Source organism: Kitasatospora sp. NPDC093550, assembly GCF_044764985.1.
GTDB lineage: Bacteria > Actinomycetota > Actinomycetes > Streptomycetales > Streptomycetaceae > Kitasatospora.
The window spans coordinates 108,544-162,025 of the sequence record NZ_JBIWJF010000018.1 but is presented as its reverse complement, the minus strand read 5'-3'; the positions used below and the strand labels follow the sequence as shown (position 1 = coordinate 162,025).

General features: G+C 73.2%; 46 protein-coding genes, 4 tRNA genes and 2 pseudogenes. 21 read left to right on the top strand and 31 right to left on the bottom strand.

Annotation, left to right across the window (positions count from 1 at the left end):
* Positions 1 to 174 precede the first annotated feature (174 nt).
* Entirely contained in the window at positions 175 to 1,008 is an 834-nt protein-coding gene (locus ACIRD3_RS27310) for a TIGR02452 family protein (RefSeq protein ID WP_402221626.1), read from the bottom strand.
* A gap of 265 nt (positions 1,009 to 1,273) precedes the next feature.
* Positions 1,274 to 3,526 carry a DEAD/DEAH box helicase gene (locus ACIRD3_RS27305; protein ID WP_402221624.1) on the bottom strand — a complete coding sequence of 751 codons (2,253 nt, stop codon included), beginning with the start codon at positions 3,524 to 3,526 and terminating at the stop codon, positions 1,274 to 1,276.
* A 304-nt stretch (positions 3,527 to 3,830) separates the two neighbouring features.
* Between ACIRD3_RS27305 and ACIRD3_RS27300 the strand changes: the two genes are divergently transcribed.
* On the top strand, positions 3,831 to 4,247 hold the full coding sequence (locus ACIRD3_RS27300; protein WP_402221622.1) for a hypothetical protein: 417 nt from the start codon (positions 3,831 to 3,833) through the stop codon (positions 4,245 to 4,247).
* Positions 4,248 to 4,619: 372 nt separating this feature from the next.
* Here the strand turns inward: ACIRD3_RS27300 and crcB (ACIRD3_RS27295) are convergent, their stop codons facing one another.
* The 3 genes from crcB (ACIRD3_RS27295) to crcB (ACIRD3_RS27285) are packed head-to-tail and all read right to left on the bottom strand — an operon-like array spanning position 4,620 to position 5,877.
* Positions 4,620 to 4,994: a fluoride efflux transporter CrcB gene (gene crcB / locus ACIRD3_RS27295; RefSeq protein WP_402221620.1), complete on the bottom strand. Its 375-nt coding sequence runs from the start codon at positions 4,992 to 4,994 to the stop codon at positions 4,620 to 4,622.
* Entirely contained in the window at positions 4,991 to 5,353 is a 363-nt protein-coding gene (locus ACIRD3_RS27290; protein ID WP_402221617.1) for a DUF190 domain-containing protein, read from the bottom strand. Before ACIRD3_RS27290 ends, crcB (ACIRD3_RS27295) begins: the two co-directional genes overlap by 4 nt.
* The gene (gene crcB / locus ACIRD3_RS27285) at positions 5,350 to 5,877 is read right to left on the bottom strand and encodes a fluoride efflux transporter CrcB (protein WP_402221614.1); all 528 of its coding nucleotides are present in this window, start codon (positions 5,875 to 5,877) and stop codon (positions 5,350 to 5,352) included. Before crcB (ACIRD3_RS27285) ends, ACIRD3_RS27290 begins: the two co-directional genes overlap by 4 nt.
* A 70-nt stretch (positions 5,878 to 5,947) precedes the next feature.
* Here crcB (ACIRD3_RS27285) and ACIRD3_RS27280 point away from each other — a divergent pair, with 70 nt between their 5' ends.
* From ACIRD3_RS27280 to ACIRD3_RS27260, 5 genes are all read left to right on the top strand, one after another.
* Positions 5,948 to 6,289 (top strand): metallopeptidase family protein, encoded by a 342-nt coding sequence (locus ACIRD3_RS27280; RefSeq protein WP_402221612.1) that lies wholly within the window; start codon positions 5,948 to 5,950, stop codon positions 6,287 to 6,289.
* Between the two features lie 138 nt (positions 6,290 to 6,427).
* A tRNA-Glu gene (locus ACIRD3_RS27275) sits at positions 6,428 to 6,500 on the top strand.
* Positions 6,501 to 6,563: 63 nt separating this feature from the next.
* Positions 6,564 to 6,637: transfer RNA gene (locus tag ACIRD3_RS27270), tRNA-Asp, on the top strand.
* Positions 6,638 to 6,664: 27 nt separating this feature from the next.
* A tRNA-Phe gene (locus ACIRD3_RS27265) sits at positions 6,665 to 6,738 on the top strand.
* Between the two features lie 265 nt (positions 6,739 to 7,003).
* Positions 7,004 to 7,507: a DUF3995 domain-containing protein gene (locus ACIRD3_RS27260; protein ID WP_402221611.1), complete on the top strand. Its 504-nt coding sequence runs from the start codon at positions 7,004 to 7,006 to the stop codon at positions 7,505 to 7,507.
* Here ACIRD3_RS27260 and ACIRD3_RS27255 read toward each other — a convergent pair.
* The gene (locus tag ACIRD3_RS27255; protein ID WP_402221608.1) at positions 7,473 to 8,543 is read right to left on the bottom strand and encodes an alpha/beta hydrolase family protein; all 1,071 of its coding nucleotides are present in this window, start codon (positions 8,541 to 8,543) and stop codon (positions 7,473 to 7,475) included. The genes ACIRD3_RS27260 and ACIRD3_RS27255 overlap by 35 nt on opposite strands.
* 33 nt (positions 8,544 to 8,576) lie before the next feature.
* The gene (locus ACIRD3_RS27250; protein ID WP_402221605.1) at positions 8,577 to 9,497 is read right to left on the bottom strand and encodes a zinc-binding dehydrogenase; all 921 of its coding nucleotides are present in this window, start codon (positions 9,495 to 9,497) and stop codon (positions 8,577 to 8,579) included.
* Positions 9,498 to 9,899: 402 nt separating this feature from the next.
* Here ACIRD3_RS27250 and ACIRD3_RS27245 point away from each other — a divergent pair, with 402 nt between their 5' ends.
* The gene (locus ACIRD3_RS27245; RefSeq protein ID WP_402221603.1) at positions 9,900 to 10,859 is read left to right on the top strand and encodes a LysR family transcriptional regulator; all 960 of its coding nucleotides are present in this window, start codon (positions 9,900 to 9,902) and stop codon (positions 10,857 to 10,859) included.
* 15 nt (positions 10,860 to 10,874) lie between these two features.
* Here the strand turns inward: ACIRD3_RS27245 and ACIRD3_RS27240 are convergent, their stop codons facing one another.
* Both ACIRD3_RS27240 and ACIRD3_RS27235 read right to left on the bottom strand, forming a co-directional pair.
* Positions 10,875 to 11,090, bottom strand: coding sequence for a hypothetical protein (locus ACIRD3_RS27240; protein ID WP_402221641.1), 216 nt, complete (start codon positions 11,088 to 11,090; stop codon positions 10,875 to 10,877).
* 61 nt (positions 11,091 to 11,151) lie between these two features.
* Positions 11,152 to 11,379 (bottom strand): annotated as a pseudogene (locus ACIRD3_RS27235) (sigma factor); the annotation flags it as partial.
* 141 nt (positions 11,380 to 11,520) lie between these two features.
* On the opposite strand from ACIRD3_RS27235, the gene hrpA reads away from it, so the two are divergent.
* Both hrpA and ACIRD3_RS27225 read left to right on the top strand, forming a co-directional pair.
* Entirely contained in the window at positions 11,521 to 15,501 is a 3,981-nt protein-coding gene (hrpA, locus tag ACIRD3_RS27230) for an ATP-dependent RNA helicase HrpA (RefSeq protein ID WP_402221600.1), read from the top strand.
* 106 nt (positions 15,502 to 15,607) lie between these two features.
* Positions 15,608 to 15,681 (top strand) — tRNA-Asp (locus ACIRD3_RS27225).
* Between the two features lie 347 nt (positions 15,682 to 16,028).
* Here the strand turns inward: ACIRD3_RS27225 and bldC are convergent.
* Positions 16,029 to 16,235 carry a developmental transcriptional regulator BldC gene (gene bldC / locus ACIRD3_RS27220; RefSeq protein WP_014137253.1) on the bottom strand — a complete coding sequence of 69 codons (207 nt, stop codon included), beginning with the start codon at positions 16,233 to 16,235 and terminating at the stop codon, positions 16,029 to 16,031.
* Between the two features lie 487 nt (positions 16,236 to 16,722).
* On the bottom strand, positions 16,723 to 17,646 hold the full coding sequence (locus tag ACIRD3_RS27215) for a hypothetical protein (protein ID WP_402221597.1): 924 nt from the start codon (positions 17,644 to 17,646) through the stop codon (positions 16,723 to 16,725).
* A 198-nt stretch (positions 17,647 to 17,844) separates the two neighbouring features.
* Here ACIRD3_RS27215 and ACIRD3_RS27210 point away from each other — a divergent pair, with 198 nt between their 5' ends.
* A complete protein-coding gene (locus ACIRD3_RS27210; protein ID WP_402221595.1) occupies positions 17,845 to 19,002 on the top strand; it encodes a Glu/Leu/Phe/Val dehydrogenase dimerization domain-containing protein in 1,158 nt (385 codons plus the stop codon).
* A gap of 385 nt (positions 19,003 to 19,387) precedes the next feature.
* Complete coding sequence (locus tag ACIRD3_RS27205) at positions 19,388 to 19,645, top strand: DUF3073 family protein (protein ID WP_402221592.1); 258 nt, start codon at positions 19,388 to 19,390, stop codon at positions 19,643 to 19,645.
* Between the two features lie 157 nt (positions 19,646 to 19,802).
* Here the strand turns inward: ACIRD3_RS27205 and purM are convergent, their stop codons facing one another.
* The 3 genes from purM to ACIRD3_RS27190 form a co-directional block, all read right to left on the bottom strand.
* Positions 19,803 to 20,888, bottom strand: a complete 1,086-nt coding sequence (gene purM, locus ACIRD3_RS27200; RefSeq protein WP_402221590.1) for a phosphoribosylformylglycinamidine cyclo-ligase — start codon at positions 20,886 to 20,888, stop codon at positions 19,803 to 19,805.
* 96 nt (positions 20,889 to 20,984) lie between these two features.
* A complete protein-coding gene (gene purF, locus ACIRD3_RS27195; RefSeq protein WP_402221589.1) occupies positions 20,985 to 22,568 on the bottom strand; it encodes an amidophosphoribosyltransferase in 1,584 nt (527 codons plus the stop codon).
* Positions 22,569 to 22,810: 242 nt separating this feature from the next.
* Complete coding sequence (locus ACIRD3_RS27190) at positions 22,811 to 23,656, bottom strand: diacylglycerol kinase family protein (RefSeq protein ID WP_402221588.1); 846 nt, start codon at positions 23,654 to 23,656, stop codon at positions 22,811 to 22,813.
* Between the two features lie 126 nt (positions 23,657 to 23,782).
* On the opposite strand from ACIRD3_RS27190, the gene ACIRD3_RS27185 reads away from it, so the two are divergent.
* Together ACIRD3_RS27185 and ACIRD3_RS27180 are read left to right on the top strand one after the other, a co-directional pair.
* Positions 23,783 to 25,066, top strand: coding sequence for an adenylosuccinate synthase (locus ACIRD3_RS27185; RefSeq protein ID WP_402221586.1), 1,284 nt, complete (start codon positions 23,783 to 23,785; stop codon positions 25,064 to 25,066).
* Between the two features lie 156 nt (positions 25,067 to 25,222).
* Positions 25,223 to 25,825, top strand: coding sequence for a GNAT family N-acetyltransferase (locus ACIRD3_RS27180; RefSeq protein ID WP_402221584.1), 603 nt, complete (start codon positions 25,223 to 25,225; stop codon positions 25,823 to 25,825).
* Between the two features lie 25 nt (positions 25,826 to 25,850).
* Here the strand turns inward: ACIRD3_RS27180 and ACIRD3_RS27175 are convergent, their stop codons facing one another.
* Positions 25,851 to 28,085: a protein kinase gene (locus ACIRD3_RS27175; RefSeq protein WP_402221582.1), complete on the bottom strand. Its 2,235-nt coding sequence runs from the start codon at positions 28,083 to 28,085 to the stop codon at positions 25,851 to 25,853.
* An 88-nt stretch (positions 28,086 to 28,173) separates the two neighbouring features.
* Entirely contained in the window at positions 28,174 to 28,305 is a 132-nt protein-coding gene (locus ACIRD3_RS27170) for a hypothetical protein (RefSeq protein WP_402221580.1), read from the bottom strand.
* A 350-nt stretch (positions 28,306 to 28,655) separates the two neighbouring features.
* On the opposite strand from ACIRD3_RS27170, the gene ACIRD3_RS27165 reads away from it, so the two are divergent.
* The 3 genes from ACIRD3_RS27165 (at position 28,656) to metG (ending at position 31,641) form a co-directional block, all read left to right on the top strand.
* Entirely contained in the window at positions 28,656 to 29,504 is an 849-nt protein-coding gene (locus ACIRD3_RS27165) for a helix-turn-helix domain-containing protein (RefSeq protein WP_402221578.1), read from the top strand.
* Positions 29,501 to 29,746: a DUF397 domain-containing protein gene (locus ACIRD3_RS27160; protein WP_402221575.1), complete on the top strand. Its 246-nt coding sequence runs from the start codon at positions 29,501 to 29,503 to the stop codon at positions 29,744 to 29,746. Before ACIRD3_RS27165 ends, ACIRD3_RS27160 begins: the two co-directional genes overlap by 4 nt.
* Before the next feature lie 161 nt (positions 29,747 to 29,907).
* On the top strand, positions 29,908 to 31,641 hold the full coding sequence (gene metG / locus ACIRD3_RS27155) for a methionine--tRNA ligase (RefSeq protein ID WP_402221573.1): 1,734 nt from the start codon (positions 29,908 to 29,910) through the stop codon (positions 31,639 to 31,641).
* Positions 31,642 to 31,728: 87 nt separating this feature from the next.
* Here the strand turns inward: metG and cutA are convergent, their stop codons facing one another.
* The 4 genes from cutA to ACIRD3_RS27135 form a co-directional block, all read right to left on the bottom strand.
* The gene (gene cutA / locus ACIRD3_RS27150; protein ID WP_402221571.1) at positions 31,729 to 32,082 is read right to left on the bottom strand and encodes a divalent-cation tolerance protein CutA; all 354 of its coding nucleotides are present in this window, start codon (positions 32,080 to 32,082) and stop codon (positions 31,729 to 31,731) included.
* A 76-nt stretch (positions 32,083 to 32,158) separates the two neighbouring features.
* Entirely contained in the window at positions 32,159 to 33,040 is an 882-nt protein-coding gene (locus tag ACIRD3_RS27145) for a class I SAM-dependent methyltransferase (protein WP_402221568.1), read from the bottom strand.
* A 301-nt stretch (positions 33,041 to 33,341) separates the two neighbouring features.
* Complete coding sequence (locus tag ACIRD3_RS27140) at positions 33,342 to 33,911, bottom strand: GNAT family N-acetyltransferase (protein WP_402221565.1); 570 nt, start codon at positions 33,909 to 33,911, stop codon at positions 33,342 to 33,344.
* A 23-nt stretch (positions 33,912 to 33,934) separates the two neighbouring features.
* Positions 33,935 to 34,762, bottom strand: coding sequence for an NAD(P)-binding domain-containing protein (locus ACIRD3_RS27135; protein ID WP_402221638.1), 828 nt, complete (start codon positions 34,760 to 34,762; stop codon positions 33,935 to 33,937).
* A 191-nt stretch (positions 34,763 to 34,953) separates the two neighbouring features.
* Between ACIRD3_RS27135 and ACIRD3_RS27130 the strand changes: the two genes are divergently transcribed.
* Complete coding sequence (locus ACIRD3_RS27130) at positions 34,954 to 35,301, top strand: winged helix-turn-helix transcriptional regulator (RefSeq protein WP_402221564.1); 348 nt, start codon at positions 34,954 to 34,956, stop codon at positions 35,299 to 35,301.
* 35 nt (positions 35,302 to 35,336) lie between these two features.
* Here the strand turns inward: ACIRD3_RS27130 and ACIRD3_RS27125 are convergent, their stop codons facing one another.
* Together ACIRD3_RS27125 and ACIRD3_RS27120 are read right to left on the bottom strand one after the other, a co-directional pair.
* A complete protein-coding gene (locus ACIRD3_RS27125) occupies positions 35,337 to 35,759 on the bottom strand; it encodes a DUF350 domain-containing protein (RefSeq protein ID WP_402221561.1) in 423 nt (140 codons plus the stop codon).
* Positions 35,760 to 35,902: 143 nt separating this feature from the next.
* A complete protein-coding gene (locus tag ACIRD3_RS27120; protein ID WP_402221559.1) occupies positions 35,903 to 36,391 on the bottom strand; it encodes an LURP-one-related/scramblase family protein in 489 nt (162 codons plus the stop codon).
* Between the two features lie 112 nt (positions 36,392 to 36,503).
* Between ACIRD3_RS27120 and ACIRD3_RS27115 the strand changes: the two are divergent.
* Both ACIRD3_RS27115 and ACIRD3_RS27110 read left to right on the top strand, forming a co-directional pair.
* Positions 36,504 to 37,013, top strand: a pseudogene (locus tag ACIRD3_RS27115) (GNAT family N-acetyltransferase); the annotation flags it as partial.
* A gap of 318 nt (positions 37,014 to 37,331) precedes the next feature.
* On the top strand, positions 37,332 to 39,152 hold the full coding sequence (locus ACIRD3_RS27110; protein ID WP_402221556.1) for an NHL domain-containing thioredoxin family protein: 1,821 nt from the start codon (positions 37,332 to 37,334) through the stop codon (positions 39,150 to 39,152).
* Between the two features lie 76 nt (positions 39,153 to 39,228).
* Here ACIRD3_RS27110 and ACIRD3_RS27105 read toward each other — a convergent pair whose 3' ends face one another.
* Both ACIRD3_RS27105 and ACIRD3_RS27100 read right to left on the bottom strand, forming a co-directional pair.
* On the bottom strand, positions 39,229 to 40,536 hold the full coding sequence (locus ACIRD3_RS27105) for a M18 family aminopeptidase (protein ID WP_402221553.1): 1,308 nt from the start codon (positions 40,534 to 40,536) through the stop codon (positions 39,229 to 39,231).
* 317 nt (positions 40,537 to 40,853) lie between these two features.
* Entirely contained in the window at positions 40,854 to 42,683 is a 1,830-nt protein-coding gene (locus tag ACIRD3_RS27100) for an acyl-CoA dehydrogenase (RefSeq protein ID WP_402221551.1), read from the bottom strand.
* A gap of 225 nt (positions 42,684 to 42,908) precedes the next feature.
* Here ACIRD3_RS27100 and ACIRD3_RS27095 point away from each other — a divergent pair, with 225 nt between their 5' ends.
* Complete coding sequence (locus ACIRD3_RS27095) at positions 42,909 to 43,412, top strand: SseB family protein (protein ID WP_402221548.1); 504 nt, start codon at positions 42,909 to 42,911, stop codon at positions 43,410 to 43,412.
* A gap of 127 nt (positions 43,413 to 43,539) precedes the next feature.
* The gene (locus ACIRD3_RS27090) at positions 43,540 to 44,499 is read left to right on the top strand and encodes a pirin family protein (protein WP_402221547.1); all 960 of its coding nucleotides are present in this window, start codon (positions 43,540 to 43,542) and stop codon (positions 44,497 to 44,499) included.
* 378 nt (positions 44,500 to 44,877) lie between these two features.
* Here ACIRD3_RS27090 and ACIRD3_RS27085 read toward each other — a convergent pair whose 3' ends face one another.
* From ACIRD3_RS27085 to ACIRD3_RS27055, 7 genes are all read right to left on the bottom strand, one after another.
* Positions 44,878 to 47,508: an insulinase family protein gene (locus tag ACIRD3_RS27085; protein WP_402221544.1), complete on the bottom strand. Its 2,631-nt coding sequence runs from the start codon at positions 47,506 to 47,508 to the stop codon at positions 44,878 to 44,880.
* A gap of 34 nt (positions 47,509 to 47,542) precedes the next feature.
* Positions 47,543 to 49,096, bottom strand: a complete 1,554-nt coding sequence (locus tag ACIRD3_RS27080) for a flavoprotein (RefSeq protein WP_402221542.1) — start codon at positions 49,094 to 49,096, stop codon at positions 47,543 to 47,545.
* On the bottom strand, positions 49,093 to 50,055 hold the full coding sequence (locus ACIRD3_RS27075) for an LLM class flavin-dependent oxidoreductase (RefSeq protein ID WP_402221539.1): 963 nt from the start codon (positions 50,053 to 50,055) through the stop codon (positions 49,093 to 49,095). Before ACIRD3_RS27075 ends, ACIRD3_RS27080 begins: the two co-directional genes overlap by 4 nt.
* The gene (locus ACIRD3_RS27070; RefSeq protein ID WP_402221536.1) at positions 50,052 to 51,887 is read right to left on the bottom strand and encodes an ABC transporter ATP-binding protein; all 1,836 of its coding nucleotides are present in this window, start codon (positions 51,885 to 51,887) and stop codon (positions 50,052 to 50,054) included. The genes ACIRD3_RS27075 and ACIRD3_RS27070 overlap by 4 nt, the downstream gene beginning before the upstream one ends.
* Before the next feature lie 29 nt (positions 51,888 to 51,916).
* Positions 51,917 to 52,924: a methyltransferase gene (locus ACIRD3_RS27065; RefSeq protein ID WP_402221533.1), complete on the bottom strand. Its 1,008-nt coding sequence runs from the start codon at positions 52,922 to 52,924 to the stop codon at positions 51,917 to 51,919.
* A gap of 131 nt (positions 52,925 to 53,055) precedes the next feature.
* The gene (locus ACIRD3_RS27060) at positions 53,056 to 53,232 is read right to left on the bottom strand and encodes an LxmA leader domain family RiPP (protein WP_402221530.1); all 177 of its coding nucleotides are present in this window, start codon (positions 53,230 to 53,232) and stop codon (positions 53,056 to 53,058) included.
* A gap of 61 nt (positions 53,233 to 53,293) precedes the next feature.
* A partial coding sequence (locus ACIRD3_RS27055; RefSeq protein ID WP_402221528.1) for an LxmA leader domain family RiPP occupies positions 53,294 to 53,482 on the bottom strand: 189 nt, incomplete at its 5' end.

Sequence of the window (53,482 nt, the reverse complement as noted above, 5' to 3'; positions counted from 1 at the left end):
GTCGGGCGCTCGAGAAATAGGACAACTCAGCCGATTCTTGACTCGGCTGACTGCTCGCTCCGGTCTCTCGGAACCTTGTGAAACAACCTTTAGGCCCGCCCGGAACCCCCAGAACCTCCGCCCGGCACCCCCGGCCCCCCGGAACCGCAAGAACCCCCGGAGCCCCAGGAGCCGTCAGGAGCCACTCGCCGCGCCGAACCGGGCCTCGAAGGCGGCCCGGTTCACCGAGACCGGCGTGCGGTCCCAGACCGCGAACACCACCCGCTCGAAGGCCGCCCCGTACCGGGTGAGCGCACCCTCGAAGGCCTCGGCGACCTGCACCGGGTCGTTGCGGAACACCCCGCAGCCCCAGGCACCGAGCACCAGGGTGCGCACCTCGTGCCGGGCGGCCGCCGCGAGCACCCGGTCGGACCGCTCGGCGAGCACGCCCCGGACGTCCGTACCGGACGAACGCCGTTCCAGCTGGCCGGCGTTGGGCGCGGGCGAGGTCAGGAAGGTGACCGGGTACGGCTGCGCCAGCAGCTCGCCGCGCGCGCCGCGGATCACCGGCACACCGGGCGAGACGATCACCCGGTGGCTGTACCGGAGGTCGGTGGAGGCCCGGTGCGCCTCGTAGTAGTCCGGCGCCTCCAGCAGGCAGCTGTACAGCAGCGCGCTGCGGCACAGGTCCTCCTCCTGGGCGCGGGCGCCGCGCAGGTACCCGCCGCCGGGGTTGCGGGCGGAGGCGAAGTTCAGCACCCCGACCGGGCCGGCCCCCTGCGCCACCAGCCGCCGGGCGGCCTCGATGCTCCCCTCGGCCGTCACCTCGACGCTCCCGCGCGGGCCCGGCCCCGGCGCCCCCGCCGCCACCAGCGCGTCCAGCGCCGGCGGCGCGTACGACACCGTGCCGGCGCGGGCCGCCGTCAACTGCTCCCCCACCTGCACGAGTTCGCCCCCGGCCGTCCGGTAGCTCCCCCGCGCGGCGATCTCTTCGTTCATCCGTGCCACGTCGTGCAGTCTGCTGCTCATGTCCCGGACGCTACGGGACTACCGCGTCCGCGCGCCACAGGTTATTCTCACTTCCAGAACAACACCTCGGGGGGACGCAGGACGAGGTGTCGGGGGGTATCGGGGGAAACGCGAAGGGCCCGCTCCGGGGGACGGAGCGGGCCCTTCGTACGATCGGCGCGCGCGTTCGGCGCGTACCTCGACGCACCTGGTCGGCAAGGACGTTCAGCGAGAACGTGCAGTCGGCCGGCGGTCGGCCGGGCGGTCGGGGACCGCCCGTACCAGGTCAGTTCTTCCAGCGCGGCTTGCGGTCGTCGCGGTCGAAGCCACCGGCGCGACGGTCGTCGCGGTCACGGCCGCCGAAGCCGCCGCGGTCACGGTTGAAGCCACCGCGGTCGGCCTGCGGACGGCCGCCGGAGCGGTGGTCGTCCCGGCGCGAGAACGGACGGCTGCTGCCGCCGCGCTCGTCGCGGTCCCGGCCGAAGGACGGGCGGTCACCGAAGGAGCGGGCCGGGCGGTCGCCGAAGGAGCGGCCGCCGCGGTCGTCGCGGTCACGGTTGAAGCCACCGCGGTCGCCGCCACGGTCACGGTCGAAACCGCCCGAGCGACGGTCGTCGCGGTCACGGCCGGCGAAGCCGCCGCGGTCACGGTTGAAGCCACCGCGGTCGCCGCCACGGTCGCGGTCGAAACCGCCCGAGCGACGGTCGTCGCGGTCACGGCCGGCGAAGCCGCCACGGTCACGGTTGAAGCCACCGCGGTCGCCACCACGGTCACGGTCGAAACCGCCCGAGCGACGGTCGTCGCGGTCACGGCCGCCGAAACCACCGGAGCGGCGGTCGTCACGGTCGCGGCCGAAGCCACCGGAGCGGCGGTCGTCACGGTCCCGGTCCCGGTCGCGGTCCCGGTCACGGCCGAAGGCCGGACGCTCGCTGCGGGCCTCGCGGTACGACGGGGCGCGCTCCTCGGCCTGCGGCGCGGCGGCGGGGGCCTCGGCGGCAGCCGGAGCGGCCTCGGTCGCGGCGGACTCGCCGGTCTCCTCGGCGGCGGCCGGCGCCTCGTCCTCGATGCCCAGCTCGGCCCGCTCGCGGGCGGCCCGGGCGGCCAGGCGGTCGGCCTCCTCGCGCAGCTCGGTGGCGCGGCGCTGCGCGCGCTCCAGCTGGCGGGTCATGTCGGCGATCTCGCGCTCGGCGGCACCGGCGATGTTGGCGGCGCTCTCCGCCTGGACCTCGGTGAGCGAGCGGGCGCCGGTGATCTTGGCGACCTCCGGGTCGAAGGCGTGGTCCAGGATGTGGCGGCTGGCGTCGACGCCCGCGTCCTCCATCAGGCGGAAGACGCCGCGGCGCTGGTGCGGCAGCACCAGGGTGACGACGGCGCCGGAGCGGCCGGCGCGCGCGGTGCGGCCGGAACGGTGCAGGTAGTCCTTGTGGTCACCGGCCGGGTCCACGTTCAGGACCAGGTCGATGCCGTCGACGTGGATGCCGCGGGCGGCGACGTCGGTGGCGACGACGACGTTGACGTAGCCGTCCTTGAAGTCGCCGAGGACGCGGGTACGGGCGCCCTGGGTCATGCCGCCGTGCAGCGCGTCGGCCTTCACACCGGCCTCGATCAGCTGCTCGGCGACGCGGTCGGCGCCCATCTGGGTGCGGACGAAGATGATCGTGCGGCCCTTGCGGGCGGCGATCGCGTTGGTGATCGGCGCCTTGTCCTTGGGCTTCACCACGAGGATGTGGTGGGTCATGGTGGTGACGGCACCGGCCGACGGGTCGACCTCGTGGGTGACCGGGTTCTTCAGGTAACGCTTCACCAGGGTGTCGATCTCGTTCTCCAGGGTGGCGGAGAACAGCAGGCGCTGGCCGCCGGCCGGCACCTGGTCGAGGATCTCGGTGACCTCGGGCAGGAAGCCCATGTCGGCCATCTGGTCGGCCTCGTCGAGCACGACGGTCTGGACGTCGTCCAGCTTGGCGGAACCGCGGTTGAGCAGGTCGCGCAGACGGCCCGGGGTGGCGACCAGGATGTCGACGCCGCGCTCCAGCGCGTAGATCTGGTTCGACATCGAGGTGCCGCCGCAGACGACCTTGAGGCGCAGGCCGAGCACCGAGCCGAAGGGCTCCAGGGCGTCGGCGACCTGCATGGCCAGCTCACGGGTCGGGACCAGGATCAGGCCGCGCGGCTGCTTGGCGCGGGTGCGCTCGCCGTCGGCGAGGCGGGTCAGCAGCGGCAGGCCGAAGCTGAGGGTCTTGCCGGAGCCGGTGCGGCCGCGGCCCAGCACGTCCTTGCCGGCCAGGGCGTCCGGGATGGTCGCGGCCTGGATCGGGAACGGGGTGGTGACGCCGCGCTTGGCGAGGGCACGCACGACGTCGTCGTGCAGGCCCAGGTCGCCGAAGGTGATGGTCGGCTCGGCGGCCGCCTCCTCGGTGGCCTCCACGGCCTCGGCGATCACCTCGTCGGCGGCGGTGTCGAGGGTGTCGGTGGTGTCGGTGACATCGGCGGCGGCCTCGTTCGCGGGCATGGCGAAGCGGGCGTCGTCAACGAGAGACATGCAAAACCTTCCGGAAGTGGCACGCGCCTAAGTCCGGGGTTCTGTTTCACAACCGCCTCTATGCGGTCAGCCACGGATCGCCGGAACGCGCCAAGGGCGCCAGATGGGATTAGGGCGCCAGTCAAATGGATCAAACGAACGATCTACCACCATAGAGGACCCCCGGGATCGGAGGCAAATGCCCTGCTCATCCCCCTAATGTCCGGCCGCCCGCGGACTCGGGGCCGAGGAACCGGAACTGCCCGAGGAGGGCTCCGGGGCCGGCGGGACGGTCACGGGGGGTGAACTGTGGTCCGGCTCGGGCGTGTTCGACGGGCGGCTGCTCGGGGTGGCCGAGGGGGTGCCCGAGGTGCCGCCGGAGCGCCCCTCCCCGCCGCCACCCGTCCCGCCGGCACCGCCCGTGCCCGCCGTGCCGCCGGAGCCGGTGGGAGCGCCGCCGCCCGGGTGCGGCGCGGGGCTGGTGTTCGTCCCGCCCGGCGAACCGGCGCCCGGCGCCCCCTCGGGAGCGCCCGCCCCCGGCACCGGGATCACCCCCGCGTCCGCGCCGTTCGCGCCGGGCGGCACCTCACCGGGCGCCGCGGCCGTCGCCCCGCCCGGCGCGTTCTCCACCGGCGAGCCCCCCGGCCGCTCCGGGCGCCCCGAAGCGCCGCCCGGATGCCCGGCCCCCGGCGAGACCGACGGACCGGCCGTCGCCCCCGGCTTGCCCGCCGGACCGGCCTGACCGACCGGCGCCACCCCGCCGTGCTTCTCCTCCGCCGCCGGACCGACCGACATGCACCCGGTGAGCCCCAATCCGGCCACCGTCAGCACCGCCGCCGCCCGGACCGCCCGCGAGCGCAAGGCCGCCGCCTGCCGTACCGGGACCGTCCGCACCCGCGTCGCCCGTGCCGCCCGCACCGCGCGCACTGCCCGAACCGCTCGTACCGCCCGCACCGAAGCCACCGAGGTCCCTCTCTACCGCCCCACCCGGGCCGCCCACTCGCGCGCGGCCGCTTTCGGTGCCCAACGCGCGCCCGGCCCGGCGGGACACGGGCAGCACGGCAGTTCGCCCCCGGCGCGGGCCCTGGCGGCAGGGCCGTCCCCGACCGGACGCTCAGCCCCAGAGCGCCGAGGCCAGCTCCGCGCCGGCGTACACCGCGGCCAGCCCGGCCGCCACGCTGCCGGCCGCGTTCGCCACCGCGTACCGCCCGGCGCCGGTCTCGGCCAGCCGCAGGGTCTCGTACGAGAAGGTCGAGTAGGTGGTCAGCGCACCGCACAGCCCCGTCCCCAGCAGCAGTTGGAGCCGCGAGGACGCCGCGCCCGCCGCCACCGCCCCGGTCACCGTGCCGAGGATCAGGCAGCCGACCACGTTCACCGTGAACGTCCCCCACGGGAACACCGAGTCGTGCCGGGACTGCACCGCGCGGTCGGTCAGGTACCGCAGCGGCGCGCCGACCACGGCACCCGCCACCACCAGCAGCCAGTTCACTCCGCCGACTCTCCCCGCCCCGGGCCGCGGCCCGCGTACGTCACCACCTCGCAGCGGTCCAGCAGCACCAGACCCCCCGCCACCAGCCCGTCCAAATCCGGCAGGAACGCCCGCACCCGCTGCTCCTCGTCCACGATCACCACCGCCACCGGCAGGTCCTCGCTCAGCGACAGCAGCCGCGTGGTGTGCACCAGCGAGGACGCCCCGAACCCCTCGATGCCCCGGAACGCGCTCGCCCCGGCCAGCCCGGCCGCCCGCGCCCGGTGCACGATCTCGCTGTACAGCGGGCGGTGGTGCCACCGGTCGCTCTCCCCGACCAGCACCGTCAGCCGCAGTGCCGGCCCGCCCAGCCCGGTCACCGCGCACCCCCGCCCGTCGCCGCCCCGCGGCGGACCGCGCGGTGGATCAGACGGCGGGTCAGCCCGGCGGCCGCCCACACCGCGAGCAGCGCGCCCAGCAGCGTCAGTCCCAGGTACGCCAGCCCCGGCCCGAGCCGCCCCGACTCCAGCAGCCGCCGGACGTCCACCGCGTACGTCGAGAAGGTGGTGAACCCGCCCAGCACGCCGGTGCCGACGAACGGCCGCACCAGCGGATGCGCCTGCCGCCCCTCGGTGACCACCACCAGGAACACCCCGATCACCGCGCAGCCGACCACGTTGACCAGCAGCGTCGTCCACGGGAAGGCCGTCGGCCCGGTCCGCCAGCCCAGCCCGGCCGCGTACCGGGCGGTCGCCCCGATCGCCCCGCCGAGGGCGACCACCGCCACGGCCGGCCCCTGCCCGCGCAGCACCGGTGGCCGGTTCCGGACCCGCGCCGCGACCGGCACCGTCCGGAGCGGACCGTCCACCTGGTCGTCCAAGGCCGCCCCCTCCGAGGTCGTCATAGCCCCATCAAACACCGGCTTCCGCCACCTGGCACACCGTCACTCCAGACCCGACAATGATCCGGTGGAGATGACCCGGGAAGAGTTCGAGACGCTGGTCAGCGACGCGCTCGACCAGATCCCCCCGCAGCTCGCGGCCATGATGGACAACGTCGCGATCTTCGTCGAGGACGAACCCGACCCGAGCGACCCCGAGCTCCTCGGCCTCTACGAGGGCACCCCGCTCACCGAACGCGGCGAGTGGTACGCGGGCGTCCTGCCCGACCGCATCCTGATCTACCGCGGCCCGACCCTGCGCCACTGCGAGACCCGCGAGCAGGCGGTCGAGGAGGTCCGCACCACCGTGATCCACGAGGTCGCCCACCACTTCGGCTTCGACGACCACGAGCTCGACGAGCTCGGCTGGTCCTGACCCCCCTCCGAGCCCCCTCCCCGCGCCCGCCGGAACCACCCCCCACCCACCCGGTCGAAACCCGTTTTGGCGATCCGCCCGGCATCCCATATGCTTCTCGACGTCCCCGAACGCCGGAAACGGCGGGACAGGCCGCAAGCCCTCATCGTCTAGTGGCCCAGGACGCCGCCCTTTCAAGGCGGTAGCACGGGTTCGAATCCCGTTGGGGGCACGCAGTACCGCATTACCGTAGTAAAGTGCAGTGCCGCAAGACCTTAGTGGTTCGCCACTACAAGGTCCCGTGGAGCAGTTGGTTAGCTCGCCACCCTGTCAAGGTGGAGGTCGCGGGTTCAAGTCCCGTCGGGATCGCTCGTCTCGCAAGAGACGGTGCAGTACGGCCAGGTAGCTCAGTTGGTACGAGCGTCCGCCTGAAAAGCGGAAGGTCGCCGGTTCGACCCCGGCCCTGGCCACAGCCGGAAGCCCCCGCAGCGCAAGCGCTGCGGGGGCTTCGCCGTTCCCGGGCGCCGCCGGTGTCCGACCGGGACCCATCAGCGCACCCTGCATGGGCCTCCCGCTGTACCTGCTGGTCGACGCGCGGCAGAAGACCGTCACCCTCTTCAGCGGCCCGGCTGCTGCCGTACTGGCCGCCGTCGGCCCCGGATCCCCCCGCCGGGGGAGGGGGAACCGCCCGCGGGACGATCCGCCGGAGTGGGGCGGGGCGGGACGGTGGGGGGCATGGAGACGACCAGGGACACGGGCTGGAACCGGGTGGCGGCGGGGGCCGGGTACGCGGCGGCGGGGTGGGCGGTGGCCTTCGCGCTGGTGCACCTGTACTGGCTGGCGGACGGACGGCTCGGACTGCCGGAGGGCCGGTCGGTCTGGAGCAGCACGCCGCTGCTGGTGATCGACGTGATCGCGATCCCGCTGTGCGCGGTGGCCACGGCGGTGGCGCTGGCACCGGTACGGCGGTGGGGCCGACGGGTGCCGGACCGGCTGCTGACCGGGGCTCTGTGGGGCACCACCGCGCTGCTGGTGCTGCACGCCGCGCCGTCCGTGCCCGACTGGTTCGCCCTGGCCGTGGGCAGCCGGTCGACCGGCGACCTGGACGCGATGGCCCGGTTCGCGACCTTCGGCTACGAGCCGTTCTTCCTGGCCGGCGGCCTGCTCTTCGCCCTCACCTCGCTCGGCCGCCGGGCGGCCCGGGTCAGCGGCGCGGTACGCCGGTCAGCCGCGCGGTGAGCCAGTCCGCGGTGACGGGCAGCCAGTCCGGCAGGGCGGTGCCGAGCAGGTGGTTGCCGTGCGGCACGAGGAGGAGCTCGGCCTCGGGGGCCTGGTCGGCCAGCGCGGTGGCGGCGGTGACGCCCGGAATCCGGTCCTCGCCGCCCTCCACCACCAGCAGCGGGACGGCGATCCGCGGCGCCAGGGCGGTCAGGTCCACCCGGTCGGCGAAGGCGCGGGCCGCCTCCTCCCCGCCGCAGCGCTGCGCCAGGGTCGCGGTGACGAACGGGACCAGACCGTCCCAGTCCAGCCGGTACGGGCCGCTGACCGTGGCCGCGGCCCGCAGTCGGGGCTCGTGGGCGGCGGCCTCGGCGGCGTAGTAGCCGCCCAGGCTGAGGCCGATCACGGCGGTCCGGTCGGGGTCCAGGCCGTCACGGGCGGCGAGCGCGTCCAGGGCGCGTCCGACGACCCGGTGGTACTCCGGCTCCGGCGTGCTGCCGGCCGCCAGCACGCCCTGCCCGGGCCCGTCCATGGCGAGCACCGCGACGCCCCGGGCCAGCAGGGCCTCGACGACCGCGTGGAACTCCTCCTTGCCGGAATCCATCCCCGGCACCACCAGCACGACCGGCGTCGGCGCGCCGCCCGCCGCCGGGCGGCGCAGCCAGCCCGCGAACCCCTCGCCCTCGACCCGCTCCGCCCCCGGGTCGAGCAGCGCCAGCGCCCGCCGCATCGCCTCGTCCGCCTCGGCGGCCGCCTCCGCCGCGGCGACCCGGTCCGGGTGCGGGAGCAGTCCGGCGAAGTGGCACCAGCGGGCGGCGCTCCGGTACGCCGCACCGGCGGTGACCGTGCGGCCCTCGGCGGCGGCGCGCTCCGCCGCCTCGACGTACCGGCGGCCGGCGGCGCGGCAGGCGGTCGGCCAGTCGCGCAGGGAGGTCAGCGGGGCGGTCACCCGGGCGTACTCGTACGGGTCCAGGCCGGCGCCGTGGGCGCGCGGGCGGTTCTCGGCGACGAAGGCGGCCGACAGGCCGGGGGCGTCGAGGAACGACAGGTCGGGCACGGTGGGAATCCCTCCGGAGACGGTTCGGGCGGTTCAGGAGACGGTGAGGACGGCCTTGCCGCGGATCCGGCGCTCGCGCAGGTCGGTGAGCACGGCGGCGGTCTCGTCCCAGGGCGCGACCCGGCCGATTTCCGGGGTCAGCCGGCCCTCGTCCGCCAGGCGCACCAGGGTGGCCAGGTCCTCGCCGTCGGGCACGTCGGAGTCGGCGTAGTGGAAGTGCCGCAGGACGGCCGACTCCGGGCCCTTGAAGAAGTCGAAGAAGTCGAGCGTGGCGGGCGTCCGGGAGGCCTGGCCGAACCAGATCAGGGTGCCGCGCCGGGCCAGCCGGGCCAGGGCGAGCGGCAGCGCGGCGCCGCCGGTGGACTCCAGCACCAGGTCGTACGGTCCGCGCGCCCCGCCCAGGTCGTGGAGCACCTCGGCCGCCCCCAGCTCGGCCAGCCGCCGGCCGCGCTCCGGGGAGGCGGTGACGGCGGTCAGCTCGGCCCCGGCCGCGGCGGCCAGCTCGGTGACGTAGTGCCCTACGCCCCCGGAGGCCCCGGTCAGCAGCACCCGCCGCCCGGCCAGCGGCCCCGCCGTCCGGAGCAGCCGCAGCGCGGTCAGCCCCGCGAGCGGCAGCGCGGCGGCCCGGACGGCGTCCAGGCCGTCGGGCAGTTCGGCGAGGGAGGAGGTCGGCACGCACACGTACTCGGCCCACCCCCCGGCCGGCGGATGCGCCACCACCCGCCGGCACACCGCGGGCCCCGACCCGTCGGCGGCGGCCTGCACCACCAGCCCGGCCACGTCCTTCCCCGGCCGCCAGCCGTCCCGGGGCGCCTCCAGCTGGAAGGTCTCGCCCCGGTTCACCGAGAACGCCTCCACCTTCACCAGCACCTCCCCCGGCCCCGGCCGCGGCTGCTCCACCTCCGCGAACCGCACCGGCTCCGCCATCCGCCCCGTCGCCACCAGCGCCTTCATCCCCGCTCCTCCCTCGGTCACCCCCTCACCCCACCGCGCCCCACCTCCCCCGGTCCAACAACCACCCCCCACCGACGACAACCACCGGTTGTGGCCACACCCCACCCACAGCACCCACCCGCAACACCCCACCCACCCCCTCACCCCACCCACCTCCCCCAACCCGCCCCAGCGAGAGGGAGTGCCGCGGAAGGGGCGGCGCAGGGGGTGGCCCGGAGAGGGGCGTTGCGGGTGATTTTCAGACTGCCAACGGTCTCAACCCCCTCCCCTCAGGGGAGGCAGTCTGAAAATCATCCAGCCCCTCGGAGCGGCCACCCCCGGGGCCGCCCCGCCACCCACTCTCCCGAAAGCCACCACCCCACCACCCCCGCGCAGCGGCACGGCACGCCGTAGGGTGCCCCGGTGGATCTGGATCTGGCGCAGGTGCGGGGATTCGTCGTGGTGGCCGAGGAGTCGCACTTCGGGCGGGCGGCGGGGCGGTTGGGGATCAGCCAGCAGGGGCTGTCGAAGCGGGTGGCGCGGCTGGAGGCGGCGTTGGGGGTGCGGCTGCTCGAGCGGGACGCCCGGGGCGTGGGGCTGACCGCGGCGGGGCGGCGGTTCCTGGAGCCGGCGCGGCGGGTGCTGGTGCAGGGGGAGCGCGCGGTGGCCGCCGTGGGGTGTGCCGCGCGGCCGCTGCGGATCGACGTGTGGGGGCACCTGTACGCGCCGATGCGGACGCTGGCGCAGGCGGTGGACGCCGCGCCGGGGCTGGCGGTGGAGCCGGTGCCGGGCCGGGACCTGCCGTCGGTGGCGGCTGCGGTGCTGCGCGGGGAGTCGGACGCCGGGTTCGGCCGGGTGCATCCGCTGCCGGACGGCGCGGACGCCGGGTTGACGCACCGTCTGGTCCGTCTGGAGCCGGTGGACGCGTTGCTGAGCACCGATCACCCGCTGGCCGGCCGCGACGCGCTGAGCCCCGCGGAGCTGCGCGGCAGCGTGCTGCGCTACCCGGCGGCGGTGGACCGGCTCGACTTCCTGACCCGGTTCGCCACCCGCTTCGACGTCCCGCACCGGGTCGGCTCGACCAACCTGGGCCTGGAGCACTTCCTGGACCAGGTCGGCGGCGACCCGTCCTGCTTCTCGCTCGTCCCCGCCGACACCCCGCTGCCCGACCGTCCGGGCGTGCGGACCGTCCCGCTGGCCGACCCGACCCCGCTCTACGCCTGGTCCCTGCTCTGGCGGCAGGACACGTCCGCCGCCCCGCACCCGCAGCTCGACGAGCTGCTCAGGGCGTTCACCACGCAGGCCGCCCGCAACCGCTGGCTGGAGTACGACCCGGCCCGGGACTGGCTCCCGGACGCCGACGAGGCCGCACTCCGGCCCTGAACCCCGGCCGACCGCTCAGGAGCTGCGGAACCAGCTGTCGTCGGTGCCGAGCACCGTGCCGTCCGCGGCGTAGAGGGTGAGGGTCCTGGCGTCCGAGCCCGGCTTCCGCGCGATGGCGAACCAGTGGGTGGGGGAGTCGGCGACGGCGACCGGCACCGCTTCGGTGGAGCCGCCGGTCTGCCAGCTGACCACGACCTTCGCGACCTCGGGCCTGACCCCGGCGATCAGCACCGGCGAGGCGCTCAGCTCGCCGCCCCCCCTTGGCCGCCTGGCTCACCGGTCGGCGCCGGAACCGCCGGGCGTGCTCGTTGATCAGGATCCGGCGCACGTACGCGGGCGGGTCGTCCGCCGCGCGCACCCGGCCCCAGGCGACGTAGGCCCGCTCCAGGGCCTGCTGGACCAGGTCCTCGGCGCCGTGCCGGTCCCCCGCGAGCAGGTAGGCCGTCCTGAGCAGCCGCGACCACGCGCTGCCGGCGAACGCCCGGAACTCCTCGTCCCGTGCGGTCTTCTGGGCTCCCATGAGCACCTCCTCACCCTCCCGGAGCCCGCAGCGGCCGCGGACCGTTGCCCGCCGTTCGCGATTCGCCACCGGCGGCTGTGACACTGGAGGGGCTCGAAAACCGAGGTGCGCTCCGCCGTGCCTCCTTGCGAACCTAGAGGGATGCCCGCAGTGAGTTCTCCCGCAGTCCAGTCCGCCCCCGCGCCCGCCGAGGGTCCCGGCATCGGTGAGCTGGCCGCCCGCCTGCCCGAGCTGACCCTGCGCGACGAGGTGCGGATCGGGCGCCGGCTGGAGGGGGCCCGCCGGGTCCGCAAGGCCGAGGCCCGGCAGAAGATCGCCGCCGAGATCGCCGCCGACATCGACCGCGCCGAGCTGCTGGTCGCGCAGCGCCGGGGCGCGGTGCCGGCCATCACGTATCCGGCCGAGCTGCCGGTCAGCCAGAAGAAGGACGAGATCCTGGAGGCGATCCGGGACCACCAGGTGGTGATCGTCGCGGGTGAGACCGGCTCCGGCAAGACCACCCAGATCCCGAAGATCTGTCTGGAGCTCGGCCGCGGCGTGCGCGGTCTGGTCGGCCACACCCAGCCGCGCCGGATCGCCGCCCGCACGGTGGCCGAGCGGGTCGCGGAGGAGCTGAACAGCCCGCTGGGCGAGGCGGTCGGCTGGAAGGTCCGGTTCACCGACCAGGTCGGCCAGGACACCCTGGTCAAGCTGATGACGGACGGCATCCTGCTCGCGGAGATCCAGACCGACCGCGATCTGCGCCAGTACGACACCCTGATCATCGACGAGGCGCACGAGCGCAGCCTCAACATCGACTTCATCCTCGGCTACCTCAAGCAGCTGCTCCCCCGCCGGCCCGACCTCAAGGTCGTGATCACCTCCGCGACCATCGACCCGGAGCGCTTCGCCCGGCACTTCGGCGACGCCCCGATCGTCGAGGTCTCCGGCCGCACGTACCCGGTCGAGGTCCGCTACCGCCCGATCGTGGACGAGGGCGACGAGGACCAGGACGAGACCGACCGCGACCGGGACCAGGTCCAGGCGATCTGCGAGGCCGCCCAGGAGCTGCAGGCCGAGGGCCCGGGCGACATCCTGGTCTTCCTCTCCGGCGAGCGCGAGATCCGGGACACCGCCGACGCCCTGAACCGGCTGAAGCTGCGGAACACCGAGGTCCTGCCGCTGTACGCCCGGCTCAGCTCGGCCGAGCAGCACCGGGTCTTCCAGCGTTCCGGCAGCCGCCGGATCGTGCTGGCCACCAACGTGGCCGAGACCTCGCTCACCGTCCCCGGCATCAAGTACGTGATCGACCCGGGCACCGCCCGGATCTCCCGCTACAGCCACCGCACCAAGGTGCAGCGGCTGCCGATCGAGGCGATCAGCCAGGCCAGCGCCAACCAGCGCAAGGGCCGCTGCGGCCGTACCTCGGACGGCATCTGCATCCGGCTGTACTCGGAGGAGGACTTCCTCTCCCGGCCCGAGTTCACCGACGCCGAGATCCTGCGCACCAACCTGGCGTCGGTGATCCTGCAGATGACCGCGGCCGGCCTCGGCGACATCGCCGCCTTCCCGTTCCTGGACCCGCCGGACTCCCGCAACATCAAGGACGGCGTGCACCTGCTGCACGAGCTGGGCGCGCTGGACCCGGACGAGAAGGACCCGCGCAAGCGCCTCACCCCGCTCGGCCGCAAGCTCGCCCAGCTCCCGGTGGACCCGCGGATGGCCCGCATGGTGCTGGAGGCGGACCGCAACGGCTGCGTCCGGGACGTGATGGTGATCGCCGCCGCGCTGTCCATCCAGGACCCGCGCGAGCGCCCCGCCGAGAAGCGCCAGGCCGCCGACGACCGGCACCGCCGGTTCACCTCGGAGACCTCGGACTTCCTCTCCTACCTGGCGATGTGGCGCTACGTCCGCGAGCAGCAGAAGGAGCTCTCCTCCTCGGCCTTCCGCCGGATGTGCAAGGCCGAGTTCCTCAACTACCTGCGGATACGGGAGTGGCAGGACATCTACACCCAGCTGCGCACCGTGGCCAAGCAGTTGGGCGTGACGATCGAGGAACCGCATCCCGACGCCGAGCCGGACGCCGACCGGATCCACCAGTCGCTGCTGGCCGGACTGCTCTCCCACATCGGCCTGTTCGACGTGGAGAAGCGCGAGTACGGCGGCGCGCGCGGCGCCCGCTTCGCGGTCTTCCCGGGCTCCGGCCTGTTCAAGAAGCCGCCGCGCTGGGTGATGTCGGCCGAGCTGGTGGAGACCTCCCGGCTCTGGGCCCGGATCAACGCCAAGATCGAGCCCGAGTGGGTCGAGCCGCTGGCCGGCCACCTGATCAAGCGCAGCTACAGCGAGCCGCACTGGGAGAAGAAGGCCGGCGCGGTGCTGGCGTACGAGAAGGTCACCCTGTACGGGATGCCGGTCGTCGCCCAGCGCAAGGTCAACTACGGGAAGATCGACCAGGAGCTCTGCCGCGAGCTGTTCATCCGCAACGCGCTGGTGGAGGGCGACTGGGAGACCCACCACCGGTTCTTCGCGGAGAACCGCAAGCTGCTCGGCGAGGTCGAGGAGCTGGAGAACCGGGCCCGCCGCCGGGACATCCTGGTGGACGACCAGACCCTGTTCGACTTCTACGACGCCCGGCTGCCCGACGAGATCGTCTCCACCCGGCACTTCGACTCCTGGTGGAAGAAGGCCCGGCACGAGCAGCCGGACCTGCTGAACTTCGAGAAGTCGATGCTGATCAACGACGCCGCGGACGGCGTCACCGAGGCCGACTACCCGGACTACTGGCAGCAGGGCAAGCTGCGCTTCAAGCTCACGTACCAGTTCGAGCCGGGCAGCGACGCGGACGGCGTGACCGTGCACATCCCGCTGCCGGTGCTGAACCAGGTCACCGCGGAGGGCTTCGACTGGCAGATCCCCGGTCTGCGCGAGGAGCTGGTCACGGCGTACATCAAGTCGCTGCCGAAGGCGGTCCGGCGCAACTTCGTCCCGGCGCCGGACTTCGCCAAGGCGGCGCTGCGCGCGGTGAAGGACCGCCAGGAGCCCCTGCTGCCCGCCCTGGAGCACGCCCTGAAGCGGCTGACGGCCGTCACCGTGCCGCCGGAGGCCTGGGACGACGAGCGGGTGCCGGACCACCTCAAGGTGACCTTCCGGGTGGTGGACGGGCGCCGCAAGCTCGCCGAGTCCAAGGACCTGGAGGAGCTGCGGCTGAAGCTCAAGCCGAAGCTCAAGGAGACGCTGTCCTCGGCCGCCTCGGGCCAGGGCATCGAGCAGGGCGGGCTGACCGCCTGGCCGGAGTCCCTGCCCGTCCTGCAGCGCACCTTCGAGCAGCGCTCGCGCGGCCACTCGCTGCGCGCCTACCCGGCCCTGGTGGACGAGGGCACCTCGGTCGGCATCAAGCTGTTCGACACCCCGGAGGCCCAGGCGCAGGCGATGTGGGAGGGCACCCGGCGGCTGCTGATGCTGACCACCACCTCCCCGGCCAAGTCGATCCAGGGCCGACTGGGCAACCAGGCGAAGCTGGCGCTCTCGTACAGCCCGCACGACTCGATCGGCGCCCTGTTCGAGGACGTGGTGTCGGCGGCGACGGACCGGCTGATGGCCCTGGCCGGCGGACCGGCCTGGGACGCGGCGGCCTTCGGCACGCTGCACGACAAGGTCCGCGCGGACCTGTACGACCTGTCCGCGGACACCACGTTGAAGACGGCCACCGCGCTGATCGCCTTCCACAAGGCCTCGACCCGGCTGAAGACGGTGAGCAGCCCGGTGCTGCTGAACGCGGTGAACGACGTCCGGCTGCACCTGGCCTCGCTGGTGCACCCGGGCTTCGTGACGGCCACCGGCTGGCAGCGGCTGCCCGACCTCAAGCGCTACCTGCTGGCGGTGGACCGCCGCCTGGAGGCGCTGCCCAACCACCCGCAGCGGGACGCCCAGCAGCTGCTGAAGGTCCAGCAGGTGCAGCAGGCCTACGGGGAGCTGCTGGCGGCGGTGCCGGCCGGGCGGCAGCCCTCCGCGGAGGTGCGGGCGATCCGCTGGATGATCGAGGAGCTGCGGGTCAGCTTCTTCGCCCAGTCGCTGGGCACGCCGAGCCCGGTCTCGGAGAAGCGGATCATGAAGGCGATGGAGGCGGCGAGGGCCACCCTCTGAGCTGCGGGTGGGCCTTCAGGAGCCAGTTCGACCTGGGGGCCCACCATGGGCTACGATCTGTCTTGTTCGCAGCGCGGCAAGCGAGTGAACGAGATCAGAACACTCTGGTCCCGTGGAGCAGTTGGTTAGCTCGCCACCCTGTCAAGGTGGAGGTCGCGGGTTCAAGTCCCGTCGGGATCGCCGTAACGCGAGAGGCCCGGAACCGTCAGGTTCCGGGCCTCTCGCTTTTGCCCGTCCGGCCCCATACCCCGAGCCGGGCGCGGACCACAAGTGAAGGACCGCGTGACGGTCGTCACCGAACCTCCCCGAAAACCCGGCGCGGCACACCCCGCCCAAGAGGCCGTTAATTTAATATGTAAAATTGCACTTCTATTCACTGTAAATCCCCCCCGCCCCTTGAGCATCAAATCGTTATCCGGAGTTCAGCATTCCGACGGCCCGGCGTGCGGCCGGGGGTACGGCAAAGGGGCCGCTTACCGGACCCGGCGGAGTCCGGTAAGCGGCCCCTTTAAAGAGCCTTTGGCCTATCAGGCCTCAGTGCGCTGAGCCGGAATCCCGGCCAGCAGGGCGCGCACCTCCGCCTCGCGATAACGGCGGTGACCGCCGAGCGTGCGAATCGACGTCAGCTTGCCCGCCTTGGCCCAGCGGGTGACCGTCTTCGGGTCCACGCGGAACATGGTGGCAACCTCTGCCGGCGTCAGCAGCGGCTCAGCATCAGGGGTACGAGCGGTCATGAGCGGCCTCCTCGGGAGAACCGAACCAGGGCGGTTCTATCCTTCAAATTCTGCACCTTGGCCCGCGATGCCCGAAATGGCATAGACGGGCCGAGTCGGTTATAGGACGAACGGCTTGTCCTGGTGTCTACAACTACACCATCCGTCCAGCCCTATCGACCAAACCGCCAAAATTGACCCCTCACGGGTTCAAGGCCGACGGATGGCGATGGACCACCCCATAACGGACAGTCACGCGACGATGACATCCGGTTACGAGGGGACCAGACCCTCCGTTTCCCCGCAAAGCACGCATCGACTCCAGAACCACCCAAAAGTGGGCACGCTCACGTGAAGTTGGGCTGGTTGTCCCATTTTTGCACATAGGGGTAAGTTCGCGTCAACGGTGAGTAGTGTCACGTTCGGCAGCTATTGACCCGAACCAGGACCTTGGTCATCGTCGGTGCGGTCCCAAGGACCCTTACAGTCATACACGGGCGGTCGGACGTCAGTTCGCGTACCGCAGCGCCAGCACCCGGCGCCAGCGCACCGTCAGTTCTCCGTACACGCGCAGCGCCTCGGCGGTGTCCCCCGCCCGCAGCGCGCGCAGCCCCTCCTCCAGCTCCCCCGCCGAACGGTCCGCCAGCAACCGCTCCGGCCCCAGCAGATGCACCAGCCCCCCGTAGTCCAGTTCCACCAGCGAGCGCGGGTGGAACTCCTCCAGCCACCGCCCGATCCGCTCCGCCCCCCGTGCCAGGTCCCCCTCCGGCACGGCCTCCCGCAGCGCCCGGTAGGCCCGGGCCACCCGCCGCCGCGCCTGCGCCATCGGCACCAGGTAGAACAGCGCCGCCGGCCGGGCGTCCCCCTCCTCCCCGCTCCCCCCGTCCCCTTCCTCCCCCGCTCCGCCCGGCACGAAGCAGCGGTCCTCGTCCCCGAACGGCAGGAACCAGCGCACCGGGACCTCCCACCGGCTGGTCAGGATCCACGGCCGGGCGTCCGGGTGCTCGGCCCGCCAGCGCTCCCGGTCCGCCTCGGCGGCCTCCCGGGCCGCCGGCGGCAGCGCGGTGTCCAGCAGCGCCACCGGCGCCCCGGCCCGCAGCTCCTCCAGCGCCTGCCAGCTGCGCAGCCTGGTCGCCCACGGGCAGACGTACAGTACGCCGTCCACCACCCGCAGGTACGCCCGCCCGCTCTCCCGCTCGGGCAGCGCCCGGGGCGTCCGGGCGGCCAGCTCCGCGAGCGCCTCCCGCTGCTCCTCCAGCACCGTCGCCGCGACCGGCTGGGCGGCCTCCACCGCGTCCGGGCCGCGCTCCGCCGCGTAGGCCTGCCAGCGCGCCCGCTCGGGCTCCGGATAGGCCGCCAGCGGCTCGTAGACCCGCAGGTGGGCGGCGTAGGGCGGTTGTACGGAGGTACGTACGACGGTCACGTCCTGCATCGTCGCACGCGCCGACCGGACCGGGGAGGGCGCGCCCCCGAACCGTTCGCGCCCGCACCGCGCACCCCTTCCCGTCTCACCCCTCGGACAACCGGCACAAGCTCGGACAAGAGGGCGGATCGGCGGCGCGCTCGCGACTACGCTTCGCCTTAGGCGCCCGCACCACAGCAGCGGGCCTTCGATACTGGAGTCACCACAGTGACCGACGTACAGACCCCCGCCACGCACCCCGCACCCGGCGTGCTCAGCAGGATCTTCCGTACCGAACAGGACGGCGCCCCCGGCGACGGCCACGAGCAGGTCGTCCTCTGCCACGACCGCGGCTCCGGCCTGAAGGCCATCATCGCCATCCACTCGACCGCCCTGGGCCCGGCCCTCGGCGGCACCCGCTTCTTCCCGTACGCCTCCGAGGAGGAGGCGCTGGAGGACGCGCTGAACCTGTCCCGCGGGATGTCCTACAAGAACGCGCTGGCCGGGCTGGACCTCGGCGGCGGCAAGGCCGTCATCATCGGCGACCCGAACAAGGACAAGAACGAGGCGATGCTCCGGGCCTACGGCCGCTTCGTCGAGTCCCTGCGCGGCCGCTACATCACCGCCTGCGACGTGGGCACCTACGTGCAGGACATGGACGTCATCGCGCGCGAGACCGAGTTCGTGACCGGCCGCTCGCCCGAGCACGGCGGTGCCGGCGACTCGTCCATCCTGACCGCCTTCGGCGTCTTCCAGGGCATGCGGGCCTCCGCCCAGGCCCGCTGGGGCCAGCCGACCCTGCGCGGCAAGCGGGTCGGCGTCGCGGGCGTCGGCAAGGTCGGCCACTACCTGGTCGGCCACCTGGTCGCCGACGGCGCCACCGTCGTCATCACCGACCCCTTCGAGGCCGCCGTCAACCGCGTGCGCGCGGCCCACCCGGACGTCGAGGTGGTCGCCGACACCACCGCCCTGCTCCAGGCGAAGCTGGACGTCTACGCCCCCTGCGCCCTCGGCGGCGCGCTGACCGACGACGTCGTCGCGGCGCTGGGCGAGTTCGGCACCTCGATCGTCTGCGGCGCTGCCAACAACCAGCTGGCCCACGCCGGCGTGGAGAAGGACCTCGCCGACCGCGGCATCCTCTACGCGCCGGACTACCTGGTGAACTCCGGCGGCGTCATCCAGGTCGCCGACGAGATCGACGGCTTCAACTTCGAGCGCGCCAAGAACAAGGCCACCAAGATCTTCGACACCACCCTGGAGATCTTCACCCGGGCCGCCGTCGACGGCGTCCCGCCGGCGGTGGCCGCCGACCGCCTGGCCGAGAAGCGGATGCGCGAGATCAGCGCGCTGCGCACGGTCCTGCTCCCGGGCGCCCGCCGCGCCTGATCCGGTCGCCGTCACCGGAGGCGTGATGCGCGGGGGCCCGCCACCGCGGTCCCCCGCGCATCACGATGTGGAACCGGATTCTCACTTCTCCGTCCGAACGGGTGATCCGAGGTCCCCCTTGGGGGGATAATCGGTCCTGGAACGACGAACCTCAGACACCTCTGGACAGCGCGCAAATCGCCGCAAAACCTCCCCTGACCTGGGAAGACCCGGTCTCGGGTGCGGTCGGTGCGCGCCACGTCACACCGACGACGTACCGTCCAGCGGCGGAAACAGGTACCGTTAATGCTCCAAGGGACGGTCCTCCCATTCGGGCAGACCGGTCCTGATCATGAACACGTGTCAGACTCGGGGCCGTGAGCCCCATCGTTGAGGGGGTCGACCCATGGGGCGCGGCCGGGCCAAGGCCAAGCAGACGAAGGTCGCCCGCGAGCTGAAGTACAACAGCGGCGGGTTCGACGCTCATCGTCTGTCCAACGAGCTGGGCGTATCGCCGTCCACCGCTTCGATCGACCCCGAGCCGATCGAGGAGGAAGAGGACGACGACCCGTACGCGGAGTACGCCGCCCGCTACGGCGCCCTCGACGACGAGGACGACAACGAGCCGGGTGCCGGGGCCTCGCAGGCCTCCCGCCGCTCGTAGCCACCAGCTTCACCGGACCGGTCCGGGCGCCCAGGGCGCCGGGCCGGTCTTCGGCGTTCCCGCGTACGGGGGCCGCTGAGGCCCGCTGGTACCCGTGGGACGCGGGAGGCCCCCTTCCGGCGTGCCGGAAGGGGGCCTCTCGCCGGTCGGGCGCGGGTCAGGCCCGGAAGCCCTCGTAGGCGTTGTAGAGGGCCGCGCCGCCCTCGTGCTCGTCGGTGCGCTCGACGATGTCGCCGAGCAGCCAGGACTCGACGCCGCGGTCCTCCAGGATCGACAGCACGATGTCCACCGAGTGCGGCGGGACGACCGCGACCATGCCGACGCCCATGTTGAGCGTCTTCTCGATCTCCAGGGTGGCCACGTTGCCGACCTCGGCGACGGTCCGGAAGACCGGCAGCGGGGTCCAGGTGCCGCGGTCCAGGCGGGCGTGCAGGCCGTCCGGGATGACCCGGGCCAGGTTGGCCGCCAGGCCGCCGCCGGTGACGTGCGAGAAGGCGTGCACCTCGGTGGCGCGGGTGAGCGCCAGGCAGTCCAGCGAGTAGATCCGGGTCGGCTCCAGCAGCTCCTCGCCGAGGGTGCGGCCGAACTCCTCGACCTTGCGGTCCAGCTTCCAGCCGGCCTCGTTCAGCAGCACGTGGCGGACCAGCGAGTAGCCGTTGGAGTGCAGGCCGGAGGCGGCCATCGCGATCACCACGTCGCCGGCCCGCACGCGGTCCGCGCCGAGCAGCGCGTCGGCCTCGACGACACCGGTGCCGGCGCCCGCCACGTCGTACTCGTCCGGGCCCAGCAGGCCGGGGTGCTCGGCGGTCTCGCCGCCGACCAGGGCGCAGCCGGCCAGCGCGCAGCCCTCGGCGATGCCCTTGACGATCGCGGCGACCCGCTCCGGGACGACCTTGCCGACGCAGATGTAGTCGGTCATGAACAGCGGCTCGGCGCCGCACACCACCAGGTCGTCGACGACCATGCCGACCAGGTCGTGGCCGATGGTGTCGTGCTTGTCCATGGCGGCGGCGATGGCCACCTTGGTCCCCACGCCGTCGGTGGCCGAGGCCAGCAGCGGCCGCTCGTAGTTCTTGAAGGCGGACGCGTCGAAGAGGCCGGCGAAGCCGCCGAGGCCGCCGACCACCTCGGGGCGGTTCGCCTTCTTCACCCACTGCTTCATGAGCTCGACGGCGCGGTCGCCCGCCTCGATGTCGACACCGGCGGCGGCGTACGTGGCGCCGTTCTGGTTGGAGCTGGTCACTGCGTGCGGCCCTTTCGGGTCAGGTGGGTTGTTCGGGGACTGCAGGGGGCGGAACAGCGGTGGGGCCCCGGTTCGCGGGACCCCACCGTGGTGTCGTTACGGGCGGCGCAGCGCGTCGGCCGCGCCCGCCCCGCCGAGCAGCGACTGGACGCCGTCCAGGTCGCTGCCGCTGGTCGGCTTGCCGCGGACGGCCGGCTGCTGCTGGCCGCCCTTGATCTCGGCCTCCAGCAGGAGCTTGCCGAGCAGCGCCGGGTCCGGCAGCTCCATCGGGTACTCGCCGTCGAAGCAGGCCCGGCAGAGCCTGTCCTTGGGCTGCTTGGTGGCCTCGATCATGCCGTCGATCGAGATGTAGGAGAGCGAGTCGGCACCGAGGGTGCGGCCGATCTCCTCGATGGTCATGCCGTTGGCGATCAGCTCCGCGCGGGTGGCGAAGTCGATGCCGAAGAAGCAGGGCCACTTCACCGGCGGGGACGAGATCCGGATGTGCACCTCGGCGGCGCCGGCCTCGCGGAGCATCTTCACCAGCGCGCGCTGGGTGTTGCCGCGGACGATCGAGTCGTCGACGACCACCAGGCGCTTGCCGGCGATGACCTCGCGCAGCGGGTTGAGCTTGAGCCGGATGCCGAGCTGGCGGATGGTCTGGCTGGGCTGGATGAAGGTGCGGCCGACGTAGGCGTTCTTCACCAGGCCGGAGCCGTACGGGATGCCGCTGGCCTCGGCGTAGCCGATCGCGGCGGGGGTGCCGGACTCGGGCGTCGCTATCACCAGGTCGGCCTCGACCGGGGCCTCCTTCGCCAGGCGGCGGCCCATCTCCACGCGGGAGAGGTGGACGTTGCGGCCGGCGATCGAGGTGTCGGGGCGGGCCAGGTAGACGTACTCGAAGACGCAGCCCTTGGGCTTGGCCTCGGCGAAGCGGGAGGTGCGCAGGCCGTTCTCGTCGATGGCGATGAGCTCGCCGGGCTCGACCTCGCGGATGAAGGAGGCGCCGACGATGTCCAGCGCCGCCGTCTCGGAGGCGACCACCCAGCCGCGCTCCAGCCGGCCGAGCACCAGCGGGCGGATGCCCTGCGGGTCGCGGGCGGCGTAGAGCGTGTGCTCGTCCATGAAGACGAGCGAGAACGCGCCCTTGACGTTGGGCAGCACGACCTTGGCCGTCTCCTCGATGGAGAGGTCCGGGTGGCCGGCGAGCAGCGCCGTCACCAGGTCGGTGTCGTTGGTCGCGGCGGTCCGGCCGGAGCGCGAGACGTGCTCCTCGCCGGGCAGTTCGGCGACCATGGCCGCCAGTTCGGCGGTGTTCACCAGGTTTCCGTTGTGCCCGAGGGCCAGCGAACCGTGCACGGTCGCCCGGAAAGTCGGCTGGGCGTTCTCCCAGACCGAGGAACCGGTGGTCGAGTAGCGGGCGTGTCCGACGGCGATATGCCCGTGCAACGACCCCAGGGAGGCCTCGTCGAAGACCTGGGAGACGAGTCCCATGTCCTTGAAGACGAGAATCTGGGAGCCGTTGCTCACTGCGATGCCCGCGGATTCCTGACCGCGGTGCTGCAGGGCGTAAAGGCCGAAGAACGTGAGCTTGGCGACCTCCTCGCCGGGAGCCCAGACACCGAAGACGCCGCAAGCGTCCTGGGGGCCTTTCTCGCCGGGAAGAAGATCGTGGTTGAGTCTTCCGTCACCACGTGGCACGCCTTCGAGTCTAGGGCAGTTGGCACAGGCTTCCGGAACCCGGGATGCCGGGATTGTCGGACGATCGTTCGGTAACGCGCGTAGACAAAACCCCTTACGGGGTGGGGATTTCGGGGTGCCGGAATTCCGGCGGGTGGCGGTTGGCCTTGCGGTTCGCGCCTGTTGGGGAGTTCCGTGTGCGGAGCGACGGCCGCCGGCGCGCGGCCGAACGTGAGCCTGCTCACCCGGCGTTCACCGCGGCTTCACGCAGCCGGGAGCAGCAGGCCCCAGGCGCCCGGGTGCACCGTCCAGGTGCGGGCGCGGACCGGGCCGACCGGGTGGCCGTCCGCCTCGTAACCGAAGCCCCGGCCGACCACCGAGACGCTCGCCGCCCGGGCCCGCACCAGGGCGCCGGAGGCCCTGACCACGACCTCCATCTCGCCCGTCCCGTCCGAGGCGCCGGAGGGCAGGGAGACCTGGACCAGCCGGACCGGCCGGTGGACGTCCGCGAGCAGCCGGCCGTCGGCCTCGACCCGGACCCGGGGGCTGTGGTCGGTGCCCTCCGGGGTGAGTGCGTTCGCCTGCTCGGCCGCAGCCAGTTTCGCCCATAGCGAACGCCAGCCACCCGGACGGCCCACCAGCCGACGGGTGCCGCCCCCCGTGATCCGCACCCCGCCCAGGGCGACCCCGCCGCCGTCGTCCACCAGCAGGTCCAGTCGGCGCGGCGCCCCCGACAGCACCGCCCGCGCGGCCCGGACCGGCTCCCCCGGCACCCCCAGCGCGCGGGCCGTCGCCAGCTCCTCCGTACGACCGACCGGAACCATCCCCACCGGTTCCGCGCCCAGCTCACGCTGCCGATGCAGCGCCTGCAGCACCCGTTGCAGGGCGAAGTCGGAACCGATCACCACCGGTCGCCGCCGACCCCGGTGCGAAAGCATCCGATCGAGCTCGGAAGGGTTCTCCGGAAGCACCACCTTGACGTCCGCACCCCCGCAGAGCACGTCCTTCGCGATCCGCACCGACTCGCCGTCGGTCTGCCGGGCCACCGGGTCGAGGAGCAGCAGGAGCGGCTCGGGGCCGCTCGTTCCAGGCGTGGACAGGGACGACACGACCGGTCCTTCCTCAGGTAATCTCTCGGTGCAAGAGCCCCTTGCGCCATTGCGCCAGGGGCTTCGTCTATCTCGGGGCAGACTGCGGCCTACGCAGGATGCCCCAACCGGAAGGGGTGTACGCCTGTGCCGGCACTCGTGCTCGTTGGCGCTCAGTGGGGAGACGAGGGCAAGGGGAAGGCCACCGACCTCCTCGGTGGCTCCGTCGACTACGTCGTCCGCTACCAGGGCGGCAACAACGCCGGTCACACGGTGGTCATCGGCGACCAGAAGTACGCCCTGCACCTGCTCCCTTCCGGAATCCTCAGCCCGAACGTCACGCCGGTCATCGGCAACGGCGTCGTGATCGACCCGGCGGTGCTGCTCTCCGAGCTGGCCGGCCTGAACGACCGCGGCATCGACACCTCCAAGCTGCTGATCTCGGGCAACGCCCACCTGATCACGCCGTACCACCGCACCCTGGACAAGGTCACCGAGCGCTTCCTCGGCAAGCGCCGGATCGGCACCACCGGCCGCGGCATCGGCCCGACCTACGCGGACAAGATCAACCGCGTCGGCGTCCGGGTCCAGGACCTGTTCGACGAGTCGATCCTGCGCCAGAAGATCGAGGCGGCGCTGCACGACAAGAACCAGGTCCTGGTCAAGCTGTACAACCGCCGCACCATCCCGGCCGACCTGGTGGTCGAGGAGTACCTGGGCTACGCGGAGAAGATCAAGCCCTTCCTCGCCGACACCACCCTCGTCCTGGACGAGGCGCTGAAGGCGAACAAGGTCGTCCTGCTGGAGGGCGGCCAGGGCACCCTGCTCGACGTCGACCACGGCACGTACCCCTTCGTGACCTCGTCGAACCCGACCGCGGGCGGCGCCTGCACCGGCGCCGGCATCGGCCCCACCAAGATCGACCGGGTCATCGGCATCCTCAAGGCCTACACCACCCGCGTCGGCTCCGGCCCGTTCCCGACCGAGCTGTTCGACGCGGACGGCGAGGCGCTGCGCCGGATCGGCGGCGAGCGCGGTGTCACCACCGGCCGCGACCGCCGCTGCGGCTGGTTCGACGCCGTCATCGCGCGCTACGCGACCCGGGTCAACGGCCTCACCGACTTCTTCCTGACCAAGCTCGACGTGCTGACCGGCTGGGAGCAGATCCCGGTCTGCGTCGCGTACGAGATCGACGGCAAGCGGGTCGAGGAGCTCCCCTACAACCAGTCCGACTTCCACCACGCCAAGCCGATCTACGAGACGCTGCCGGGCTGGACCGAGGACATCAGCAAGGCGAAGACCTTCGCCGAGCTGCCGAAGAACGCCCAGGCCTACGTGAAGGCGCTGGAGGAGATGTCGGGCGCGCCGATCTCGGCCATCGGCGTCGGCCCGGGCCGGAACGAGACGATCGAGATCAACTCGTTCATCTGAGCCTGATCGGCAGCGGAACGCACCGGCACGCACCGGACCGTTCGGAGGGCCCCGCGGGATTCGTCCCGCGGGGCCCTCTTCTGCGTCCACACTGGCAATTTTGCACTAGTTCAATCTTCTCTTGCATCTAGTGCAGGCTCGCGTTACGTTCGGATCATGACCGCGAAGCTGCCCACGCCCGTCACCCTCACCGGCCGCCACATCCGCCTGGAGCCGCTGGACCGCCGCCACTTCGCCGACCTGTGGAGCAACGTCGGCCCCGACCCCGAGGTCTGGCGCTGGATCCCGATCCGGCTGCCCGCCACGCGGGAGGAGATGGACGCGCTGCTCGACGACCGCCTCGCCGAGGCGGCCACCGGGGAGACGGTCTACTTCGCCGCCGTCGACCTCGCGAGCGGCCGGGCCGTCGGCATCACCGGCTACCACGACTTCAGCGCGGTGAACGAGTACCTGGAGATCGGCGGCACCTGGTACGCCCGGTCGGTCTGGCGCACCGCGGTCAACACGGAGGCCAAGCTGCTGCTGCTCACCCACGCCTTCGAGGACCTCGGCATGGGCCGCGTCTTCTGGAAGACCGACGCCCGCAACGAACGCTCCCGCAACGCGATCCAGCGCCTCGGCGCCCAGTTCGAGGGCGTCCACCGCCGCGCCCGTCTGCTCCCGGACGGCACCTGGCGGGACAGCGCCTACTTCTCGATGCTCACCGACGAGTGGCCGGCCGCCAAGTCCCGTCTGACGGAACGGCTTTCGCGCGGCTGACGGCCCGTCGGTCGATCGGCGGGGCTCAGGCGAGCGGCAGGGCGGACACCGTGTTCCCGATCCAGGCGAACACCAGCTTGCCGTCGGTGCTCAACCGGCAGCTGACGGACTCCTCGGACGGCTGGTAGGTCGGGTCGGTGAAGGTCCACGTCAGGCGGCCGGTGGCGGCGTCGACGGCGTGGACGCAGGGCAGCAGGCGCGACTCGTGCGGGACGCGGCCGGACACGAGGACGGTGCCCCCGGCCACCACCGGGGCCTCGGACGCGGCCGGGTAGCCGGGCAGCGGGCAGGTCCAGCGGACCTTCCCGGTACCCGCGTCGACGGCGGAGCAGGACCGGGTGCCGAGGCCCAGGTAGAGGGTGCCGTCGGCCACCGCGAGGTCGCCGATCCGCCCCTCCTTCGGGTCGAGGCGCCACAGCTGCCTGCCGTCCTCCAGGCCGACCGCCTGCAGCGCCGCGTCGTCCACCGCGCAGTACGCCCGCTGGTCGTCGCAGCGGACCGGCCGGGGCTTCGCGCTCCCGGTCTCCACCCGCCAGAGCGCCGCGCCGTCGTCGGTGTTGCGGGCGACCAGGTCGTACTTGTTGTCGAGGTGCAGCAGGGTGCTGCCGCCGATCGCCCCGGGCGTCTCCAGGTCGGAGGAGTCCGGGTCCTCCTGGAACCAGACCCGGCTGCTCAGTTCCCTGCCCAGGCCCAGGATCCCGGTGGTGGCGCCCTCGCCGCCGGCCTCCCCGACGGCGATCTTGAGGTAGAGCCGCTGGTCGGTCGCCGCCACCAGGGACTGGTACACCGGCCGCATGCCGCCGTCCAGGACGGTGCTCGCGGCGACGCCCACCGAACCGTTCGCGAGCGCCAGTCGGCGGAGCCCGTCGGACAGCTCGTAGAGACGGCCGCCGCCCACCAGGTACGCCCTGCTCGCGGCGTCCTGCCGCTCCCAGCGGCCCTCGCCGGTGGCGGCGGCCACCGCGAGCAGGGTGTCCGCGTGGACCAGGACCAGGTCGTCGACCACCGCCAGGGCCGGGCCCGCGGCCGACGCGCTGCCCTCGGTGGTGACCGTCCAGACCGGCTTGGGCGCCGTCCCGGCGCCGCCGCCCGGGGAGTCGGAGCGGGTCAGCGCCCAGGTGGCGGCGCCGGCCGCGGCGGTGACGGCCAGCGCCCCGCCGGACAGCAGCAGACGGCGGCGGGAGAACGCTCCCCGCCGCGGAGCGGCCTCGTCCTCCGGTGCCGACGTCACCGCCGCGGCCGGCGCCGGCTCCACCGGTCCGGTCAGGTCCACCCTGGTCCGGTTCTGCGCGATCGTCGGGGCCTCGGACGGTCCCGGACCGACGCGGAGCGGGGCCTCCAGGTTCATCACCGCCGCCGCGTGGCGGGCCAGGTCGGCGGCCACCGGGCCGGGGAGCCACTCGCCGTCGGCGGCGCCGACGGCGAGCAGGGCCCGCAGCTCGGCCGGGCGCGGGCGCCGCTCCGGGTCCTTGCGCAGGCACTGCGCCAGGATCCCGCGCAGTTCGGCCGGGACGCCGGCCAGGTCGGGCTCCTCGTGCACCACCTTGTAGAGCTGGGCGGCGGCGCCCGAGGCGCTCTCGAAGGGGCCGTGCCCCGTCACCGCGAAGACCAGCACGGAGCCCAGCGAGAAGACGTCCCCGGGGGCACCGCTCGGCAGGCCGCCGGCCTGCTCGGGGGACATGAAGCCGGGGGAGCCGATCACCCCGCCCGTCCTGGTCATCTCGTCGTCGTCCAGGGCCCGGGCTATGCCGAAGTCGATCACCCGCGGGCCGTCGGCGGCGAGCAGGACGTTGGAGGGCTTGAGGTCGCGGTGGACCAGTCCGGCCCGGTGGATCGCCTCCAGCGCCTCGGCCAGCCGGGCGCCGAGCGTGCGCACCGAGTCCTCGGGCAGCGGGCCGTGCTCCCGGACGGCCTGGGCGAGCGAGGGACCGAGCACGTACGCGGTGGCGAGCCAGGGCGTCGGGCCGTCCGGGTCGGCGTCGGTCACCGGCGCGGTGTGGACGGCGTCCACCGCCCGGGCCGCGGCCACCTCGCGACGGAAGCGGGTCCGGAAGACCGCGTCCCGGGCGAGTTCGGAGCGGACCGCCTTCACCGCGACGGTGCGCCCGCCGGCCGAGCGGGCCAGGAAGACGTCGCCCATGCCGCCCGCGCCGAGCCGGGCGAAGAGCCGGTACGGGCCGATGGCCTCCGGGTCGGTGTCGTGCAGCGGCTCCATCTGTTCCCCCAGGCGAACGTCCCCGGCGAAGGCACCGGTCGGCATCGCCGGTGATCGTACGGGAGCGCGGGGTCCGCTGCCGGGGGTGGGGTGCCCGGGGTCGGCCGGTCCGCCGCCGGGCCCGGAGCGACCGCTATTTCCGCTCGGCGCCGGTGGAATGGCCGGCCGCGAACTCGCGCTTCGCCCGGCGGGGTTCACGGGGTTGGATGTTCACCAGCCAGACCAGCCAGCCGACGAATAGCACGGCGAGGAGGAGTGCGGACAATGCGGCGACCAGAAGCGCATTCACCGGGATGCGGAAATGCGACGGAAAGGGCGGGGACGGCGAGGGGGACGGAGAGGCGTGGGAAGTGGCATGGCTGTCTCCGGTCGGTGATGTCGGGGCGCCGCGACCATGCATCTGGTGTGTCATTACGGCTGTTTGAGGACTGTTTAGACGACAACAAGTCAGTGTGTGACACGGACGACCCTAGGGTCAGGGTGCCAGAGTTGCTACCGAGCGGGAGAACGTTCACTCCATCGTGGGGTATCCCCCATTTCGGTAGCTGGCGCCCGGTGTGCACGGCACACTTCACCGGAAGCATCGACCGCAGCCGCGATCCGGAGAAGAGAGTCATGCCACCCCGCTTGTCGCCGACCGTGCGCCAGCAGCGCCTCGGAATCGAGTTGCGCAGGATGCGCGAACGCGTGGGCGTGACGCCCAAGACCCTCGCCGCCGTCATCGGCACCGACCTCCCCAAGATCTCCCAGATGGAGAACGGGAAATCGGGCATCAGCGCGGACCGGCTGCGGATCTGGGCACACACCTGCGGCTACGAGGACGGGCCGTACCTCGACGCGCTGCTCGCCATGACGCAGGACCGGCGCAAGTACTGGTGGGACGGCTACCGCGGCCGGCTGCCGAACGCGATCATCGACATCGCGGAGATGGAGCACCACGCCGCGTCCCTGTCCATCCTGAACAGCACGTTCATCCCCGGCCTGTTGCAGACCCCGGCGTACGCCGCCGCGGTGTTCGAACGGCTCCCCCCGCAGCACCGGCAGGAGGCGGAGATCCGGAAGGCATTCCGGATTCGGCGCCAGCAGATCCTCGTCGACCAGCCGAAACCGTACGGCGCAATCCTGCACGAGTCCGCGCTGCGCATGCAGTTCGGCGGTCCGGAAGTGCTGCGCGAGCAGTTGCGGAGCCTGCTGGAGAATTCCGAGCGGCCCGGGGTGGAGATCCGGGCGATCCCGTTCAGCGTCCCCACCTACACGGGATCCGGGGAGAGCCTGTACCTCGCCCGCGGTCCGGTCCCGGAGCTCGACACCGTCCAGATCGACCTCTCCCACGGGCCGAAGTTCGTGCACTCCGTAGCGGAATTGGACTCCTACCGCCGGATCAAGGAGAGGACCGCGGAGATCGCTCTCGGGCCGGAGGAGACCCGGGAGTTCATCCGGACCTTACTGAAAGACTTCTCATGAGCACGTGGAACAAGGCGTCGGCCAGCGGCGAGAGCACCGACTGCGTCGAGGTCAGGGTGGCGGGCGGGCTGGTGGAGATCCGCGAGTCCGACCGGCCCGAGGTGGTCGTGCGCACCACGCCGCGCAAGTGGGCCGCCTTCGTCCGCGGGGTGAAGGCCGGGGAGTTCGACCGGTACGGCGACCCGCACCCGCCCGGGACCGGCGGCCGGGCTGGCCGTGACCAGCGGCCCCGCCGGCCGTGACCGACGGCCCCGCCGGCCGGGCGAGCGGCCCCCACCGGCCGTGACGGCGAGCGGGTCGGCCCGGCGGCGGCGGTAGGCTTGGCAGCCCACAGTGGACCCCTGCGCCTGGCACAGCACCCCCGGGTGGGGTGCGCGTGCGGGAGAAATCGGAGCATCCGAGGATGGCTCGGCACCTGATCACCAGCGCCCTTCCGTACATCAACGGGATCAAGCACCTGGGCAACATGGTCGGGTCCATGCTCCCGGCGGACGTGTACTCCCGCTACCTGCGCCAGCGCGGCCACGAGGTGCTGTTCATCTGCGCCACCGACGAGCACGGCACCCCCGCCGAGCTGGCCGCCCAGGAGGCCGGGCTGCCGGTCGCCGAGTTCTGCGCCCGGGCGCACGACGCGCAGAAGGCGGTCTACGACGGCTTCGGGCTCTCCTTCGACCACTTCGGCCGCAGCTCCTCCCCGCAGAACCGGGAGATCACCCAGGAGATCGCCCGCGAGCTGCAGCGCAACGGCTTCATCGAGGAGCGCGCGATCCGCCAGGTGTACTCCAACGCCGACGGCCGCTTCCTGCCGGACCGCTACATCGTCGGCACCTGCCCGCACTGCGGCTACGACAAGGCGCGCGGCGACCAGTGCGAGAACTGCACCCGGGTGCTGGACCCGACCGACCTGCTGGAGCCGCGCTCGGCGATCAGCGGCAGCGCGGACCTGGAGGTCCGCGAGACCCGGCACCTCTTCCTGCTCCAGTCGAAGCTGACCGAGGAGGTCGAGGCCTGGGTCGCCGCGCACGGCGACGAGTGGCCGGTGCTGGCCTCCTCGATCGCCCGCAAGTGGCTGACCGAGGGCCTGCAGGACCGCTCGATCACCCGCGACCTGGAGTGGGGCGTCCCGGTGCCGGCCGACGTCTGGCCCGAACTGGCCGCCGAGGGCAAGGTGTTCTACGTCTGGTTCGACGCCCCGATCGAGTACATCGGCGCCACCAAGGAGTGGGCGGACGCCGCCCCGGCCGGGCAGCTGCGGGACTGGCGGTCCTGGTGGTACGAGGCCGACGAGACCGTCCGCTACACCGAGTTCATGGGCAAGGACAACGTCCCCTTCCACACCGTAATGTTCCCGGCGACGATCCTCGGCTCGCGCCGCCCGTGGAAGACCGTCGACTACGTCAAGGCCTTCAACTGGCTGACGTACTACGGCGGGAAGTTCTCCACCAGCCAGAAGCGCGGCATCTTCAGCGACGTCGCGCTGGAACTGCTGCCCGCCGACTACTGGCGCTACTTCATGATGGCGCACGCCCCCGAGTCGGACGACTCCAGCTTCACCTGGGACCTCTTCGCCTCGGTGGTCAACAAGGACCTCGCCGACACCCTCGGCAACTTCGTCAACCGGGTGCTGTCCTTCAGCCGCAAGCGCTTCGGCGACGACGTCCCCGGCGGCCACGCCGCGGGCGAGGCCGAGCAGCGCCTCGGCGAGCAGGTCGCCGGCCTGCTGGCCGAGTACGAGGCCCAGCTGGACGCGCTCAACTTCCGCAAGGCCGCGCAGGCCCTGCGCGCGCTGTGGAGCGCGGGCAACGCCTACCTGGACGAGAAGGCGCCCTGGCTGCAGGTCAAGACCGACCCGGACGCGGCGGCGCTGACGCTGCGCACGGCGATGAACCTGATCCACCTGTACGCGGTGGTGTCCGAGCCGTTCATCCCCACGGCGGCGGCCGCGATGCGCGCGGCCTTCGCGCTGCCCGCGGACTCCCCGGCGGCCACCCGCCGCTGGGTGGCCCCGGAGCAGGCCCGGGCGCTGGACCTGGTGCCGGCCGGGACGGCCTTCACGGTGCCGCCGGTGCTGTTCGCCAAGATCACGGACGAGGACCTGGCGGCCTGGACGGAGCGCTTCGGGGGCGTCGAGGGCTGACGACCGCACACGGCGGCGGGGCCCGGAGGCGATCCTCCGGGCCCCGCCCCCATGCCGCGCGGCGTGCGGCGGTCCGAGCCGGGCCCGCTAGGACGTGTCCGAGGGCCCGTCCGGGCGGACCGTCTCGGCGGCCAGCCAGTCCAGGTACCCGGGGCTGCCGGCCACCACCGGCACGGCGATCAGCTCGGGCGTGTCGTACGAGTGCCGCTCGGCGACGAACGCGCCGAGCCGGTCGGCGAGTTCGGCGCGGGTCTTGAGGTCGATCCGCCACTCCTCGGCGTCCTGCACCTCGCCCTCCCACCAGTACACCGACCGTACGGGGTACACCTGGGCGCAGGCCGCCAGCCGCTCCCGCACCACGGCGGACGCCAGGGCCCGCGCCTGCTGCTCGCTCTCGTGGGTGGTGGTCACCACGACGAAGCGCCGCTCGCTCGCTGTCATGCCCCGACGGTATCCCGGGCGCCCGGCGGGGTGGGCGGTCCGACGGGCCGCCCCGCCCGGCGGCGGGCTCCCCGGATCAGGCCTTGCGGGCCGTGTGGACGGTCATCGCGGAGAGGTAGAAGGCGTCCGGGCGGCGCAGGATGCCGGTGGGGGCGTCCTCGTCGAGGAGGGCTTCGAGGGTGGCGCGGTCCTCAGGCCGGAGGCTCTCGGCGAGCTGGTCGTGCAGACGGCTGAGCTGGGTGCGCAGGTACGCGCGGGTGGACCGGTCGAGCGGGGCGGGACGGTCGACCAGGAAGGTGCGGGTGCCGCTCGGGGTCAGCCCGGCGCGCTCCAGCATGGCCGGCCAGTCCTCGATCTCCTCGGTGCTGCCCGGCAGTTCGGCCCGCATGGTGCTGAAGCCGTCCTCGTGGGCCGCGTCCAGCCGGGCCTGGAAGCCGGGGCGGCCGAGGCCGAAGTCGCGGGGCAGGTAGCGCGCGGCCAGGCCGCGTTCGGCGACGGCGAGCAGACCGCCCGGCCGCAGCAGCCCGGCGAGCGAGGTGAGCGCGGCCTGCTGGTCGCCCAGGTGGTGGATCGCGTTGCCGGACCAGATCAGGTCGGCCTCGCCGAGCTTGTCGAACTCGTCGGGCAGGTCGGCCTGTTGGGTGCCCAGCCGGCCGCCCGAGCGGGTCCGGGCGCGCTCCAGCAGGGCGGCGGACTGGTCGACGGCCACCACCTCGGCCGCCGGGAAGACGTCCGCGAGCAGTCCGGCGATCACCCCGGGCCCGCTGCCGACGTCGAGGACCCTGCGCACCTCCCCCGCGCCGTACAGGCCGGACAGCCACTGCGCGGCCTCGGTGACGGCGCCGGCCTTCAGGTCGGCCTCGTGCTCCAGGTGGGCGGCGAGCGCGTCCCAGTCGAAGTCGGCGGCGGGGACGCTTCCGTGGCCGTGGCCGTGCTGGTGGTGGTGGTTCGAGGTCATGTCCGATCTCTCCGTTCGTGGGTGCCGAGGGCTTCCCCGCCGGCGCGGGCACCCCGGCGCCGGACGCGCGGCGGGGCCGCCGTGCCCGGCCGCGGTCCGCCACCGCCAGGCTGCGACCGCCCTCCCCTCGTCGGCAAGCTTTGTTGCCACCCCAGCAAAAGCGCCGCGCACCGGCCCACGCGGCCCCCGCCCGGATGCCGACCCTGGCCACCCGCCCCCGGCGGCGCGGCTTCGACGTCATCCCGGTGTACCGTGCCCGCCCGGCCGGGACAGCCGGGCGGGCACGCCGGAGGGGCGGGCGCTACCCGCGCGGGGCGGCGAAGCAGTGGACGGTGACGGTACGGCCGGAGGCCCACCGCTGGTCGCCGCTGCCGAGGTGGGTCCAGCCGAGCCGGCGGTAGAGGGCGACGGCCGCGGTGTCGGTGGCCAGCACGTCGAGGACGGGGTGCAGGCCGAGCGCCCGCGCGTGCGCCACGGCGCAGGCCAGCAGGTGGGCGCCGATGTGGTGGCCGCGCGCGCCGGGGGCGACGTAGAGGCGGCCGATCACGGCGGCGAGCTCCGGACGGCCGCCGGTGCGGCGGCTCCACAGGGCCGGGGCGAGGTCGTCCGGGGCGCTGCGGGCGAGGCCGACGTGGCCGGCGAGCCGGCCCTCCGACTCGGCGATCCAGGCGGCGAGCAGGCCGTCCGGGGTGAGCCAGTCGGCGGGGCGTTCGGGCCAGTCGGCGGGGTAGCGGTCGGCGCTGTGGACGTCGCCCAGCACCCGGACGCAGTCGGCGAGGTCGTCCCCGCGGCGCGGTCTGACCAGCACTCCCGCCCCGGTCTGCCGTGAGCCGGACGCGACGCCATCGGCGCGTTCTTCAAGGTCTGCCATGCCGGTACGTTACCGGCCGGTCCTCAGCGTCGCAGCAGGTCGACGACCCCGGTCAGGTCCTCCTCCCCGCTGCCGACGGCCAGTCGGCGCTCCATCAACCGGAAGTACGGCTCCAGGAGTTCCGCGCTCACCCCCTGTTCCTCGGCGGTGCGCAGCAGCGTGGCCTTGCCCGCCACCTGCATCGCCAGATTGGACACCACGCCTTCGGTGTAGTCGCCGCTCTCCAGCTGTTCCGCGGTCCTGGCCACCGAGCCGGACATCGCGGTGAGCCAACTCCCCAGCAGCGGGGCCAGGTCGCCCGGCGCGACGGCCTCGCCGCGGACCAGCGCGAAGGCGTGCGCGACCCCGGCGAACATGCCGTACATCGCGCTGAGCAGCGCCACGTCGTGCAGGGCCGCGTACCCGGCGTCCTCGCCCACGTAGCGGGTGGCGGCGGGCGAGGCGAGGACCGTCCGGTGCTCCTCGAACAGCTCCGACGAGCCGCTGTAGAAGACGTACGGCCCGGCCGCCGGGACACCGATCATCGGCGGGACGGCCATGATGCCGCCGTCCAGGTAGCGGGCGCCGCGCCGTTCGGCCCAGGCGGCGCGGGCGCGGGCCTGCTCGGGGGTGCCGGTGACCAGGTTGACCAGGTCCTTGCCGGTCAGGTCGAGGCCGGCCAGCGCCTCCTCCACCGAGGCGTCGTCGAGCAGGCAGACGACGACCAGGCGGTTCGCCGCGACGGCCTCGGCGGCAGTGGCGGCGACGGCCGCGCCGCGGGCGGCGAGCGCGTCGGCCCGGGCGGCGGTGCGGTTCCAGACGGTCAGCGGGTGCCCGGCGGTGAGCCAGGCCCCGGCCAGTGCGGTGCCCATGGCACCGAGGCCGAGCAGGGTCAGCGGGGCGAGCGGGGCCGCGGTCGCGTTCTCGGACGTGTTCTCAACAGGCTTGTTCGTCACGGGGATCAGCCTCCGCGCCACCCCGGGGAGCGCTCAAGTACGCACTTCGAAGTGGGTGGTTACCCTGGGGTGAGCATCGAGGTCGGAGGGGTCCGGGAGGGGTGGGGATGGCGACCGTGCCGAGGCCGGGGGCGTACGTCTGCGGGATCGACGCCGCGATGGACGTGATCGGCGGCAAGTGGAAGGTGCTGATCCTCTGGGCCCTGGGCGAGCGCCCGAGCTGCCGTTTCGGCGAGCTGCGCCGGCTGGTGCCGGGGATCACCGAGAAGGTGCTGGCCGCGCACCTGCGCGAGCTGGAGACGGACGGCATCGTGCACCGGGAGGCGTACGACGAGGTGCCGCCCAGGGTCGAGTACGCGCTGACGGAGGCGGGGCGCCGCCTCAACGCCGCGCTGGGACCGCTGGGCGACTGGGGGCGGGAGCACGTCCTGGGCGGGGCTCCGCACCCCGCCTGACCGGCCCCGGCCGTCACACCGCCGCCCGGGCCCCCTCACGCGATCGCGGCCGAGACGACCGCCGCCACCGCGATGTTGCAGCTGGCCGTCACCCACACCGCCGGGTGCGGCTCCGGTTCGACCAGGATCGCGCCGAGCCTGCCGGGCGTCAGTAGGTCCACCAGCCAGAACGCGACGGCCATCAGCAGCAGCCCGAGCACGCCGTAACAGGCCGTCGAGGCGAGGCCCTTGGCGAAGTCCGCGTAGGTGTACATGATCGCGGTGAAGACGATCCCGCCGATGCCGAGCAGGGCGGAGCTGAGCAGGACGGCGGCGTTGCGGTTGCGCTCGACCCAGATCTGGTGGCCGAGCCTGCCGGGCGTCAGCAGGTCGACCAGGCCGATGCCGAGGAGCAGCAGCACCACCCCGAGGGCGCCGTAGGCCGCTGCCGCGCCGAGCCCGTGCAGGATGTCGTTCATCGTGGTTCCAGCCCCCGGTCCGCTCTCGCCGTGCGCCCCGACCGGCTGGTCAGGGGCCCTCGACCGGCTGGGTCAAGGGCTGGCAAAAGATACCCCACACGGATGAGAGGCGGACCGGGATCCGGAAACCCGGGACGGACGGGTCAGTCCTCCTCGTGCGCCAGGTGGTCGACGCAGGCCGCGACGGCCAGCAGCAGGCCGGTGTCCGCGCCGTCGGCGATCTCCACCCCGTAGGTGTCCCGGATCCGGAACCACTTGCGGCTGATCCGGGCCAGCTCGTCGCCGTGGTCGTTCTCGATCCGGTAGTCCTTGTCGATCAGGTTCCCGTGGATCTTCAGCTCGCCGCCGGAGGCCAGGTCCACCAGGTACTTGTCGCGGAACGGGGTGAACAGCTTCTCCCGGACGGTCGCGATCACCTCGCCGTCGGCGTCCTCGATCTTCATGGCGTCGCGGACGGTGAGCATCTTCTCCTTCACCACCGCGACCACCCGGTCCTGCGCGTCCCGCAGCTCGAAGGTGTGCCGCAGCCGCAGCACCTTGCCGTCCACCAGGTACGCCTTGTGGCCCCGGTCGTCCTCGATCCAGTAGTCGTCGCCGACCGCGAACAGCTTCTCCCTGACCAGATACCGCACCGCAGGACCTCCTCCGTGTTGACGTCGGGCCCCATTCGACCCCGGCCCCCCGCCCGTCGAAAAGCACCGCCACGAAGCACCCGTGGAAAACCGCGTCGCGACGGCCGCCGCGATGGCCTTCAATACCGCCATGCGTCCCGACCTCACCGCGGCCCCGCTGCGCAGCGAGCGCCTCGACCTGCCGCCGATCGCCCCCGAGCACGCCGAGGAGCTGGCGGCCGCGCTCGCCGACCCGGCCCTGCACGCCTTCACCGGCGGCCGTCCGGCCACCGTCGGGGAGATGCGCGTCCGCTGCGCCCGGCTGGCCGCCGGTTCCCCGGATCCGGCCGAGCACTGGGGCAACTGGGTGCTGCGGCTGCGCTCCGACGGCTCCCTCACCGGCTACGTGCAGGCGACCGTCCGCGCCGAGGAGACCGAGGTCGCCTGGGTGGTCGGCACCCCCTGGCAGCGCCGCGGCCTGGCCACCGAGGCCGCCCGCGCCCTGCTGACCCACCTCACCGCCGCCGGCGTCACCACCGCCGTCGCCCACATCCACCCGGACCACCACGGCTCCCACGCGGTCGCCCGCGCCGCCGGCCTGCGCCCCACCACCCGCGTCCAGGACGGCGAGACCCGCTGGCAGGCCGACCTCGGCCGGCCGGACCCCTTCTCGACCACCATCGGCATGACGTACGAGCAGGCCGCCCGGCTGACCGCCGTCGTCGAGGAGTGCCGCCCGGTGCTCGCCGAGCGGGGCATGGAGGCCGTCCAGCGGCTGCTCGTCGAGCGCGAGCTGAGCATGATCTCCGCGATCATGGTCACCAGGGCCCTGCTCGGCCCGTCCGGGGTCTCGCTCCACGCGGCCCGGGAGGCCGTGGAACTCAGCGCCGCCCGCCGGCCGGTGTTCTGAGAACCCGGTCCGCCCGGAATGCGGACGCCGGGCGTGCGGTTTCATTGGGGCATGGCATCTCGTGCACGTGTACGCGCCCCCGAGCTGGTCGGGGCAGGCGGTTGGCTGAACACCGGCGGCAAGGAGCTCACGCTCGCCGACTTCCGGGGCAAGATCACCATCCTGGACTTCTGGACCTTCTGCTGCATCAACTGTCTGCACGTCCTGGACGAGCTGCGGGAGTTGGAGGAGAAGCACCGCGACACCGTGGTGATCGTCGGGGTGCACTCGCCGAAGTTCGTGCACGAGGCCGACCACCAGGCCGTGGTGGACGCCGTCGCCCGGTACGAGGTGCACCACCCGGTGCTGGACGACCCCGCGCTGGCCACCTGGAAGCAGTACGCCGTCCGGGCCTGGCCGACGCTGGTGGTGATCGACCCGGAGGGCTACGTGGTCGCCCAGCACGCCGGTGAGGGCCACGCCCACGCGATCGCCCGCCTGGTCGAGGAGCTGGAGGCGGAGCACGCCGCCAAGGGGACGCTGCGCCGCGGCGACGGCCCGTACGTGGCGCCGGAACCGACCGCGGGGGACCTCAAGTTCCCCGGCAAGGCGCTCCGGCTGCCGAACGGCCACTTCCTGGTCGCCGACTCCGGCCACCACTCGCTGGTCGAGCTGGCCGAGGACGGCGAGACGGTGGTGCGCCGGATCGGCGACGGCCAGCGCGGCCTGGTGGACGGCACCAGCCCCCGGTTCAGCGAGCCGCAGGGCCTCGCGCTGCTCCCCGAGGGCCACCCGTACGACGTCGACGTGGTCGTCGCCGACACCGTCAACCACGCGCTGCGCGGTCTGCGGCTGGCCGACGGCAGCGTGACCACCCTGGCCGGCACCGGCCGCCAGTGGTGGCAGGGCTCGCCCACCGAGGGCCCGGCCCGCGAGGTGGACCTCTCCTCGCCGTGGGACGTCGCCTGGTTCGACGGCCGGGTGTGGATCGCGATGGCGGGCGTGCACCAGCTGTGGGCGTACGACCCGGCGGTCGGCACGGTCGGCGTCGCGGCCGGCACCACCAACGAGGGCCTGGTGGACGGCCCCGCCGCCGAGGCCTGGTTCGCCCAGCCGTCCGGCCTGGCGGTCTCCGCGGACGGCGGGCGGCTCTGGGTCGCCGACTCCGAGACCTCCGCCCTGCGGTGGGTTTCACGTGAAACCAAGACGGTCGAAACCGCGGTCGGCACCGGCCTGTTCGACTTCGGCCACCGCGACGGCGCGGCCGACCAGGCGCTGCTCCAGCACCCGCTGGGCGTCACCGTGCTGCCGGACGGCTCGGTGGCCGTCAGCGACACCTACAACCACGCGCTGCGCCGCTACGACCCGGCGACCGGCGAGGTCAGCACCCTGGCCACCGATCTGCGCGAGCCCTCCGGGGCGGTGCTGGTGGACGGGGACATCGTGGTGGTCGAGTCGGCCCGGCACCGGCTGACCAGGCTGCGGCTGCCGGAGGAGGCGGTACGGGTCGAGTCGGTGGCGCACCGCACCCAGCGCGCGGCCACCGAGGTCGCGCCGGGCGCCTTCCGGCTGGACGTGGTCTTCTCGGCGCCGAGCGGCCAGAAGCTGGACGAGCGCTACGGCCCGTCCACCCGGCTGCTGGTCAGCGCCACCCCGCCCGAGCTGTTGGTCTCCGGCGCCGGCGCGGACAGCGACCTCTCCCGCGAGCTGGTGCTCTCCGCGGAGGTCGGCGAGGGCGTGCTGCACGTCTCGGCGATGGCGGCCTCCTGCGACGACGACCCGGAGATCGAGTACCCGGCCTGCCACGTGCACCAGCAGGACTGGGGCGTGCCGGTGAAGCTGGTCGCCGACGGCGCCCGCCGCCTCCCGCTGGTCCTGGCGGGCATGGAGTAGCCCGCGCGGCACCAGGACGACGAGGGGCCCGGCGGACGAGTGACCGTCCGCCGGGCCCTTGTCGTGCCGGAGGGGCTCAGCCCTCCAGGAAGGCCTTGATCGCGCTGGCCAGCAGGTACGGGTCCTCCGCGCCGCACAGCTCGCGCGCCGAGTGCATGGACAGCGCCGCGATGCCGCAGTCCACGGTCTTGATGCCGAGCCGCGCCGCCGTGATCGGGCCGATCGTCGTGCCGCAGGGCATCGCGTTGTTGGAGACGAAGGTCTGCCACGGCACGCCGGCCTTCTCGCAGGCGGCCGCGAACACCGCCCGGCCGACGCCGTCGGTCGCGTAGCGGTTGTTGACGTTGACCTTGAGGATCGGCCCGCCGTTGGGCATCGGGTGGTGGCCCGGCTCGTGCCGCTCGCTGTAGTTCGGGTGGACGGCGTGGCCCATGTCCGAGGAGAGGCAGACGGTGCCGGCGAGCGCCCGGGCGCGGTCCTCGGTGGTGCCGCCGCGCGCGTGGATCGTCCGGTCCAGGACGTTGCCGAGCAGCGGGCTCTGCGCGCCGGTGTCGGACTCGCTGCCGGTCTCCTCGTGGTCGAAGGCGGCCAGCACCGGGATGTACGGCAGGTCGCCGGCACCGCCGGCGGAGGCGACGGCGGCGAGCGCGGCGGTGGCCGCGTGCACCGAGAGCAGGTTGTCCAGGCGCGGGCCGGCCAGCAGTTCGCGGTCCCGGCCCAGGTAGGAGGCGGGCTGGACGTCGTGCGTCATGAGGTCCCAGCCGACCACGTCGGCCGCGTCCAGACCGGCCCGCTGGGCGACGTAGGAGATCAGCGCGCCCTCGTCGACCGGGCCGAGGCCCCAGATCGGGGTCAGGTGGCGCTGCTTGTCGAGCTTCATGCCCTCGTTGACCTGGCGGTCCAGGTGGATGGCGAGCTGCGGCACGCGCAGCAACGGCTCGTCCAACTGGACGAGCCGGGCGGTACCGTCCTTGAGCGCGAGTCTGCCGGAGATGCCGAGGTCCCGGTCCAGCCAGGTGTTCAGCGGGACGCCGCCGTAGATCTCCACCGCGACCTGCCGCCAGCCGGCCGAGCCGGTGTCCGGCAGCGGCTTGACCCGCAGGTTGGGCGAGTCGGTGTGGGTCCCGACGATCCGGAACGGGGTCTCGGGGCCCGCTCCCTCCGGGAGGTACCAGGCGATCAGGGCGCCGCCGCGGACCAGGTACCGCCCGCCGGCGGCGCCGTCCCAGGCGTCCGTCTCGGCGACCTGCCGGAAGCCCGCCTTCTCCAGCCGCTCCGCGGCGCTCGCGACCGCGTGGTACGGGGACGGCGAGGTGCCGAGGAACGCGATCAGATCGTCGCTGTGCGTCCGGTCGAAGAATGCCTGGCGGGCGGCGGTCGACATACTGCTCCTGGGTCGAGGGAGGGTCGGAACCGGATGGGGAGTCGGCTCCGCACCTTGAGCATATGCCCGTACACGGACAGGGCAGTCGGAACCTCAGGACCCGGACACAACCGTGAAGCAGCCGCGACACGCGCCGTCCGTCCGGCGGATCGGACCTGGTCGCACACGGTCGGCGGGCCGCCCGGACGGACCGGACGGACGTGTCGCCCGACCGGGGGACCCGGCACCCGGCCGGAGGAACACCGAAGGACCCGGTGGCAGCCGGGCCCTTCGGTGTGAGGGTTTTCGTCAGGCAGTCAGGAAGCGGTCGGAAAGCCTTAGAAGGCCTCCTCCGCCAGCTCCATGATCTCGTTGTCGATGCCCTCGGCGATCACGCGCTGCGGCGTGACGGTCGGCAGGATGTTCTTGGCGAAGAAGCGGGCCGCCGCGACCTTGCCCTGGTAGAAGGGGACGTCCTTCTCGGAGGCGCCGGCCTCCAGCTTGGCCAGGGCCACCGCGGCCTGACGCAGCAGCAGCCAGCCGACCACGACGTCGCCGGAGACCATGAGCAGGCGGGTGGTGTTGAGGCCCACCTTGTACATGTTCTTGACGTCCTGCTCGACCGAGGTCAGGTCGGCGATCAGCTTGCCGACGATGGCCTCCAGGTCGCCCGCGGCCTTGGCGAGCAGCTCGCGCTCGGCGGCCAGGGCGTCGCCGCCGGCGGCGGAGCCGATGAACTTCTGGATCTGCTCGTTCAGCGCGGTGAGCGCCTGGCCGCCGTCCTTGACGATCTTGCGGAAGAAGAAGTCCTGGCCCTGGATGGCGGTGGTGCCCTCGTACAGGGTGTCGATCTTGGCGTCGCGGATGTACTGCTCGATCGGGTACTCCTGCAGGTAGCCGGAGCCACCGAAGGTCTGCAGGGACTGGGCGAGCTGCTCGTAGGACTTCTCCGAGCCGTAGCCCTTGACGATCGGCAGGAGCAGGTCGTTCAGGCGCTCGGCGGCCTCGTCGTGCTCGCCGCGCAGCTTGGCGGCCAGCATGTCGTCCTGGGTGGACGCGGTGAACAGGACCAGCGCGCGCATGCCCTCGGCGTAGGCCTTCTGGGTCAGCAGCGAGCGGCGCACGTCGGGGTGGTGGGTGATGGTGACGCGCGGGGCGGTCTTGTCCAGGAACTGCGAGATGTCGGCGCCCTGCACGCGCTCCTTGGCGTACTCCAGGGCGTTCAGGTAGCCGGTGGAGAGGGTGGCGATGGCCTTCGTGCCGACCATCATGCGGGCGAACTCGATGATCTTGAACATCTGGCGGATGCCGTCGACCTTCTCGCCGAGCAGCCAGCCCTTGGCCGGGTGCTTGGCGCCGAAGGTCATCTCGCAGGTGTTCGAGGCCTTGAGGCCCATCTTGTGCTCGACGTTGGTGGCGTAGACGCCGTTGCGCTCGCCGAGCTCGCCGGTCTCCCAGTCGAAGTCGAACTTCGGGACGATGAAGAGGCCCAGGCCCTTGGTGCCCGGCTTACCGCCCTCGGGGCGGGCCAGCACCATGTGGATGATGTTCTCGGACATGTCGTGCTCGCCCGAGGTGATGAAGCGCTTCACGCCCTCGATGTGCCAGGAGCCGTCCTCCTGCTTGATCGCCTTGGTGCGGCCGGCGCCCACGTCGGAGCCCGCGTCGGGCTCGGTGAGGACCATGGTCGAGCCCCACAGGCGGTCGGTCATCCGCTTGGCGATCTCCAGCTGCTCCTCGGTGCCCTCCTCGGCGATGACGCCGGCGAAGGCCGGGCCGGAGGAGTACATCCAGATGGCCGGGTTCGAGCCCAGGATCTGCTCGGCGAAGGCCCAGATCAGCGAGTTCGGGGTGACCTGGCCGCCGATCGACTCCGGGATGCCCAGGCGCCACCACTCGGCGTCCATGAAGGTCTGGTAGCTCTTCTTGAACGAGGCCGGGATCGGCGCGGTGTTGGTCTCCGGGTCGAAGACCGGCGGGTTGCGGTCGGTGTCGGTGAAGGACGCCGCGAGGTCGTTCTCGGCCAGGCGCGCGATCTCGCTCAGGATGTTCTTCGCGGTCTCGACGTCCATGTCCGCGAAGGGTCCGGTGCCGTAGACCTGCTCGCGGCCGAACACCTCGAAGAGGTTGAACTCCACGTCACGCAGGTTGGACTTGTAGTGACCCATGGCCGTTTTCTCCGGTTCGTCGCTTCCGGGAGACCGCCGCGTTCGGGCGTCCCGTACCCACCAGTAGGCATCATGATGCTACCCAGCGGTAACTTGGGCAAGCCCTCGACGGTGAACTCGACGGTCAATCGCTATGAACGTGGTCACGTCCCACAGTCCGGACGACCACTCCTTTGTCAGGATCCGCGCCAGCGCGGGCGGGTGCGCTCCCGCTAGCCTGTCCGTGTGTACGGATATGACCAGAACGCATACCCGGGCGACCCCTACCAGCAGCAGGCGGGACCGCAGCCGGGCATGAACGGCATGCCCGGACCGGACGCCTACGGCGCGCAGTCGCAGGCGAACCAGCAGTCGCTCTACCCGGAGCCCTCCCCGCCCTCGCTGGCGGACGCCGTCCGGGCGTTCACCACCGGCTCGATGGCGGTCGAGGACTTCCAGGCGATCTTCATCACCTCGAAGGTGCACTGCCCGCGCGGCGACCGCCCCGGCTTCCTCGCGCTGCACAACACCCCGACGCCGGTGATCCCGATGTTCAGCTCACTCAAGGAGCTGCGCCGCTACGCCGGCAAGGACTCCAAGCACTTCACCGTCACCGGTGCCGAGGTGCTGGACCTGCTGCCGACCGGCTACGGCTTCGCGCTGGACATGGAGGGCGAGCACCGGATGGTGTTCGACGCCAAGGCCGTCGAGCAGATGGTCGACTTCACCATGCGCCGGATGTACGGCTAGCCCAGCATGGACAGGGAGCCCCGCGCTTCCTCATCGCCACATAGTTCAATCTTCAACTTGCTTGTTGTTGAGAATTGAACTAATCTCGTGGACGTAGGCCGCAGAACCCCCCTCGAAGGAGGCCGACATGCCCGCCGTGACCGTCGACAACCCGCTGACCCTCCCCCGCGTCACCACGCCGGACGCCGCCGTCACCAGCGCCCGTCCGGTCCTGACCGTGGTCACCGCCCCCGAGGGCTACGAGGGCGAGGGCTTCCCCGTCCGCCGCGCCTTCGCCAAGATCGACACCAAGTACCTCGACCCGTTCATCATGATGGACCAGATGGGTGAGGTGGACTACGCGGCCGGCGAGCCCAAGGGCACCCCCTGGCACCCGCACCGCGGCTTCGAGACCGTCACCTACATCATCGACGGAACCTTCGTCCACCAGGACTCGCACGGCGGCGGCGGCGTCATCACCGACGGCGACACCCAGTGGATGACGGCCGGCTCCGGCCTGCTGCACATCGAGACCCCGCCGGAGTCCCTGGTGAAGTCCGGCGGCCTCTTCCACGGCCTCCAGCTGTGGGTGAACCTGCCCGCCTCGGACAAGATGATCGCCCCGAAGTACCAGGACATCCGCGGCGGCAGCGTCAAGCTCCTCAGCACCGAGGACGGCGGCGCCCTGCTGCGGGTCATCGCCGGCGAGCTCGACGGCCACCAGGGCCCCGGCGCCACCCACACCCCGATCACGATGATCCACGCCTCGGTCAGCCCCGGCGCCCAGATCACCCTGCCCTGGCGCTCCGACTTCAACGCCCTGGCGTACGGCCTGGCGGGCAAGGGCTCGGCCGGTCAGGAGCGCCGCCCGTTCCACCGCGGCCAGGCCGTCCTCTTCGGCGACGGCGACTCCCTGACCATCCGCGCCGACGAGAGCCAGGACTCCCGCGACACCAACTTCGAGGTCGTGCTGCTCGGCGGCCTCCCGATCCGCGAACCGGTCGCCTGGTACGGGCCGTTCGTGATGAACAGCCACCGCGAGCTCCAGCAGGCCATGGCGGACTTCCAGGCCGGCCGGCTCGGCACCATCCCGGCCGCCGGCCACTGATCCCCTCCGACCGGGACCCCGCGTGAGCCCGACTCCACCCGAGCCGGGCTCACGCGGGGATCTCCCGCTGCCCGGGCGGGCTCCCGCCCGGGTGCCCGGCTCGCTCCCGCGCCGGGCTCTCTCCGGCACCACGGCTCTCTCCGGCACCACGGGCGAGGCGCTCTGCGAACCGGGGCCCGGCCTCGTCCCGGTCGCGGTAGCCGGGGGCGTCGCGGTTCCTCCCGGAGCCGGCGGTGGAGTCGTCGGACCGCCGCCCCGGAACCGCCCGCGGCACAGGGCCCGGCCAGGGGCCCGTTCCACCTGCGCCCCGTCATGCCCGTACCGCCCGTGCCGGATCATCCGATGGCGGCGAGTCACCCCCTGGACACCCCGGGCGCTTCAGGAGCCGCCCGACTCCCAGCGGCCGGTCAACTCGGTGACCGGGTCGGGACCGCCGAGGGCCACCAGGGTCATGGCGTCGGCCGGGTACAGCTCGGCGCAGGCCGTGGCGACCTCGCGGGTCGTGGTCCGGCGGAGGTCCTCCGGGAGGCGTTCCGCCCAGTCGACTGGCCGGCCCGCCGACACGCCGTCGCGCAGCAGGTCCGCCTTGGACGCGGGGGTGTCGAAGGCTCCGAGCAGCTGGGCGGCGCAGAAGGAGCGGACCGGGTCGAGTTCGGCGGCGGAGAGGGGCGCGCTGCGCAGGCTTCGCAGGGAGGCCCGGACGCCGTCGAGCGCGCGGACGGCGTCGCGCGCGGGGAGCACCGCCCGGACGTAGGCCCGGGGCTCGTCGAGGAGCAGGTCCCGCCCCGAGTGGAGCGGGTGGTCGAAGCCCGCGGCGAGCGCCCGGGCCGCCAGCCGGGACAGCGGGTGCGCGCCGGTGACCGCCGTGGCCAGGTAGCGGGCGGCCGCCGCGCTGTCGCCCGCCGGCTCGGGTGCGCTCAGGGTCAGGTGCACCGACTCCAGGGCTTCGTGGTGCAGGGCCAGTGCGCCCCCGGTCGGCGGCACGGCGAGGGGGTCGGCGGGCGGGTCGGCGAACGGGGACCCGGGCCAGCCGGACAGCGCCCGCTCTGCCTCCGTCACGAACCGCTCGGGGTCCAGGTCGCCCACGGCGACCAGCCAGCCGCCGCCCCGGCCCAGGACCGCCCGGTGGAGCTCGCCGAGGTCGCGGTCCGCCGCGGGTGCCTCGGCGGAGCGGACGGCGGGACCACCGAGCCGGTGTCGGCGCAGCGCGGTGTCCATCAGCGCCTCCGGGGAGCGCGCGCGGCGCGCCATCCGCCCTGGCGTCACCCGGCCCAGTGGGGCCAGGAGTTCGCGCAGCAGGCCCAGCCAGTGCCGCGTCCGGGTCGGCGCGGTGCATCCGGTGACGTCGAACCACTGGCCGTCGCTGGCCAGGTGGAGGAGGTCGCCGACGGCTTCCGCGCGGGCCGCCGCGTCGGTGCGTCCGGCGAGCAGCCGCACCAGGGCGTCCACGTCCTGCGGGTCCCGCCACCCCGCCGCGTGCAGGGGCAGCCGGAACCGCAGCTCCACCAGCGGGCCGCGGGTGTCCCGGACGGCCACCAGCTGCGTGCCGCCGGCCGACCGGGCCTCGCAGCGCGGCCCGTGCCGGGGCGCCGGCTGGGCCGCGGGCAGCGGGAGGGTCCTGGCCGGCAAGGCGCCGGGGGTGCCGGGAGCGCCGCCGGCGGCCGTGGGCCGGGCGGGAACCGGCGCGGCGGAGTGGTCCGGCGCGGCGGAGTGGTCCGGGACGGCGGAGTGGTCCGGGGCGGGGCGGGTCCGGGCGGGCCCCGGGTTCATCACGAGGACCCCCTTGGCGGCCGTCCCCAGCCGGCGGGCCGCGGTGGCCACCAGGGCGGGATCCACCCCGCCGAGCAGGAGCGGGTACTCGTCGAGGAGTTCGGCCCGCCCGAACAGCAGCTCCAGGCAGCCCAGGGCCCGGCTGCGCGCGTAGGCGTCGGCGTACTGCCGGTGGTGCTTGAGGAGCAGGCGCCGGACGGCCTGGGCCCGCCGCTGCCCGAACCGGGGGTCGTCGGCCCACTCGGCCCACCGTCCGGTGACGGTCTCGACCGCCCGCTGCGGCGACTCCCCCGGCGGCACCAGCGCGGTGATGACCAGGAGGTCCGGGTCCCGCGCGTCGAGCGGGCCGAAGACGCCGCAGCCGGCCGACACGGCCCGGAGTCCGTCCAGCCCGTGGTGGTTGACCATCTCGGCCAGCACCACGTGCGCGAGGTATCCCGTGAGGTCCCCGTCCGGGTCGGGGAGCCGGTAGCCGAGGGCGACGGCCGGGGCGGTGACCGACGGCTCGGTGCAGGTCTGCCACCGGTCCTCGGCGAGGGCCGGTTCGCGCAGGTCCGGTGCCGGCCCGGCCGGGCGTGCCGGGATGCCGGCGAAGTGCCGCTCCACCAGGGCCAACAGCTCTTCGGGCTCGTGGTCGCCGACCACGGTGAGGACGGCGTTCCCGGGCGCGTAGTGCTCCCGGAAGAACTCCTGGCACGCCTCGACGGTGGCGGTGCGCAGCTGGTCCACCCGCCCGTACCCGTCGTGCGCGTTGGCGAAGCCGCGGAAGGCCACGCCGGGCAGCAGCGGCCAGGGCAGGCCTCCGTACGGCCGGGCCGTCACCGCCTGGTGGATCTCCTCCTCGACGCCGGCGAGCTGCTCGGCCAGTGTGTGCTCGGTGAACACCGGGGCGCGCATCCGGTCGGCCTCGGCGAACAGCGCCCGTTCGACCACCGCCGCGGGGACGAGCTGGTGGTAGTCGGTGTAGTCCTGGTGCGTGGTCCCGTTGGCCTGGCCGCCGAGGGGGTGGATGTGGTCGTAGAAGCTCCCGGGGGGCAGGCTCGCGCTGCCGCGGAACATCAGGTGCTCGAAGAGGTGCGCGAAGCCCTCCTGGCCGGGCCGCTCGGAGCGGTAGCCGACGCCGTAGTGGACGCAGACCGCGGTGCGCGGCGAGCCCGGCTGCCGTTCGAGGACCACCCGCAGACCGTTGCCGAGGGTCGTGCGGCGGAGTTCGCCGGGGCGCCCGCTCCTCCCGTTCATGCGCGCCTCCCGGGGATGCGCCCGCTCCACCCGTTCATGAGGCCTCCTTGCCATCCAGGTCGACCAGGAAGCGCAGGAACCCGGCGTAGTGGTCGAAGCCGCGGTCGAAGCCGTCCAGGTAGGCGGCGATGTCGTGGACGTGGAGCAGGATCCGCAGCGCGGCGATCCGGTGCCACTCCGGCCCGAGGTCGCGCCCGTACCCGTCGAAGAGCGCGTCGGTGAGGGCCTGCCACTGGGCCTTGTCACCGCCCAACTGCCATTGGAGTTCCACCAGTTCGCCGACCACCCAGCCCAGGTCGACGTACCAGGGCAGGACGCAGACGTCCTCGCCGACGAGCAGGTCCACACCGCCCGAGGCACGGTCGACGACGAGTGATCCCAGCCCGGCCGCGCCGTGCGCGAGCGTGGTGTCGGGGTCGGCCGCCGTCCGGCGGTACCAGGCGAGCAGCCGGGACCAGCGTTCCTCGCCGAGCTCGCGGCGCAGCCCGCCCTGGGCGCAGGCCGCGCGGGGGCTCGCGGCCCGGCCGGTCAGCCAGTCACCGAGCCGTGCCAGGGCGCGCGAGGGCGCGACCGCTCGGCCCGCCGGCGGTCCCAGCCGGTGCAGGGCGCGCAGCAGTCGGCCCACGTCGCGTAGCGGGCCGACCAGTTCGGGGCCGAGCTCGCCGTTCAGCAGCAGGTGCGCGACGGAGACCTCGCCGCGCACGTCGTAGCGCCGCGAGGGCCCGTCGGCCGTCCCCGGCACCAGCCGGGCGCCGCCGCCACGACCGCCACCGCCGTCACCCCCGTCACCGCCGTCGCCGAGGTCGACCCGTGCCAGGAGGCGGTCGAGCTCCTCGTCGACCGGCTGGAAGGGCGTGGGAGCCATCGGGCCCGGGGTACGGCGCCAGCGCCGGCCGCCGGACGGGAGCTCCCGGACCGAGGTCCGCAGCAGCCCGGTGCCGAACTCCTCGCCGGACGCCGGGTCTTCGACCTGCGCGGCGGCGGACCCGGTACGGCTCTCGACGAGCAGCCGCAGCGCGTGCGGCAGGGCCGGAGGCACCCACGCGTCCTCGTCGCCGGTGGTCAGGCTGCGCCCGGGGACGGGCGGGACGAGCACCACGTTGGGCCGGGCCGCCAGCGTGGCCCAGTGGCCCCGGAAGGCCGCGCCGTCGAGGGCGCCCGGTGGCAGTGCGGGGGCGACGACGACCGGTGCCCGGGTGGACTGCGCGGCCAGGAGGGCCGGGCTGTCCGCCAGTCCGAGTGCCAGCCGCGCCAGGAAGTGCACGGTCGCGGGGTAGACCACGATCGCCTGGGCCCACCGCGCCCACTCGACGTGGCGCGCGGTGGCCTCGTCCTCGGGCCAGCTGTCGCTCCACACCGTCCCGCCCGTCCGGGCGGCGATCACCTGCCTGGTCACGAAGCGCTCGGCGCTGCGGGTGAGCACCACCCGGACCTCCGTGCCGGGGTGGTTCAGGCGCAGCCAGTCCAGCCAGTACGGGAGGGACCAGGCGTAGGCGGAGCCGGTGACGACGACGAGCAGGCGCTCCAGCCCCAGGTCGGGGACGCCCGCCTGTGGCTCGCCGGGCACCGGGTGCGGTTCGTCGATCACCGGGCGACCGCTTCCAGCAGGGTCTCCAGCTCCGCCAGGGAGGCCCGCTCGCCGTACCGCGCGTGGACGCCGGTGACGTTCAGCACGATCTCGTCCACGCCGGCGTCCTCGTACTCCCGCAACCGGTCCGCGAGGTCGGCCGGGCTCCCGTACAGGAAGGCGTCACCGTCCAGCAGCGCCTGCGCGTTGCCCGCCGGGTCGTCGGTGGAGGTCTCGATGCCGGAGCGGCGCAGCATGTCGGCGTAGTGCGGGAGCATCGTGTGCGCGGTGTTGCTGATCGCGGCGAGTTCGGCCGGGTTCCGGCCCTCCGCCGCCAGCGCCAGCGGGACGGTCGCCGCGACCCTGGGAACCGGCCGGCCGGCCGCCGCCGCCCCCTCCCGCAGCGCCGGTACGACGGTGTCGCGCACGTACGCGGCCGGGGTCAGCCAGGTGATCGCGACGTCGGCGATCTCTCCGGCCAGTCGGGCCATCCTGGGCCGCAGCACGCCCAGGCCGATCTCCACCGGCGGCCGGGGCACCACGGCGAACGGCGAACGGCAGGTGAAGTACTCGCCGACGTGGTCGGCCTCGCCCTTCTCCAGCAGGTCGCGCATGATCGTGACGTACTCGCGCACGGCGCCGAGCTGGCTGCGGTACGGCGCGCCCATCATGCTGTGCTGGAACGCGGCCGAGCCCGGCCCGAAGCCGGCCACCACCGGATGCCCGCTGGCCACCGCCAGCCCGTGCGCCTGGATGGCGGCCTGGTAGGGGTGACGCAGCGGCATCAGGGTCACGCCGGTGCCGGTCGGCACCCGGAAGCCGCACGCGGAGACGTGGGTGAGGTCCTGGAAGGGGTCGTTGATCACGGCCTGGCCCTGCCACATCCGGTGTGCCGCGCTCCACTGCGCGAGGGCGGCGTACGGCAGCAGCTGCTCCGGGCGGAGGGGGGCGATCGGGGCCAGGAACGAGTAGGTGGTCATCGGTTGCGGCCTCCGGCCAGGGCTTCGGACGGTTCTTCGGTGCGGGGCTTCTCGTCGGAGCGGGGCTTCTCGTCGGCGAGCCCCAACTGCTGGCCCCGGACGAGCTCCGCGTACATCGGGCTGGTCAGCATCAGGTCCTCGTGCCGGCCTTCGGCCTTGACCTCGCCGCCGTCCATGACGATCACGTGGTCGGCGTGCCGCACGGTGGAGATGCGGTGGGCGACGACCAGGACGGCGCGGTCGCGGCTGATCTCGTCGACGAGGTCGCGCAGCCGCTGCTCGTTGACGCTGTCCAGCTGCGAGGACGGTTCGTCGAGCAGGACGAGCGGGGCGTCCGAGAGGCTCGCCCGGGCCAGGGCCAGGCGCTGCCGCTGGCCGCCGGAGAGGTCGTGGGCGCCGCCGAGGACGGTGTCCAGGCCGGACGGGAGCCGGGTGACGTCCTCCTCCAGCCCGACCGCCCGCAGCGCGCGCAGCAGGGTCCCGTCGTCCACCGGCCCTTCCTGACCGAGCGTGAGGTTGTTGCGTACGGAGTCCCGCAGCAGGGTGTTGCCCTGGTCGACGTAGGCGAGCCGGCCGCGCAGCTCGGCCAGCGACCAGTCGCCCGCCCGCTGCCCGAACAGCTCGATCCGCCCGCTTTGCGGCTCCATGAACCGCTCGACCAGGCCGAGCACGGTCGACTTGCCGGAGCCGGAGAGCCCGACCATCGCGGTCAGCCCGGTGGCGGGGACGGTCAGGTCGACCTCCCGCAGCACGGGCTCCTCCCCGTACGAGAACGCGACCCGCTCGAACCGTACGGCGGGGGCGTCCGGCACCGGCCGGGGCGCGGGAGCGTCCGTCGCGCGCGCGTCGAGGTCCTCGGACGGCAGGGCGAACAGGTCGTCGAAGCGCTGCCGGGAGGCCAGGCCCGCCTGGATGGTGCTCATCCCGGACATCGCCATGATGAGCGGCGCGGTGAGCTGGAAGAGGTACAGCAGGAACGACACGAAGGTGCCGAGGTCGAGGTCGCCGCCGGTGATCCGGGCGCCGCCGCCGAGGATGACCGCGACCAGGGCGATCTGCTGGCCCAGGTTGATGACGGGCACCATCAGGGCCTCCATCGCGGAGGCGCGGGTCGCGAACCCGGCGACCCGCTCGGCCCGGGTGGCGAGTTCGGCCGAGACGGCGCGCTCGGCGCGGTAGGCCTTGATCACCGTGAGCGCCTGGACCGCGGCGACGAAGTGCTCGGTGAGCGAGCCGACTTCGTTCTGGATCGCGGTGTACCGGCGCCGCAGCGAGACGACCACCCCGCCGACCACGGCCAGCGCGGCGAGGAACGCCCCGAGGGTGATGAGCAGCAGGACCCAGTCCAGGATGCCCATGATCACCATGGTCCCGACCAGGGTGACCAGCGACATCGGCAGTTGGATCGGCCCGATGTCGACGATGCTCTTGACCGCCGAGGCGTCCACGGTGAGCCGCGCCGCGAGGTTCCCGGTGCCCTCCCGGCGGGCGGTCGCCAGGTTCAGGCCGATGGAGTGGCGCATGCTCCGCACCCGCAGCCGGCCGACCAGCTGGTGGCCCATCCGGGAGAGCAGGTAGGTGGCGAGGGCGTTGGCGGCGGCGGAGCCGAGGCCGACCACCGCCATCACCGTGGTCCACCGGGCCAGGCCCTCACTCGCCTGGATCGCCTCCAACAGCTTGCCCACCGTCCAGGGCAGGGCCAGCGTCGCCGCCGTGGAGGCCAGGGCCAGGGCCAGGACGACCGCGACCTGGAGGCGCTTGCCGCGGAAGATCTCCCGCAGGATGTGCAGCCGCTCGGGCCCGTCCGCGGTGCTGCCCGCCGTACTCATCATCGTGCTCCCCTCGAGCTCATCGGCGCTCCCTAGAGCGAGAACTCGATCAACGACCTGACCGGGGTCACCGGTCCTTCCCAGCGGACCCGCAGCCCCGCCCGCTCCGCGAGCCGCTTCAGGTCCGCCACGCTCCGCACCGGGGTCGGCATCATGGCGCGCAGCCACAGCTCCATCCGGGGCCCCTGCGGGCCCTGCATCACCACGTCCAGGCTGACGTCGGCGAGCAGCACTCGTCCGGACGGGCCGGCGGCCTCCGCGCAGCGGCGCAGGATCGCGACCGCGTCCTCGTCGTTCCAGTCGCCCAGGATCGCCGACAGCAGGTAGACGTCCTTGTCCTCGGGCAGCGGGTCGAAGAAGCTGCCCGGTGCGGTGTCGCAGCGCTCGGTGAGGCCGGCGGCGGCGAAGTTGAGCTCCGCGACGTGGGCGGTGCTCGGGAGGTCGACCAGGGTGCCCTGCAGGTGCGGGTGGCGCTGCAGCAGGTTGGTCAGGATCGTGCCGGTGTTGCCGCCGACGTCGACCACGCTGCGCACGCCCGACCAGTCGTAGCCGTCGAGGATGAGCTGGGCGTCGAACACCAGCTGCCCGGAGGAGGCGCGGGCGATGGCCTCCGCGGCGGAGCCGCCCTCGTTGAGGCTCTCCCAGTAGCCGCGGCCGAACAGGCCCACGTGGGCGGGCTCTCCGGTGCGCACGGTGTGGACGAGGTCCACCAGCGCCAGGTCGGACCGGCCGGTGACACCGTCCGAGCGCAGCAACTCGCGGACGGAGAACGGGTGGTCCTCCCGCAGCGGGCCGGCCGCCTCGGTCAGCGCGTAGCGGCCGTCCGCGTCGCGGTCCAGCAGCTCCAGGGTGACCAGGTAGCGCAGCAGGGCGTCGAGCGCGTCGGCGCGGGCGCCGGTCAGCCGGGCCAGTGCCTCGGTGTCGTCCGCCCCGGCGGCGATGTGGTCGGCGACCCCGAGGGTCGCCGCCGCGCGGATCGCGGACGGTCGCAGCAGGTCGGCAAGCTCCACGAGCCGCTCGGCGCGAGTCGTGTCCTCCATGGCAAGTGCCCCCAGGTGGTTGGTGGTGCTCGTGCGGTACGGGGCCCGGGTGGGGCCGTCGGCGCGCGGCCGACGGCCCCACCCGGGTCCTCACCGGGGCGGTCGGGAACCGTCACCCCGGAAGGGGCGGATCAGCAGCCGCCGTTGATGGTCCGGGCGGAGAAGATGCTGGCCATCCAGGAGGCACCCGCGCTCGCGCAGAAGATCGTCGTCGCCGGAGCGTCGGCGGCCGCCTCGAACTGCAGCTCCTCGGTCTCGGCGTAGGCCTCGTAGCCCGCGACGAGCTCCATGATCGCGGTGGTCTTCATGTGTTCACCTCCTCTCGTTCGTCCGTCGGTCGGTCGGGGGATGACGCCTCGGTGGGTGTCGTCAGCAGGTGATCTCGTAGGTCGCACCGCTGGCGGCGCTGATCGAGGCACCCGCCCAGCTGGCGCACTTGGCCGAGCTGGCGCGGGACGCGATGGAGACACAGACCCAGGTGGTGGCGGGGGCGCCGGCGGCGGCGCTGACAGTCAGCTCCTCCGCCTCGGTGTAGGCGCTGTAGCCGGCAACGAGGTC

Excerpts from the sequence above, each read along its gene's own strand:
- ACIRD3_RS27110 (WP_402221556.1), top strand. The coding sequence starts at position 37,332 with ATGGCATCTCGTGCACGTGTACGCGCCCCCGAGCTGGTCGGGGCAGGC.
- ACIRD3_RS27250 (WP_402221605.1), bottom strand. The coding sequence starts at position 9,497 with ATGAAGGCGCTGGTGGCGACGGGGCGGATGGCGGAGCCGGTGCGGTTC.
- ACIRD3_RS27260 (WP_402221611.1), top strand. The coding sequence starts at position 7,004 with ATGGAGACGACCAGGGACACGGGCTGGAACCGGGTGGCGGCGGGGGCC.
- ACIRD3_RS27070 (WP_402221536.1), bottom strand. The coding sequence starts at position 51,887 with ATGATGAGTACGGCGGGCAGCACCGCGGACGGGCCCGAGCGGCTGCAC.
- crcB (WP_402221614.1), bottom strand. The coding sequence starts at position 5,877 with ATGACGACCTCGGAGGGGGCGGCCTTGGACGACCAGGTGGACGGTCCG.
- ACIRD3_RS27165 (WP_402221578.1), top strand. The coding sequence starts at position 28,656 with ATGCCACCCCGCTTGTCGCCGACCGTGCGCCAGCAGCGCCTCGGAATC.
- hrpA (WP_402221600.1), top strand. The coding sequence starts at position 11,521 with ATGCCCGCAGTGAGTTCTCCCGCAGTCCAGTCCGCCCCCGCGCCCGCC.
- bldC (WP_014137253.1), bottom strand. The coding sequence starts at position 16,235 with ATGACCGCTCGTACCCCTGATGCTGAGCCGCTGCTGACGCCGGCAGAG.
- ACIRD3_RS27100 (WP_402221551.1), bottom strand. The coding sequence starts at position 42,683 with ATGGGTCACTACAAGTCCAACCTGCGTGACGTGGAGTTCAACCTCTTC.
- ACIRD3_RS27175 (WP_402221582.1), bottom strand. The coding sequence starts at position 28,085 with ATGCCGACCGGTGCCTTCGCCGGGGACGTTCGCCTGGGGGAACAGATG.
- ACIRD3_RS27060 (WP_402221530.1), bottom strand. The coding sequence starts at position 53,232 with ATGAAGACCACCGCGATCATGGAGCTCGTCGCGGGCTACGAGGCCTAC.
- ACIRD3_RS27105 (WP_402221553.1), bottom strand. The coding sequence starts at position 40,536 with ATGTCGACCGCCGCCCGCCAGGCATTCTTCGACCGGACGCACAGCGAC.
- ACIRD3_RS27215 (WP_402221597.1), bottom strand. The coding sequence starts at position 17,646 with ATGCAGGACGTGACCGTCGTACGTACCTCCGTACAACCGCCCTACGCC.
- ACIRD3_RS27160 (WP_402221575.1), top strand. The coding sequence starts at position 29,501 with ATGAGCACGTGGAACAAGGCGTCGGCCAGCGGCGAGAGCACCGACTGC.
- ACIRD3_RS27135 (WP_402221638.1), bottom strand. The coding sequence starts at position 34,762 with ATGGGCACCGCACTGGCCGGGGCCTGGCTCACCGCCGGGCACCCGCTG.
- ACIRD3_RS27085 (WP_402221544.1), bottom strand. The coding sequence starts at position 47,508 with ATGAACGGGAGGAGCGGGCGCCCCGGCGAACTCCGCCGCACGACCCTC.
- ACIRD3_RS27140 (WP_402221565.1), bottom strand. The coding sequence starts at position 33,911 with ATGGCAGACCTTGAAGAACGCGCCGATGGCGTCGCGTCCGGCTCACGG.
- ACIRD3_RS27205 (WP_402221592.1), top strand. The coding sequence starts at position 19,388 with ATGGGGCGCGGCCGGGCCAAGGCCAAGCAGACGAAGGTCGCCCGCGAG.
- ACIRD3_RS27065 (WP_402221533.1), bottom strand. The coding sequence starts at position 52,924 with ATGGAGGACACGACTCGCGCCGAGCGGCTCGTGGAGCTTGCCGACCTG.
- ACIRD3_RS27305 (WP_402221624.1), bottom strand. The coding sequence starts at position 3,526 with ATGTCTCTCGTTGACGACGCCCGCTTCGCCATGCCCGCGAACGAGGCC.
- ACIRD3_RS27090 (WP_402221547.1), top strand. The coding sequence starts at position 43,540 with ATGCCCGCCGTGACCGTCGACAACCCGCTGACCCTCCCCCGCGTCACC.
- metG (WP_402221573.1), top strand. The coding sequence starts at position 29,908 with ATGGCTCGGCACCTGATCACCAGCGCCCTTCCGTACATCAACGGGATC.
- ACIRD3_RS27075 (WP_402221539.1), bottom strand. The coding sequence starts at position 50,055 with ATGACCACCTACTCGTTCCTGGCCCCGATCGCCCCCCTCCGCCCGGAG.
- ACIRD3_RS27130 (WP_402221564.1), top strand. The coding sequence starts at position 34,954 with ATGGCGACCGTGCCGAGGCCGGGGGCGTACGTCTGCGGGATCGACGCC.
- ACIRD3_RS27125 (WP_402221561.1), bottom strand. The coding sequence starts at position 35,759 with ATGAACGACATCCTGCACGGGCTCGGCGCGGCAGCGGCCTACGGCGCC.
- ACIRD3_RS27280 (WP_402221612.1), top strand. The coding sequence starts at position 5,948 with ATGACCCGGGAAGAGTTCGAGACGCTGGTCAGCGACGCGCTCGACCAG.
- cutA (WP_402221571.1), bottom strand. The coding sequence starts at position 32,082 with ATGACAGCGAGCGAGCGGCGCTTCGTCGTGGTGACCACCACCCACGAG.
- ACIRD3_RS27145 (WP_402221568.1), bottom strand. The coding sequence starts at position 33,040 with ATGACCTCGAACCACCACCACCAGCACGGCCACGGCCACGGAAGCGTC.
- ACIRD3_RS27310 (WP_402221626.1), bottom strand. The coding sequence starts at position 1,008 with ATGAGCAGCAGACTGCACGACGTGGCACGGATGAACGAAGAGATCGCC.
- ACIRD3_RS27180 (WP_402221584.1), top strand. The coding sequence starts at position 25,223 with ATGACCGCGAAGCTGCCCACGCCCGTCACCCTCACCGGCCGCCACATC.